At 43.3% G+C, this 57,671-nt stretch carries 52 protein-coding genes and 2 tRNA genes (2 of these 54 cut by a window edge); 14 read left to right on the top strand and 40 right to left on the bottom strand.

Annotated elements, in window-relative coordinates; genetic code table 11:
* From BCV39_RS19095 to BCV39_RS19115, 5 genes are all read right to left on the bottom strand, one after another.
* On the bottom strand, positions 1-2,595 hold the 5' portion of the coding sequence (locus tag BCV39_RS19095; protein ID WP_102431807.1) for an AAA family ATPase. 1,122 nt of this gene lie to the left of the window's left edge; the window shows 2,595 of its 3,717 coding nt (coding positions 1-2,595); its start codon is at positions 2,593-2,595; the stop codon falls past the left edge of the window.
* 5 nt (positions 2,596-2,600) lie between these two features.
* A complete protein-coding gene (sbcD, locus tag BCV39_RS19100) occupies positions 2,601-3,854 on the bottom strand; it encodes an exonuclease subunit SbcD (protein WP_102431806.1) in 1,254 nt (417 codons plus the stop codon).
* Positions 3,855-4,066: 212 nt separating this feature from the next.
* The gene (locus BCV39_RS19105; RefSeq protein WP_102431805.1) at positions 4,067-4,645 is read right to left on the bottom strand and encodes a porin family protein; all 579 of its coding nucleotides are present in this window, start codon (positions 4,643-4,645) and stop codon (positions 4,067-4,069) included.
* A 508-nt stretch (positions 4,646-5,153) separates the two neighbouring features.
* A complete protein-coding gene (locus tag BCV39_RS19110) occupies positions 5,154-5,810 on the bottom strand; it encodes a glutathione S-transferase family protein (RefSeq protein WP_102431778.1) in 657 nt (218 codons plus the stop codon).
* A 188-nt stretch (positions 5,811-5,998) separates the two neighbouring features.
* Positions 5,999-6,595: a LysE/ArgO family amino acid transporter gene (locus BCV39_RS19115; protein ID WP_102431777.1), complete on the bottom strand. Its 597-nt coding sequence runs from the start codon at positions 6,593-6,595 to the stop codon at positions 5,999-6,001.
* A gap of 186 nt (positions 6,596-6,781) precedes the next feature.
* Between BCV39_RS19115 and BCV39_RS19120 the strand changes: the two genes are divergently transcribed.
* Together BCV39_RS19120 and BCV39_RS19125 are read left to right on the top strand one after the other, a co-directional pair.
* On the top strand, positions 6,782-8,137 hold the full coding sequence (locus BCV39_RS19120) for a sphingomyelin phosphodiesterase (RefSeq protein ID WP_102431776.1): 1,356 nt from the start codon (positions 6,782-6,784) through the stop codon (positions 8,135-8,137).
* 370 nt (positions 8,138-8,507) lie between these two features.
* Positions 8,508-10,226 carry a S8 family peptidase gene (locus BCV39_RS19125; protein WP_102433451.1) on the top strand — a complete coding sequence of 573 codons (1,719 nt, stop codon included), beginning with the start codon at positions 8,508-8,510 and terminating at the stop codon, positions 10,224-10,226.
* A gap of 308 nt (positions 10,227-10,534) precedes the next feature.
* Here BCV39_RS19125 and BCV39_RS19130 read toward each other — a convergent pair whose 3' ends face one another.
* Complete coding sequence (locus BCV39_RS19130) at positions 10,535-11,041, bottom strand: GNAT family N-acetyltransferase (protein WP_102433450.1); 507 nt, start codon at positions 11,039-11,041, stop codon at positions 10,535-10,537.
* A gap of 261 nt (positions 11,042-11,302) precedes the next feature.
* On the opposite strand from BCV39_RS19130, the gene BCV39_RS19135 reads away from it, so the two are divergent.
* Both BCV39_RS19135 and BCV39_RS19140 read left to right on the top strand, forming a co-directional pair.
* Complete coding sequence (locus BCV39_RS19135; protein ID WP_102433449.1) at positions 11,303-12,598, top strand: sensor domain-containing diguanylate cyclase; 1,296 nt, start codon at positions 11,303-11,305, stop codon at positions 12,596-12,598.
* A 181-nt stretch (positions 12,599-12,779) separates the two neighbouring features.
* Complete coding sequence (locus tag BCV39_RS19140) at positions 12,780-13,523, top strand: class I SAM-dependent methyltransferase (RefSeq protein ID WP_055318724.1); 744 nt, start codon at positions 12,780-12,782, stop codon at positions 13,521-13,523.
* Between the two features lie 122 nt (positions 13,524-13,645).
* Here the strand turns inward: BCV39_RS19140 and BCV39_RS19145 are convergent, their stop codons facing one another.
* The 8 genes from BCV39_RS19145 to BCV39_RS19190 all read right to left on the bottom strand — a co-directional run bounded on the left by BCV39_RS19145 (position 13,646) and on the right by BCV39_RS19190 (position 25,803).
* Positions 13,646-15,694, bottom strand: a complete 2,049-nt coding sequence (locus tag BCV39_RS19145) for a TonB-dependent receptor (protein ID WP_102433448.1) — start codon at positions 15,692-15,694, stop codon at positions 13,646-13,648.
* Between the two features lie 181 nt (positions 15,695-15,875).
* Positions 15,876-16,796 (bottom strand): LysR family transcriptional regulator, encoded by a 921-nt coding sequence (locus BCV39_RS19150; RefSeq protein WP_029226004.1) that lies wholly within the window; start codon positions 16,794-16,796, stop codon positions 15,876-15,878.
* 251 nt (positions 16,797-17,047) lie between these two features.
* Positions 17,048-19,237 (bottom strand): immunoglobulin-like domain-containing protein, encoded by a 2,190-nt coding sequence (locus BCV39_RS19155; protein ID WP_102433447.1) that lies wholly within the window; start codon positions 19,235-19,237, stop codon positions 17,048-17,050.
* A 479-nt stretch (positions 19,238-19,716) separates the two neighbouring features.
* Entirely contained in the window at positions 19,717-20,724 is a 1,008-nt protein-coding gene (locus tag BCV39_RS19160) for an acetyltransferase (RefSeq protein ID WP_102433446.1), read from the bottom strand.
* Positions 20,725-20,965: 241 nt separating this feature from the next.
* Positions 20,966-22,690: a methyl-accepting chemotaxis protein gene (locus tag BCV39_RS19165; RefSeq protein WP_102433454.1), complete on the bottom strand. Its 1,725-nt coding sequence runs from the start codon at positions 22,688-22,690 to the stop codon at positions 20,966-20,968.
* Positions 22,691-23,308: 618 nt separating this feature from the next.
* Positions 23,309-23,725, bottom strand: a complete 417-nt coding sequence (locus tag BCV39_RS19180) for a MarR family transcriptional regulator (protein ID WP_102433445.1) — start codon at positions 23,723-23,725, stop codon at positions 23,309-23,311.
* Positions 23,703-24,653 carry a CDF family Co(II)/Ni(II) efflux transporter DmeF gene (gene dmeF, locus BCV39_RS19185; protein ID WP_102433444.1) on the bottom strand — a complete coding sequence of 317 codons (951 nt, stop codon included), beginning with the start codon at positions 24,651-24,653 and terminating at the stop codon, positions 23,703-23,705. The genes BCV39_RS19180 and dmeF overlap by 23 nt, the downstream gene beginning before the upstream one ends.
* Positions 24,654-24,930: 277 nt before the next feature.
* Positions 24,931-25,803: a LysR family transcriptional regulator gene (locus BCV39_RS19190; protein ID WP_048658616.1), complete on the bottom strand. Its 873-nt coding sequence runs from the start codon at positions 25,801-25,803 to the stop codon at positions 24,931-24,933.
* A gap of 261 nt (positions 25,804-26,064) precedes the next feature.
* On the opposite strand from BCV39_RS19190, the gene BCV39_RS19195 reads away from it, so the two are divergent.
* A complete protein-coding gene (locus BCV39_RS19195; RefSeq protein ID WP_102433443.1) occupies positions 26,065-27,324 on the top strand; it encodes an adenylosuccinate synthase in 1,260 nt (419 codons plus the stop codon).
* Between the two features lie 71 nt (positions 27,325-27,395).
* Here the strand turns inward: BCV39_RS19195 and BCV39_RS19200 are convergent, their stop codons facing one another.
* The 15 genes from BCV39_RS19200 to BCV39_RS19270 all read right to left on the bottom strand — a co-directional run bounded on the left by BCV39_RS19200 (position 27,396) and on the right by BCV39_RS19270 (position 40,196).
* Positions 27,396-28,337 (bottom strand): sensor domain-containing diguanylate cyclase, encoded by a 942-nt coding sequence (locus BCV39_RS19200; protein WP_102433442.1) that lies wholly within the window; start codon positions 28,335-28,337, stop codon positions 27,396-27,398.
* Between the two features lie 153 nt (positions 28,338-28,490).
* Positions 28,491-29,129 (bottom strand): OmpA family protein, encoded by a 639-nt coding sequence (locus tag BCV39_RS19205; RefSeq protein ID WP_102433441.1) that lies wholly within the window; start codon positions 29,127-29,129, stop codon positions 28,491-28,493.
* Between the two features lie 8 nt (positions 29,130-29,137).
* Complete coding sequence (locus BCV39_RS19210) at positions 29,138-30,694, bottom strand: TadE/TadG family type IV pilus assembly protein (RefSeq protein WP_102433453.1); 1,557 nt, start codon at positions 30,692-30,694, stop codon at positions 29,138-29,140.
* 10 nt (positions 30,695-30,704) lie between these two features.
* Positions 30,705-31,262 (bottom strand): tight adherence pilus pseudopilin TadF, encoded by a 558-nt coding sequence (gene tadF / locus BCV39_RS19215; protein ID WP_102433440.1) that lies wholly within the window; start codon positions 31,260-31,262, stop codon positions 30,705-30,707.
* A complete protein-coding gene (locus BCV39_RS19220; protein ID WP_048664896.1) occupies positions 31,252-31,734 on the bottom strand; it encodes a TadE family protein in 483 nt (160 codons plus the stop codon). Before BCV39_RS19220 ends, tadF begins: the two co-directional genes overlap by 11 nt.
* Positions 31,721-32,458 (bottom strand): tetratricopeptide repeat protein, encoded by a 738-nt coding sequence (locus BCV39_RS19225; protein ID WP_102433439.1) that lies wholly within the window; start codon positions 32,456-32,458, stop codon positions 31,721-31,723. The genes BCV39_RS19220 and BCV39_RS19225 overlap by 14 nt, the downstream gene beginning before the upstream one ends.
* A gap of 12 nt (positions 32,459-32,470) precedes the next feature.
* Positions 32,471-33,313, bottom strand: coding sequence for a type II secretion system F family protein (locus tag BCV39_RS19230; protein ID WP_102433438.1), 843 nt, complete (start codon positions 33,311-33,313; stop codon positions 32,471-32,473).
* A complete protein-coding gene (locus BCV39_RS19235) occupies positions 33,310-34,212 on the bottom strand; it encodes a type II secretion system F family protein (protein WP_048658591.1) in 903 nt (300 codons plus the stop codon). Before BCV39_RS19235 ends, BCV39_RS19230 begins: the two co-directional genes overlap by 4 nt.
* A gap of 1 nt (position 34,213) precedes the next feature.
* The gene (locus tag BCV39_RS19240) at positions 34,214-35,485 is read right to left on the bottom strand and encodes a CpaF family protein (protein WP_048664894.1); all 1,272 of its coding nucleotides are present in this window, start codon (positions 35,483-35,485) and stop codon (positions 34,214-34,216) included.
* Entirely contained in the window at positions 35,482-36,723 is a 1,242-nt protein-coding gene (locus tag BCV39_RS19245) for a chromosome partitioning protein ParA (protein WP_102433437.1), read from the bottom strand. The genes BCV39_RS19240 and BCV39_RS19245 overlap by 4 nt, the downstream gene beginning before the upstream one ends.
* A complete protein-coding gene (locus tag BCV39_RS19250; protein WP_048664893.1) occupies positions 36,723-37,202 on the bottom strand; it encodes a hypothetical protein in 480 nt (159 codons plus the stop codon). Before BCV39_RS19250 ends, BCV39_RS19245 begins: the two co-directional genes overlap by 1 nt.
* The gene (locus BCV39_RS19255) at positions 37,199-38,569 is read right to left on the bottom strand and encodes a pilus assembly protein N-terminal domain-containing protein (RefSeq protein WP_102433436.1); all 1,371 of its coding nucleotides are present in this window, start codon (positions 38,567-38,569) and stop codon (positions 37,199-37,201) included. The genes BCV39_RS19250 and BCV39_RS19255 overlap by 4 nt, the downstream gene beginning before the upstream one ends.
* Positions 38,569-39,393, bottom strand: a complete 825-nt coding sequence (gene cpaB / locus BCV39_RS19260) for a Flp pilus assembly protein CpaB (protein WP_048658586.1) — start codon at positions 39,391-39,393, stop codon at positions 38,569-38,571. Before cpaB ends, BCV39_RS19255 begins: the two co-directional genes overlap by 1 nt.
* A gap of 22 nt (positions 39,394-39,415) precedes the next feature.
* Positions 39,416-39,841: a prepilin peptidase gene (locus BCV39_RS19265; RefSeq protein ID WP_102433452.1), complete on the bottom strand. Its 426-nt coding sequence runs from the start codon at positions 39,839-39,841 to the stop codon at positions 39,416-39,418.
* A gap of 148 nt (positions 39,842-39,989) precedes the next feature.
* A complete protein-coding gene (locus tag BCV39_RS19270) occupies positions 39,990-40,196 on the bottom strand; it encodes a Flp family type IVb pilin (protein ID WP_017080668.1) in 207 nt (68 codons plus the stop codon).
* 415 nt (positions 40,197-40,611) lie between these two features.
* Here BCV39_RS19270 and BCV39_RS19275 point away from each other — a divergent pair, with 415 nt between their 5' ends.
* Entirely contained in the window at positions 40,612-41,505 is an 894-nt protein-coding gene (locus tag BCV39_RS19275; RefSeq protein WP_048658585.1) for a LysR family transcriptional regulator, read from the top strand.
* A gap of 611 nt (positions 41,506-42,116) precedes the next feature.
* On the opposite strand, the gene BCV39_RS19280 is transcribed toward BCV39_RS19275, so the two are convergent.
* The 3 genes from BCV39_RS19280 to BCV39_RS19290 all read right to left on the bottom strand — a co-directional run bounded on the left by BCV39_RS19280 (position 42,117) and on the right by BCV39_RS19290 (position 43,171).
* A tRNA-Val gene (locus tag BCV39_RS19280) sits at positions 42,117-42,193 on the bottom strand.
* A gap of 70 nt (positions 42,194-42,263) precedes the next feature.
* A tRNA-Val gene (locus BCV39_RS19285) sits at positions 42,264-42,340 on the bottom strand.
* A 168-nt stretch (positions 42,341-42,508) separates the two neighbouring features.
* Positions 42,509-43,171 (bottom strand): DUF2726 domain-containing protein, encoded by a 663-nt coding sequence (locus tag BCV39_RS19290; RefSeq protein WP_048658548.1) that lies wholly within the window; start codon positions 43,169-43,171, stop codon positions 42,509-42,511.
* A 272-nt stretch (positions 43,172-43,443) separates the two neighbouring features.
* Between BCV39_RS19290 and BCV39_RS19295 the strand changes: the two genes are divergently transcribed.
* Positions 43,444-43,629, top strand: a complete 186-nt coding sequence (locus BCV39_RS19295; protein WP_048658547.1) for a hypothetical protein — start codon at positions 43,444-43,446, stop codon at positions 43,627-43,629.
* A 97-nt stretch (positions 43,630-43,726) separates the two neighbouring features.
* Here BCV39_RS19295 and BCV39_RS19300 read toward each other — a convergent pair whose 3' ends face one another.
* On the bottom strand, positions 43,727-45,691 hold the full coding sequence (locus BCV39_RS19300) for a GGDEF domain-containing protein (protein ID WP_102432246.1): 1,965 nt from the start codon (positions 45,689-45,691) through the stop codon (positions 43,727-43,729).
* Positions 45,692-45,951: 260 nt separating this feature from the next.
* Between BCV39_RS19300 and BCV39_RS19305 the strand changes: the two genes are divergently transcribed.
* The gene (locus tag BCV39_RS19305) at positions 45,952-47,058 is read left to right on the top strand and encodes a M20/M25/M40 family metallo-hydrolase (RefSeq protein WP_019824125.1); all 1,107 of its coding nucleotides are present in this window, start codon (positions 45,952-45,954) and stop codon (positions 47,056-47,058) included.
* A gap of 108 nt (positions 47,059-47,166) precedes the next feature.
* Here the strand turns inward: BCV39_RS19305 and BCV39_RS19310 are convergent, their stop codons facing one another.
* Both BCV39_RS19310 and BCV39_RS19315 read right to left on the bottom strand, forming a co-directional pair.
* A complete protein-coding gene (locus tag BCV39_RS19310; RefSeq protein WP_048611912.1) occupies positions 47,167-47,589 on the bottom strand; it encodes a DUF3859 domain-containing protein in 423 nt (140 codons plus the stop codon).
* 74 nt (positions 47,590-47,663) lie between these two features.
* Complete coding sequence (locus BCV39_RS19315) at positions 47,664-48,032, bottom strand: ATP-binding protein (protein WP_102432247.1); 369 nt, start codon at positions 48,030-48,032, stop codon at positions 47,664-47,666.
* A 275-nt stretch (positions 48,033-48,307) separates the two neighbouring features.
* Between BCV39_RS19315 and metA the strand changes: the two genes are divergently transcribed.
* On the top strand, positions 48,308-49,249 hold the full coding sequence (gene metA / locus BCV39_RS19320) for a homoserine O-succinyltransferase (RefSeq protein ID WP_102432248.1): 942 nt from the start codon (positions 48,308-48,310) through the stop codon (positions 49,247-49,249).
* 169 nt (positions 49,250-49,418) lie between these two features.
* Entirely contained in the window at positions 49,419-50,186 is a 768-nt protein-coding gene (gene pilW, locus BCV39_RS19325) for a type IV pilus biogenesis/stability protein PilW (protein WP_102432249.1), read from the top strand.
* Between the two features lie 89 nt (positions 50,187-50,275).
* On the opposite strand, the gene rlmF is transcribed toward pilW, so the two are convergent.
* Complete coding sequence (gene rlmF, locus BCV39_RS19330; protein WP_102432250.1) at positions 50,276-51,598, bottom strand: 23S rRNA (adenine(1618)-N(6))-methyltransferase RlmF; 1,323 nt, start codon at positions 51,596-51,598, stop codon at positions 50,276-50,278.
* 4 nt (positions 51,599-51,602) lie between these two features.
* Positions 51,603-52,100, bottom strand: a complete 498-nt coding sequence (locus BCV39_RS19335) for a M48 family metallopeptidase (RefSeq protein ID WP_004734935.1) — start codon at positions 52,098-52,100, stop codon at positions 51,603-51,605.
* A 137-nt stretch (positions 52,101-52,237) separates the two neighbouring features.
* Here BCV39_RS19335 and BCV39_RS19340 point away from each other — a divergent pair, with 137 nt between their 5' ends.
* Positions 52,238-52,474 carry a glutaredoxin family protein gene (locus tag BCV39_RS19340; RefSeq protein WP_016786183.1) on the top strand — a complete coding sequence of 79 codons (237 nt, stop codon included), beginning with the start codon at positions 52,238-52,240 and terminating at the stop codon, positions 52,472-52,474.
* A gap of 87 nt (positions 52,475-52,561) precedes the next feature.
* Here the strand turns inward: BCV39_RS19340 and BCV39_RS19345 are convergent, their stop codons facing one another.
* On the bottom strand, positions 52,562-53,434 hold the full coding sequence (locus tag BCV39_RS19345) for a LysR substrate-binding domain-containing protein (protein WP_102432251.1): 873 nt from the start codon (positions 53,432-53,434) through the stop codon (positions 52,562-52,564).
* A gap of 110 nt (positions 53,435-53,544) precedes the next feature.
* On the opposite strand from BCV39_RS19345, the gene BCV39_RS19350 reads away from it, so the two are divergent.
* Positions 53,545-54,744 (top strand): MFS transporter, encoded by a 1,200-nt coding sequence (locus BCV39_RS19350; RefSeq protein ID WP_102433237.1) that lies wholly within the window; start codon positions 53,545-53,547, stop codon positions 54,742-54,744.
* Positions 54,745-54,829: 85 nt separating this feature from the next.
* Positions 54,830-55,396 (top strand): DUF1415 domain-containing protein, encoded by a 567-nt coding sequence (locus tag BCV39_RS19355; RefSeq protein ID WP_017096948.1) that lies wholly within the window; start codon positions 54,830-54,832, stop codon positions 55,394-55,396.
* A 16-nt stretch (positions 55,397-55,412) separates the two neighbouring features.
* Here BCV39_RS19355 and BCV39_RS19360 read toward each other — a convergent pair whose 3' ends face one another.
* Positions 55,413-56,483, bottom strand: a complete 1,071-nt coding sequence (locus tag BCV39_RS19360) for a diguanylate cyclase (RefSeq protein WP_102433236.1) — start codon at positions 56,481-56,483, stop codon at positions 55,413-55,415.
* A 209-nt stretch (positions 56,484-56,692) separates the two neighbouring features.
* On the opposite strand from BCV39_RS19360, the gene BCV39_RS19365 reads away from it, so the two are divergent.
* Positions 56,693-57,268 carry a nucleoside triphosphate pyrophosphohydrolase family protein gene (locus BCV39_RS19365; protein ID WP_048658535.1) on the top strand — a complete coding sequence of 192 codons (576 nt, stop codon included), beginning with the start codon at positions 56,693-56,695 and terminating at the stop codon, positions 57,266-57,268.
* Between the two features lie 136 nt (positions 57,269-57,404).
* On the opposite strand, the gene BCV39_RS19370 is transcribed toward BCV39_RS19365, so the two are convergent.
* Positions 57,405-57,671, bottom strand: the 3' portion of a protein-coding gene (locus BCV39_RS19370) for a GNAT family N-acetyltransferase (protein ID WP_048658534.1). Its footprint extends 222 nt past the window's final position; only the last 267 of its 489 coding nucleotides appear in the window; the start codon falls outside the window, past its right edge; it ends in the stop codon at positions 57,405-57,407.

A 57,671-nucleotide genomic window follows, 5' to 3' on the forward strand; every position in this document is an offset into this window, starting at 1 on the left:
CACTAGAGACTCACTCTCTTGCGTCAGTGTCGCGAGCTCTTTCTCTGCGCTACTTAGCTTGTCATCTAAGGTTTTCAATTCGGCATTTTGAGTAATCAGTTGCTTCTCAATATCGGCCTGTTGCTGTTTGGTCTGTTGCCATGTGCTTGATGCTTGCAATTTCGCAGCAAACCAATCATCGATATGGTCAAGTTCAGGTGCTTCGATAGCGGTTTGAACAATGCTCTCTTTCAACGAATGCCATTGCTGATCTTTCGCTTGAGCTGTCTTAACTACTTGTTCGTTTGTAATGTGGTTTTGCTTATTCAGATCAGCTAAGCGTTGCTCGGCCAACTCAAGGTTAGATTGCGCCTTGTCAGCCATAACACCTACAGACAAGCGTTGTTTCTCAGCTTCCGCATAGTGCGCTTTGGCATCACCCAATGCTTTCAGTTGCTGCGAGATCTGACTTAGTTGAAGTTCACACTGCTGAGCAAAGGTCGCGACCGTAGCTTCATTGCCTAAATCGTTAATCGTTAGCAGAGCTAGCTCTGGAGCCGTGCCAGCGAAATCTGATAAGCCCTGTTGAAGCTTACCAACAATGCCTTGCCAATTCAGTTGGGCTTGTTGAATATCCGCTTGTGCACGCAGGATGTCATCGTTAAGCGCTGCAATCATAGGGGCAAGAGAATCTAATTGCTGACGATGCTCTTGGCCTTCTTTCTTAATGGCTGCCAACTCTAGGTTTTCCCGATCTTTTTGCGAGACCAGATTTGCAATATCTTGCGACTGCTCGATCGAATGGTCTGTTGAACCACACAGTGGGCACTCAGATCCAGATTCTAAAGCTGCACGGTATTTCGCTAATTCGCCTTCTTGATCAATCAAACGCGTTAATCGCTCAAGAGACGTCTCTTTCTCTTTATATCGATTCACCAGCACTTCACGTTCTTTCGAAAGTTTGTCGACCAACTGATTGTTAGTTTGATGTGCCTGTGTTTTCGCGTGCAACTGTTGTTGAGCATTTAGGAAGCCACGATTAATTTCCAATAACGAGTGCGTATTACGATTCCAGAACTCCAGCAGGTCTTTTTGCGCATTCAACACTTGTTCGCTAGTGTTGCCTTGCCATGCTTCCCACTGTTGTTTTGCACTACTCTCTAACACAACCGATTCTGCTAATGCTTTGTCTTGCGTTACTTTTACTTCTTGAGCAGTTTTGATAGTCGCTTGCTGAGCATCCACTGCGGACAAAGCTTGCTTCGCTGAGTTTAGTAGTTCTGAATGCTGACGCTCTAGGGTACGAACTTGTTCAACTTTGGCTTGCCACTGGCCTAAGTATTTTTCTAAATATTGCTCAGCTTGATGTGTATTTAGGTACTCAGTGCTGAGTTGGTCCTGTTGCTTCAGTGCCTCTGTTTTTTGGACTATAACAGCCTGTTGATTGCGCTGCTGAGTATGTTGCTCGTTCAGCGTATTCGCTGCATTAACGGCCACAGTTTGTTTATCTTTAAGCACGGTAATTTGGTTGTCTAGCGGACGCACTAGATCAATGATCTTCTCTTGATCTTGTTGCTCGCGTTTAACCTGTTCGACAATCACACCGCTTTGCGTCAGTTTCGTTTGCGCATCTTGCTTTTCTTCATCACGAACAATAAGTAACTTGATGCTGTTATCTAAGTGAGCTTGAGTAGTGCTCACCTCTTGTTCGCAACGCTTTAAATCTTTGTGCATTGGGCGCAGTTTTTCAGCCGGTTCACTGTTTGCTAAACGCTCGAGTGAGGGTTGATTACGGTCTAGTTCATCTTGAGCTGTTTTAAGATCGTGTTCGCTGGTCGCAATAGTTTGCTCAGCTTTGGTCACGTCTTTCCACCAGCTTAGATGCGCTTGCCACTCTTTTAACTGCTCAGACAAACGCTTCTGCTCGGCTTCTAACGTTTCTCGATCTGCGGTTAGCTCTTGGATTTGCTCTTCAGACAGCAAACTCACACCCTCAGCTTTTGCTTTGAGGTGATTAAGCGACTCCTCACTAGACTTGAAATGATCGTAGATACGCTCGGAAATCAGGCTATAGATTTCTGTTCCCGTCAGCTCTTCAAGTAGCTCTGCACGGTCGTTAGCATTGGCATTAAGAAATGCCGCAAATTCACCCTGTGACAACATGATGGATTTGGTGAAGCGTGAGAAATCGAGACCGGTTACCTGCTCCACCAACTTGGTTTTCTTGGTCAGCATGGTCTCTAAGACTTTGTCGGTGTCAGCATCAGCAAACTCACACGTTGGCGTTTGTAATGCGCCATCGTGTTTTCCGCGAGCACGCTTTTGATGGAAGTTCGAGCGGTACGTTTTGCCCTGCACTTCAAACTCCAGCTCAGCGAAACACTCACCCGTGCCACGCGTCATTAATTCATTGTTGCCTTTGGCGATACTCTTCAAACGTGGCGTGCGGTGGAACAACGCCAAACAAATCGCATCAAGAATGGTGGTTTTACCCGCTCCTGTTGGGCCAGTAATCGCAAACAGGCCATTTTCCGCAAACGGTGATTGGGTAAAATCGAGCTTCCAACGCCCTTTCAAAGAGTTCAGGTTTTCAAATTCTAGGCTTAAAATCTTCATACTGGTTACTCTTCTACTTTGTTTGGCGCTTGAGCGCTCTCAGACACTTCAACCATCACTTGTTTAAACTTCACCGTCATGCGCTCTAAACGCGCTTTTTCAGAATCGGTTTCAAATTCTTCTAAGGCAATACGCTTCGTAAACACGTCCATCGGGCTCAATTCTGACAGCGTTTCTGCCGACTCTTGCTCTAATGCTTGATTGCGACGCTCTCTTGCTCTGCGCAATTGAAGCACTTCCACATTCAAACCTTCGGTTAGTGTGCGCATACGCTCTTGAAGATCCGACAAGTAATCTTGCGCTTGCACTTCTATCGATAACCACACGCTTTGGTCGCTATCTAAGCCTATATATTGATTCAGTTGAGATTCGATCTCGCTCAAGTCGCCTTTGATTTCAGCTAGGGGTTGGAACGTTGGAACTGGCAATTGAGAAATGGTGCGCTCGCCTTCAACAAACTCAACCACACAGACCTGCTTTTGAGATTTAAGTTCATCAAAGCTTAATGGTATTGGTGAGCCGCAGTAACGAATGTATTCACGCTTTGCCACCACTTGTGAACGGTGGATATGACCAAGTGCAATATAGTCTGCGTCTGGGAAGCCATCAGCGGCAAAACCATCAAGGTTGCCGACATAGATGTCGCGTACAGAATCCGATTGTTGAACACCCATCGCCGTTAAATGACCCGTAGCGATAATCGGCATGTGCTCGCTATTTTTAAACGTCGCACGTTTTTCTACAGCGGCATCATAAACACTTTGGTAGTGCTGTTTAATCGCTTCGCCGAGTTGTTTTTGGCGCTCAACACCGGTGACACCCGCCTGACTGGTCAACACATCGCGAGGGCGAATAAAAGGAATAGCACAAACCAGCGCTTCTACATCGCCGTTCTTGCCTTTTAGTTCGACAACCTGAGTCGCATGATCTTCATTGGTATTAGGAATCACGTCTGCACCCATGTATTTGAGTAACTGTTGGGTCTCTTTAAGCACAGAGACTGAATCGTGATTTCCACCTAACAACACCAATTGGCAGCCGATCTTGTTCGAATCGACCACAAACTTATTATACATCTCACGAGCGTAACTCGGCGGTGTGCTGGTATCGAAAATGTCGCCAGCAACAATGATCGCGTCGATGTCGTGCTCTGTAACTTGCTCAAGTAACCATTGTAAAAACCGTTCATGTTCATTCTTACGGCTTTTATTGTAGAAGTTTTGGCCAAGATGCCAATCGGACGTGTGAAGAATCTTCATTGCTGCTCACTGGAAGTCGGTAATACCTTTAATCTACCAAAATAGTCGACATAATTCCCTTTTATAAGCTTGTGAAAACCAACTAATTTCAGGCTTTGGACCAACTCCGCCCACAGCGTGACCAATCGTTATTTTTGACATAAAAAAACCGCTCAACGTTAGAGCGGTTTAGGTGTCCATAGCTTTAGCTTTAAGCTATTTAACAGAAGCCATTAGAAATTGTACGAAGCACCCAGTGTTACTGTGCTAAATGCTACATCTTTGCTGCTTAGACGAACTTTATTGCCATTGATATAAGCGTAGTTTTCTATGTTCACAGCATCTGCTTGCGAGATCAGGCGAAGCGTTAAGTTCTCCACTGGGTTGTATTCCACACCGATACCAAAATGGAAACCTGCACCAGAATCGTCACCGTAAAAAGCACTGTTGCTAGAGTTCAAATCTACGTAGCTCAGACCTGCGGTTACAAACGGACGAATTGAATTATCAAATGTGTAACCTACGTTTGCTGCAACAGACAAAGACGTTGGTGAAAGCAGCTTAGTACCAAACTTTTCGTAGTCAGCGTAATCCGTGTAACCAAGTTCAATACCAACAATACGGTTAAATTGGTAACCACCGTAAAGGCTGTACCCCATGCTTTCAGCATCTAAATTACCTGCGCCGTCAGTGTCTGAGTCTTGATACACACCAAGGCCTGCGCCAATGTATGGACCGCCCTCAATACCGGCAGCAAGTGTAGGAAGTGAAACTAAGCCAACTAGGCCCAATAGAAATGATGATTTAAGCATGAAAATACCCTTTTTTTGTCTGTCCTACAGCAACGTTGATCAACCGCCAATAGTTTCCGACACTATTTCACCTGTTGCGCTACTGTTTAAAATAAATTAAATAATCAACTCCTAATGAATAATAAAACACCGTTCATTTGAGAAGCGAATGAGAAGGTATCACAAGATTTTTAGGTCATCAAACGAACAATCATAGATATTTAATCCAGTCTTATTTATGAGACAGATGTATTTCCTGCGGCGTAACGAGTACTAAAATACGTATAAACCTGATAGTAAACCTGAGCATAATACAAATTAAGTTGTTTATAATCATGTCGTTACAGCACTAACTAAATTGTTACTCGTTCTCAAAAACAACCTAAATCTTCACGCCTAAATATAAAAACTCATCCTGCTCCTCTCTTTTTACAATAAAAGATATAAAGAGAAGAATTAGTTTAATTTTGGGAGGGCATTTATTTGGAACGACCTGCTATTAAATTATATTTCAATTTAATCTATATTATTAACGAACTTCAGCGAGACTAGCCAAGTAGTTATTCGTTAAATAGAAGCCGCTGAACTTCTCAATAAAGTCCGCAGGAACGGTTTTATCGGTCAAGTCAGATTCAATCAGCGCCGCTTGCCACTTCTGTACTTTCGGAAAGCCTTCAAGCATATCAAAACCGGAGCCTTCTTTAATCACTGACGCTCGGTGTAACAGTGGTAGCCAAGCGATGTCGACGTTAGAGATGTAATCGCCTTTAAAGAAGTCGCTGTCACCAAGCTTGTTCTCGGCCTTTTGGAAGGATTTTTGAAGATTCGCTAAACGTGTCTCAAAGGTTTCTTTATCTTTACTGCCCATCGTTCCACATTGCGGCATGTAATGTTTGCTTGCCTGATAAGACCAAGCGCGATCTAGTGCTTTTTGCTCTGGAGACACCTCTTCTATCGGCGCATATTTATCGTCTAAGTATTCAACAATTGCATCTGACTCAAACAGAACTGTGTCATTTTCTGTAATCAATACTGGCACTTGTCCGTTTGGCGAAATATCTAGGAACCATTGAGGTTTATTGTTTAGCTCAATGTATTCAATTTCAAATGGGACATTTTTCATTACCAAAGCACCCATTACACGTTGAACGAATGGGCAGTTTTTAAAGCTAACAAGTTTAATCATGGTTTACTCCGAATTAGGTCATTAATTTGTATTTGTACCCCTAAGACGAACGCCAAAACCGAAAGACGAAAAATAATTCCATTTTTGTGGAAATAATTAAATACGAAGGCAACTAAAGGCAGTCACTTTAAGTCGTCACTTTCGGTAGGAACTTTAGATAATATGTTTGAATGCCTAATTACGAGCGGCTAAACGATCAAAGATATTGCAATAGACGCCATGATCATGCCGACGACAAACTCCAACACCTTCCATGCTCTCGGGTTCTTAAACATTGGAGCCAAGAAGCGTGCGCCATATCCAAGTGAAAAGAAGAACACAAACGACGCCGATACTGCACCAACACCAAACAACATTTGATTCGGTTGGTATTGCGTTGAAATAGAACCCAATAGAACAACCGTATCCAAATAAACATGTGGGTTTAACCAAGTGAACGCCAAACACATCGCCATCGCTTTAGTTAATGAGTCTTTGGTTTCAGCAGTGGCTTCTAAGGCGTGATTTTCAGTGAATGCTGAGCGGAAGCTTAAGAATGAATAGACACCCAAAAAGATAGCCCCACCATAACGGGCGAACTGCTCAATTTGTGGGAATTGCTTAACGATTGCGCCGAAGCCTGTTACACCAAAACTAATGAGTAAGGCATCAGAAATTGCACATACAGCGCAAACTGCCAATACGTGTTGATTCTTTAGACCTTGCTTTAAAACAAACGCATTTTGAGAACCAATCGCAAGGATTAGCGAAAGCCCCAGAGAGAAGCCAGCAAAATAAGTCGTCATAGAATGTACTTCGAATCGGTTAGAATAATCATAAGTTACTATAAAACAGAGTAATTTTTCATAAAATTTACAATATGATCACATGCGCGTTACACAGCACAAAACCAAAATCTTTAATTTGCAACTGAATGCATACCAGGGCTACTTTCTGTTTTCGATTTTAGGAATGTAATCAAAGGAAGAAACATGATTAAAAAGCTGTGTTCAACACTGATAATTTGGGCAATAGCCAGCCAAGCACTCGCAACATCACTTTACTATATAAACCGCACCGACAAACCCATATTAATAAACTTTTCGATAGACTCCAGTGAACCCGTAAGTAACGGTTACCAATACAGGTTGACTGAAAATGACTTAGTTATTTGGCCTTATCAAAAAGCTAAAGTAGCTGATTTTAATCGATATTATGGGCTTGTTAATGGCGCAACGTATGACTACTTCCTAACAATTTCACGATTAACAAACGAAGGTTCTTGGGAACCTAAGCCGCAAGAACCTGTAAGTCAACTTAGGTTAGTTGGTCACGGTTCAGGCTCAACGTTGTCTTATGGGTATAAAGATCAAGGGATGATGACCGACTACAACCCATATATTCTTCATCGTTATAACCAAGATGGATATCACTCTGAGTTCGGTGTTAAGGCTATATACACGTCAGGTTTCGACGACGTTGAATTTGTAGTCTCAGAACATACGATCAATGATTTTGATCAAGACCCAAATACCTTGAACGTTGGGTCATATAACCTATGGATGCTCCCCGGCGTATCATCAAACATTACAAGTCGTGCAAGTGTCTTGGACCACACTCTCTCCGGATATGACGTACTCACACTTCAAGAAGCTTTTTCTTCAGACCGAGAGATCCTATTCAACGCTCTAGCAGAGGAATATGCATTTAGAACAGAGGTAGTAGGAGGTGGCACTAGTGCGATGTACGACGGAGGCGTAGTCACTTTTAGTCGCTATCCAATTATTGAAACCGACAGTATAGTTTTTGAACACTGCTCCGGGACTGATTGTTACGCAGATAAAGGCGTCGTCTACACAAAAATCGACAAAGATGGTCAGATATACCATATATTCAACACGCACCTAGCATCATTCAATACGCCTGCGGCCAAAAGACTAAGACGCTTACAGCTAGGGCTGATGCGAACCTTTATGCTGACTAAAGGCATACCTTCCAACGAAGCGGTTATCTATGCTGGAGACTTCAATATCGATAAAAATAGCGACTTCGTGGAATACCTTCTAATGCTAGCTACGTTGGATGTTGATCCTCCAGAATTCAGAGGCTACACCAATGCAACCTTTGACCCGACGATTAACCCGTATGCCGCTTATAAGTATTCAGGTGGCGCTGATGTAGAGTATCTGGATTACGTTTTTGTTAGCAGAGTGCATAGACGAGCAACAAGTAATACTAATACGGTCAAGCTTCATCAAAGGTTGAGCTCTGACACTTGGGGAAGTTGGCACCTTTCAGACCATTTTGCCGTCAACGGAAACTTTGAATTTAGCTCTCACGACGACTAAGCTCCTTGATCTTGGCTCTTTCAAAAGCACTTCAATAGCTGAGTGAGAGCCAAAACCACCCCCTGCAATTAACATACTAATCAATTGATTCTAAACACCTTTAATCCCAATTCTTAATTTTATAAATATTGGTTTTATTAATAGAGTTTAGCTCAAACTTTGAGACTTTAAAATCGATCACAGTGAGACCTTCCTACCATTTCATTGATCAAACGAATGATACAAGTCTGATTGCATATTATCTTTTGATTGCTTTTGAGCGGGCATTTCCCTCTCACAGAACTGACTGCGTGCTTTCATAAAGCTTCGCTAAGGAGTCAGTTCTAGTCGCACAACTATTCAGTCTCACAATGATAAGGATGCAACACAGATGAATCACGGACACAGACTTACCACGCTTTCTTTAGCTATTATGGCTTCGGCTCAAGTATCTGCCTCGGCTCTTAATGAGAGTAGCCCAGAGCCACAACCTGCCAACTCACCTTTCATCCAAGATGTAAAAGGGACAATTGTTGAGGATTACTCGCGAGAAACTATTCTACCTTCATTTTTCTCAATGAGAATGATGAGCAACGCTGATGAACAGCGCGGTGATTGGTTTAACTTAACGGCAAGCTACACAAGAATTCAGGGTGTGGGTTCTGATGTGGTATATGACTACTTGATGCCCCCTCTTCAACCACAACCAGTCATCGTTGCCGTTCTTGATTCAGGTGTCGACGTTGAACACGAAGATCTCAAAAACAAACTTTGGACCAATGAAGACGAGATCCCAGACAACGGGATTGACGATGATGGCAATGGTTACATTGACGATGTCCACGGCTGGAACTTTTTGGGTAACTCGTTAGGCATTAACGTTAACCAAGACACACTAGAAGTCACTAGAGAATACAAAAAGTACCTTGAGTTAAAAGAGAACGGACATTGGATTCCGCGTAAGAAACGTGAGTATTATCAAGATGTTGAATCCGATTACTTGTCGTCTCTAAAAGATGACCAAGATGCGTTGAATCGTGTAACGACAGCAACTGACCAAGCCAATGAGTTCAAAGAACAGATTCTTCAGTTCGTCGATCAAAAAGACTTTTCTACTAACGGTCTGAAAACACTGTTAGATAGTGAGAATGCTAGCGTCGTTACTGCAGCTGAAGGGCTTTTGAGTGTGTTTGATTCATGGTATTCATTTGAATATCTGGAATCACGTCGTAGCCGTTACCAAGACTCTCTGGATTTCCACCTTAACTTAGAGCTCGACACGCGTGGCGATATTGTTTGGGATGACATCTCGAACCCTTGGGAAAAAGGCTACGGCAACAACGATGTGAAAGGCCCTGTTGGTTCGCACGGTACACACGTTGCTGGAATCATCGCTGCAGAGCGTAACAACTCAGTGGGTATTGATGGTGTGGCAGATCATGCTCAAATCATGGCGGTACGTATGGTGCCAAATGGCGATGAACGGGACAAGGACATTGCCAATGCAGTGCGTTACGCCGTCGATAATGGCGCGAAGATCATTAACATGAGCTTTGGTAAAAGCTACTCGCCACGTAAATACATCGTCGACCACGCATTCCGTTACGCGGCTCGTAAAGGCGTTTTGATCGTTCACTCTGCGGGGAACAGCCGTAACGATAACGACATCAAACCAAGCTTTCCAAACCGCTACGCGAAGCACTACCGTTCAAAGCCTATTTCAACATGGTTAGATGTGGGTGCATCAGCAAAATATGCCGACGAAACGTTAGTGGCGAGCTTTAGTAACTTCGGCCAGAAATCAGTTGATGTGTTTGCACCTGGGTACCGCATTTTATCAACCACTCCGGGAAACACCTACGGTTCGAAAAGTGGCACAAGTATGGCTGCACCTGTCGTGTCCGGCGTCGCGGCATTAGTTTGGTCTCGCTACCCTGACCTATCCGTCAAAGAGCTTAAGGCAATGTTGATGGGCGAATCGAAAGTCTACCCAGAGCTGTTAGTTAAAAAGCCTTCTAGCCCTGAGGATTTGGTTCCGTTCAACACACTTTCTATCTCAGGAAGTATTGTGGATGCTGAAGCTATTTTCGCAGAGCTAGAAACTCGCTAACGTTTTAGCCATTGGTCATTGACCGTATAATCGTCATTCCCTAAAGCGAGGGACGAGCGTGATAGGGAATCTCTCTTTGCGGTTAGAGATTCCACATACCTCGTCCCTCGGTTCTGGAATGACGCTGGGGAATCAAGTCACCCCAGTCCTGGAATGACGAGAGGAAATAGCGTGAATATTGTATTCGTTATTTCTGACTACAGAAGCTACAACCCCGTCATTCTCTAAAGCGAGGTACACCCCCTCCGTCATTCCCTACAGTGAGGAACGAACGTGATAGGGAATCTCTTTTTGCGATGTAGTCACTTCTAACACAATTCGATACTCATAAACTGGCTGTGCGGGTCCAATATATAATCTGCAAATGGTTCACAGTATCCAAAGCCAAACTTTTCATACAGGTTACGCGCCGCCTTAAAGTAGTCTTCTGAACCTGTCTCTAAACTGATTGTCTGATACTTGCGAATGGCTGCGGTATCCAATACATGTTGTAAAAGTTGGCTAGCAACACCTGACTTTCGAGCAAACTGTGAGGTTCTCATCGATTTGAGTTCAGCGTGTTGGGTATTTAACTCTTTAATCGCAACACACCCAAGCAATTGACTGTCTTTCCAAGCACTAAAAAAGGTAATCTCTGGCGACTTGAGCCCATCCAGATCCAGAGCATGAACACTTTCGGGTGGTGATGTTGCGTACATATCAGCGAGATGCTCTTCTAGTAAGCCTATTACTTCCCCACCCGATAAGTCATCAAGCTTGATGATTATTGAAGTACCGATTTCCACAGAGTCCTTTGCGTTTGGTGCTGATTCCATTGTCTTAACTTTCCTTGTTTAGCTCGCTTATTTAGCTTTAATTACTGATCTACTTTCCTGAATTGTTTCCTTTTCAAGAACTGGGTTAAAACCAGTAAAATTACTGATTTATCATAAAATTTTAAATGTCACACTTAGTTTACCTAGATACCATAATTTTCCAATCTAGTCTCGTCATAAAAGAGCTCCGCAAAGACCTTGGGGTCGCTACATCGAGTGAGAAAAACCTATTTCAGTTAACGAATAAGTAATCCGGTAGATATGAGTATTCAACTAGATTTAACCACCACTTTGGCCTGTCAAAACTTCGACTCAGCACAAGGGTGTATGACACTTCAAGATCATCGAGTTGTTGATGTCGACAACGAGATCGCTCAAATCTTTGGTTATAAAAACCGTGGTGAGTTATTACGCAATGTTGATTTTGTATATGCCTTGGTACCTGATAGTTACCAAAATCTAGTCAAGCAACGCTATCTAGAAGCAATAAAAGGCAAGCTTAAGAAAGGAAAATTGTACACAGACATTCCCACTCATGGCCGTAATATCTCCATATTTTGCTTATCGAACATTGTTGAATTGAATAACAAGCCCGCTCTTAAAGTGAACATCATTGACATCACCTCTGTGGTAGAAGCGCAACGTCAACGCCACGAAACCGATCGTATGTATAGAAAGCTACTCAGTACATCGAAGCAAGGCATTTTGATTCATAGAAACTTCAAACCTTTGATGGTTAACCAAGCTTGGGTTGAACAACAAGGTGCCAAATCCATTGAGCAAGTGCTTGCGATGGATTCAATCATTTCAATCATTCCTGAAGCAGAGCGACCAATTGCAATCAGACGTTACGAGAGCATTCTCAATGGCAACACACCCAACTTCAGTTCCGTGGTTACCAACCATTGCTTTGATGACTCCTACAAATACTTCAATCTCTATGACAACGTGATTAACTGGGAAGGTGAAGACGCCATTCAAGTCATTCTTGAAGAAGTGACAGATAAAGTATTGTTGGAAAAAGAATTACTGCATCGTGCTATGCATGACGACTTAACGCAGGCACTCAATCGTCGGGCGATTTATGATTGGATAAAGAAGCCAATGAATCAGAGAATCGAAATGTCTTGTATGTTGATTGACATTGATGACTTTAAGTTGATAAACGATCAGTTTGGTCACACCGTTGGTGACACTGTCATTAAGCACTTAGCTGACACTATAAAAACTCACGTTGAATTGCTCCATGGCGTAGTGGGACGCTGGGGTGGTGAAGAGTTTATTGTGTTCATTCCTAATGCGAAACCTGCGTATACCCAAATCATTGGTGAACGTATTTGTCATTCATTTAATCAACATATTTTTATTGGTGCTAATCGCCGTCCGTTTAGGTCCAGTGTCAGTATTGGAATGACCAGTCGATATATTTGTCATTCCTCGAACTCAGTCAATACTCTCATTAAAGTCACCGATGACGCACTTTATAGAGCAAAAGCAAACGGCAAAAACCAAGTTTCAATAAATAATGAATCGGTTTGTATCGAAGCGTGTTCGTAACGGCTGAAGCTATCTCGCTTTGATGATATTTTTCCATACTCCTAACAGTGAATCATCAGTGTTTAGTTAGTAACAAAGTTGGAATTAAAGTGCATGAGCATGTTGAATATTTTATTGCGAATTCCACATTTCGGTATATGATGCGCCACCCCAATTTTTTCAGCAAATGCTGCAGGCAAACATGTCCGCCAACGCGCTCTATACCGACCTATCGGGTTACTATGATTTAATGTGTGTTGATATTGACTACCAAGCGCAAAGTCACTGCGTTCGTAGGCTACATCAGATTTTTGGAAATGAAGGAAAAACTCACCTAGACCTCGGTTGTGGTACTGGCCCACACGTTCGTCACTTTATTGATTATGGTTATCAAAGTAACGGGCTTGACTTAAACCAACCCATGTTAGATATCGCTCAACTACGCTGCCCTGAAGCCAGCTTTTCTGTTCAGAACATGAGTAATTTTGAAGTCTCTGAGCCGTTCGATCTTATTACTTGTTTCTTGTATTCGATCCACTACAACGATGGCATCGAGAAGTTAAAAGAGTGCATTGCTAGCGTTCACAAAGCGCTAAAACAAGGCGGTGTGTTCTGCTTTAACGTTGTCGATAAAGATAAGATCAGCAATGATCTGTTTGTTCGACACACCACAAACCAAGAACAAGATGACTTTACCTTCCGTTCAGGGTGGTACTACTCTGGTCACGGTGATAAGCAAGCGCTAAAGCTTAGTATCGAAAAAACGACTGCAGGTGAAACTCAAGTTTGGAATGATGAACACCCGATGGTGGCATTCTCGTTTAAGGAGTTAATCGAGATATTAAAGCCCTACTTTGAGGTTAATATCTTCGAGCACGATTACGACAAGCTGATTCCTTGGGATACTCAGTCCGGCAATGCTCTTGTCACTTGTGTAAAAATCTAACACTCTTCGATACCTATGTGCACTCAATTACGAGCGCCCAAATCAAAAGAACCCACACGACGTTAAGTCATGTGGGTTCTTTGTTTTATATGTATCTACCTACCGAATCAAACACAGATTGATTAGAAGTCAGCGGTCATACCTATGTAGTAGGTACGTGGCTCTTCAACATAACCAATGTACTCTAACTCATCTGATACTGACTCATCCGTTAGGTTTGAGATACCTGCACGTAGTCGTACTGAGTCATTCACATTGTAAACCGTACCGATGTTCAATGTTGTGTAAGCGTCTTGCGTTAGGTCGCTGTCAATCTGGCGCTCGCCACGGTAACGTGCACTCACGAAAGTGCTTAGATCATAAGTTGGGTTCCAGTTAAGTTTCACAAAGCCTGAATGCTTGTAACGCTCAAGTAGCTCTTCACCTGTCGACTTGTCTTCTGTATCTAGGTAAGTGTAGTTACCAGAAACGGCCCACTCGTCAGAGATTTGGTACATACCGCCAAGCTCAACACCTTGAATGATAGCTTCAGACACGTTTTGGTGCGTCTTCGCGCCCAAATCTCCCGTTGGTGTACCGTCAGGGTTTTCACATTGAAGAGCACTTTCGTTCCAATCACCACCTTGCGGGCAGTAACCTTGTGTTCTTTCGATAAGGTCATTAATCTCATTGCGGAATAACGCCGCTTCTACATTCCAACGTGGCTGTGTGTATACCGTCGCAAGTTCGTAGTTAATGCTTGTCTCTGGATCTAGATCTTCATTACCCACCAACGCACAACCACCCTTGCAGCTTGAAACTGTGTAGTCAGATTGGTTTTGAGTCAATGTTGGGGCCTTGAATGCCTTGCCTACACCACCTTTAATGATTAGGTCGTTCGTTGTTTGGTGAACCAAGTACACACGTGGGCTGAACTCTTCGCCGTACAGTTCGTGTTTATCCAAACGACCACCGAACGTTGCGGTTAGGCTGTCTGTCATGACCCATTGGTCTTGCACAAACAATGCGCCTTGATATGCTTCCGACATTCCGCTCGATAGGTTTTCTTTGTTAGTTAGTTCACTTAACTGGTAGTCCATTCCAAATGTCAGCGTGTGGCTGTAACCAAGGTAAGTGGTAGCAGATGCTTCAACAATTTGAGTGAGCTCTTCGATATCGCTGCTGAAGTTATTGCCTAGATCGGCTGCATCGTTATCAGTCACGTTCTCGCGCGAATAACGAACTTGAGTATCACCCCAGCTCCAGAAACCACTGTGTGTAATTGCTTGGCTGTGACGCACGACACGAGTGTCTGACTCAATAACCGATTTCGCACTTTCTGCCGCTGATTCACGTTCGTCATCGCTGTAACCAAAATCAAAATCGATGGTTTGGTTATCTGTCATGTGCCATGTCAGGCTTGCAAGCATGCTTAGCGTGTCGCGTTCTTCTAGAGCTGTTACGTCTGAACGGTCGTAGCCAGAACTGTGTGTACCAGAATATGGTTGCCATGCATTACGGCTTGTTTGATTAACAGAAAGTCGAGCGAACAACTCATCTTCAATCAATGCACCAGACGTTGTGAAGCCCATTGAGTACTCTTCGCCCCCATCACCATCAAGCGGCGATGAAGTGTCCATGCTCAATGTAGAGCTCCAATCATTTTCTGGAGCCTTAGTGATGATGTTGATTGTACCGCCCATACCATCTGAACCATAAAGTGCAGACATTGGGCCACGGATGATTTCAACACGTTCGATTGAATCTGCTGGGATAGTAGAAAGGTCGAAGTCATTACCACGGATGATGGCACTTGCCGAGCTGAGACGACGGCCATTTACCATGATAAGCGTATAATCAGAATCCATACCACGAATAGAGATCATCTGACGACCAGCACGTGTGCTATCGAAGTCAGACTCAACACTGGTTGATTCAGCAACGATGTCAGCCAAGGTAATACCTGGGCTGTCTTCAATGTCTTGTGCAGTGATAACCGACATTGAAGCAGGCGCTTGTTTTAGTGCCATTTCGGTACGAGTTGCCGTAACTACCATTTGCTCATCTGTTGCTTGCGCTTCTTCTTGCGCTAACACGTTAGCTGAAAGTGACGTACAAATAACAGCGACTGCGATCGAAAGGGGTTTACGAACCAAAAGAGGTTTGCGAATCAAAAGAGATCTCTCAGACATGATATTTATTCTTATATGTGATTGGTAATGATAATGGTTTGCATTAAACAACCTAGTACCATTCTTATCAACGAAAGTTTCATACCAAAAATTGATTCTCGTTATTCACCTTTCAAATAACAAAACAAAGATATATTCATTTCAATGGCACTATTAAAATCACATTCACCATCCAGATAAATCAGGTGTATATCTCTTTAAATAGATTGCGAACCCATCGACACATAGGATCATTGTGGAAACGCTTGTGCCAATATAGATACACATCTTCTGATGGGCTTCTGATGGCTTTGGGTACGCGTTTACAAATTAAATCTCTTTGATTAGCGGCTTGTGTGGCAAACGGTGTCGGTAAGTGAAAGATGATGTCAGTCGTCTCAGCGATATCTGCAGCAATATTAAAATTAGACAGCTGAATCGGAATCGATAGTTGGCGCTGCTTATCAATCAAGCCTAAATCTTTAAAGCGATTTTCAATGGAGAGTTTTTTGTCACCTTGCAGCGAGATCTGGCCTAGTTGGCTGTTAAGTAAATCATCGACTGTGATCTCTTTGTCTGCCAACGGGTGGTCTTTGCTCATCAATAAGCGATAATCACGGCTAATAACGAACATTCGATACAGATTCTGCTCAGAACTTAACGGTTCATGCGTTGACAACACGAAGTGCGCATCGCCCGACAACAAAGGTTCGAAGTGACGTTTAGGGATGGAGTCAATATCAACAACCATGTTCGGTGCTTGTTTTCGAATTTGTGCCACGACTTTTGGCAATAAGTGAGAAACCTGAGGAACCAAGCCAAAAAAGCGAACGGTATTGTCACTAGTCTGAGGTTCAAATACGTCTCCGTGAACCAGCTTTTCTAAGCGCGTAAGTACAGAATTAAGATCTTGCTTGATCGCTTCCGCTTTTGGCGTCAATTCATAGCCATAAGCCGCTCTCACCAACAAATCATCGTTAAATACAGTGCGCAGTTTTTGCAGCGAACGACTCACCGTTGGCTGACTCATATCGAGTGCCAATGCCGTGTTGGACACATGCTTTTCTTCTAAAAGGTGCTTAAGGATGACTAAGAGGTTAAGGTCGACTTGCGCTAGATTCATTATTTAGATATTCACAAAATTGAAAATTCATTGTGCGCATAGTGCATCTATCAATCCATTAATACAATTGATAATCACTCTTATTTTTATCTAAAGCAAAGTCCTCTATCGACTTAGCCATTATGTGTGACAACAATGAAAATGAGCCCATGATTCCATTTCGTTTAAGCAATAAAAAAGAGAGGCACATGGCCTCTCTTTGATCGTTTCTAGTTTCTAGTTTCTAGTTTCTAGTACACAATTAACTTAGCTTACAGCTTTGTCCAAGCATCTTGCCAGTATTGGCTTTCTGCAGGAGCGTAAGATGCGCTTGCACACCAAGCCGTGTATGGCCAAGGCTTACATTCATATAAACCATTATCACTGCCCACTACAATGTCACCTGCTGCGTAGTTTGTGCCCGCTTCATATGGAGGGTAATCACCTGGAGGTGGTGTACCACCACCACCGTCTTTCACAGAGAACGAATTATTCACCATGACCATTTCACCATCCGAAGCAGTACCAACTACTTCAAGTGAGTATTGGCCGTCAGTTACGTCATTCAAAACGATGGTGATTGTTTGGCTATCTACGAGGTTTACTTTAGTCTGTTCAACTAAAACACCTGCACTATTTAACACCATTGCAGTCACATCCATTGCTTCGTTTGACGTTAGTGTCAGATCCAAGCGGACATCACCGTTATCAGGTGCGTATTCAGACTGGAGACCCGAAACTTCAAGTTCAGGATCTGTACCCGGCTCAGGGTTACCACCGCAAGAAGAATCTGAAACCTTTCTCCAAACGCCCCACTCACCTGTCGTTCCCGGCTCTTCGCCACGAGTGTACCAGCCAGATCCCCACGTTGAACCGTCATGTGACACTTGGTCGCCTTCAACATAAACCGTTTCGGCATCCCATGCAGCAGCACAGTTAGAACCGTCAGTCACAGACACTTTACGTTCAGCAGTGACGGTTTGATGCGCACTGTCTGTCACACTATATACAAGCGAGTAGTTGCCCATTTCATTCACATCGACACTGCCAGTGTGTGTAATAGAACTCGTTAGGTCACCATCTTCTGCATCATTCGCCGTCACACCTGCCATTGGGTCGAATGCAGAACCAAGTATTACTGTCGTATCAGATATGCCATCGAATACTGGTTTTTGGCTGTAAACTTCTACCGTTCTTGCTTTGGTTGTCTCGTTGTTGTCACTGTCTTTCACACGGTACGTCAGAACGTAAGTGCCAATAACCGCTGTTTCAACATATCCTTCAACATCAATTGAAGACGTTAAATCGCCGTCTTCTTTGTCTGTTGCAGTTACGCCTTCCATAGGGTCAAATGCGCTGCCATGAAGAACACGCGCATTTTCAACGCCTTTCAGCACTGGCTCACCTTCAACCGGTGGCGGTGTCACTTGCCCATGAACAAATGGGCCGTAATCTTTGATGAACTGTTCGTTGTATTGTTGGCCGTTCTTATCGGTGCCCATGTCCCAGTTGATAGACCACGTCATTACACCACGCAAAGGTTGGCCTTGAGTCGTTAAGGTCTCAAATGCGTCGTAAAGATCTTGAGGATCTTGCACGAAGCCCGTCGCTGCAGCATCAATGCTCGAAGGGATACCAAACACTAACTTGTCGTGTGGGATCTTGTGGAAGCCACGAGTACCGTTGATTAGAGAATCAGAAATGTAGTAGATGAACTCTTCTTTCAATTCATCATTGTTTTGTGCAATCCAACCGATACCATCAACCCAAATACCATCGCCACCTTGATTGTAGAATTGAGGGTTAATCCAGTCGTAGTAACCTTCTAGATTGTCGATGTATGGTACATATTTACCACCAGACGTTAAGTACGGAAATTCAGGCGCCATCGTGATGAGGAAGTTTTTGCCTTCAGCACGGTAATGGTCTTTCACCAGTTTTAACGCATCAGGAATAACAGTTTGGTTGTTGGCTGCGGTTACCGCGGCTTGCTCCAGATCGATATCCAGACCATCGAATCCGTAACGCTCAGTCAGACGAATAATCTCATCAGCAAAGGCTCTTTCATCACCGGTTTCTAGTTCTACGTGTGCATCTGCACCACCCAGAGCTAACAGGACAGAACGACCTTGCTTGTTGAGTTCTGAGATTTGGTCAATAAATTGTTGCTCTGACAGCCCAATGGTTGGGTCCAGTTTAAAAGTTGGGATTCGACCATCAGCAACATCGTACACTTTCATGAATGACACATTCACGATGTTGTACATTGGGTTCACTTCGTCCAATGTTACGCAAGGCGCATTGCCACCTTGGTAACCACCACCATCACACCAGTTGTGCCAATAACCGACTACGACACCAGAATCTGGATTCGTCATATCTGAACCATTCGCATAAACAGCGCCAGACATTGCGGCCATTCCGAAAGATACCGCTAATTGCAGAGCTTTACGTTTCAACATCAATTCCATTTCCTTACTCAACAGCTGTGCCCATCACAACCGAATCAATTCATTTTAGCCATGAATATTTATAGACAAGTAATGGAATTTATTAGAAAAGGTGACCTTTGATTTAACTTGTGATTTTAAGTCACAGATTGAATATAAGAATCAATATGATTTTGACTTTTCATTCAAATTAAAATGCTAAAACATTGCTTTATTGGGCTTAATTATTGGTGGAACAAATGAATCCACAATCTTAATTCACTCGGGTAATTAAGGTGAATATGTAAAAATAGCAAAGTGGACACCCTGGGCTGAGAATAAGAGTAAAAGGTCTAGAAACCCTCGGATTTACTGGCCTGACGGAGATTTATCATTGCGAGTGATATCACTAAAATTGATTAGATTTATTAGCTATACATATGCTAGATGTGTACACGAACAACCAAAAATGTAGGTGACAATTATTGTATTTTCAGTTTTCAGATCGAGAGTTAACTATCGATACAATTGCCCAGCTGTGAATAATAACTCTCAATTGATGAAATAAAATTCATCTTATTTTCTTCAGTGAGTTGATTGATGCCAGCTGCTGCTTTTCTTCCCCCCCCCGTTTCAAAACTAGAGCAAATTTCGTCTGCACCCGTTCTATTTGATAACGGCGCTCTCAAGCTCACAGTATAAGATTCACCATCTTGGTTTTTAGTTAACACTGCTTGCGCTCGGCCTGGGTCTTGATTAACGATTTCATTGCCAAAGACACCACTAATACGCCTTGCCCAAGTCTCACTTGGCAATTCAAACACACGCGCGACTTCACTCTCATATATTGGTCCTAGGTTTGATAGGTGTTGGTTGTCACTTTGATAAGCTGTACGAAGACGATAGAAAACTGAACCTTTGTCATCTAGGAGAGAAAACGGATTCGGATATTGATAGAGAGCTTGGTAAAGCTTGATTGGCGTGAAGTGCAAGTCACTCAGTGACGAGCCGTAGCCGTTGTAATTAATGAGAGTACCCAGTTCTTCCAAAAAATCAGTTTGGGATCGGTCAAAGCCATTTTCTAACGCTAATTGTGAAGCTACCGCTTTTAAATTATCACCAAAGGCAGCAGCAATGGCCCACGCAACATACTCACCCTTTAACTTCTGATTTATCAACAAACTGGTGCAACATTCAGGTGCCGTATTAACTAAAGTCTCAAGATGCTTAGACTGAGGTATATCGCCTGTGCGATGGTGGTCGCAATAGAACACTTCAACGTTGGCCTCAAGTAACGAGTGTAAAGCCGGAAGGTTCTTCTCCATCGATACATCTAGGACCGTAACAGACGCAACATCCGCTTGATCGCCCTGCTCCGCCAATTTAGAGACCACTTGAGAAACCAACTTGATATCACGCTTTACACCAGTGATCAGTACAGTTTCTTTTGGCTCATTTAGGCGCAGTTGCAGCAAAGCGATGATGCCGTCTGCATCTCCATTGAATACGTCGTAGTGCATGTTATCCCTCTTCCTATAGATTTAACCGTTTGTCAGGAACGCGCCAGTACGTTCGTTTACTCGATAGTCTGTCATTATTTTACTTATATATCACAGATACTTAAGTCTATTTTGGAATGCCTTATTCTTATTTCTATCTGTTCATGAACTTGCCTATCCATTAGGTACAAAAAAGCGCAGATAATCCGCGCCTTTCGCTTGAGTTGTTTGGCTGCACTTCTTTAATGCAACTAGGTTGATTCTAAGATGTCTTAAACTGCGCGACAGCTTGGTCCATATCGTTTGCTTGCTCAGCGACTTTATCCACTTCGACTAAACAGTGCTGCGCCGAAGCGTTATTATCATTCGAGATAGTGTTCAGTTCAGTGATTGAGTCGCTTACTTGCGCCATTACTGCGCCCTGCTCTTCAATTGCAGAAGCAATACGTTCAGAGTTGCCTTGAATGCTTTCCATGTCACTTAAGATCAGCTGTAGGCTTGCATCAAGCTCTTCTGAATCTTTTAGTGTTAATTGACCTTGTTGATTGCACTCACCAATTTCGGTCATCGAAGCATTCATTTGGCTCTGAATTGCCGTGACTACACTGGTAATTTCAGTCGTTGATTGATGCGTTCTGCTTGCCAGCGCTCGTACTTCATCTGCAACCACCGCGAAGCCACGACCTTGTTCACCCGCACGTGCCGCTTCAATCGCCGCGTTCAATGCCAATAGGTTGGTTTGTTCTGCAATGCCTTGGATGATGTTTACTGCATCGCCAATTTGATCAACATGATGGTTCAGTGAGCTAATCGAATCTTGGCTGCTTGAAAGGCGTTCAGACAACTGAGTAATATTATCGATGGTCGCGACAACCACTTCGCGGCCCTTGTCAGCATTCACTTTCGCTTGATGAACACCTTCTGCAGCAACCGATGTGCTTTCAGAGATCTCGCCAATGGTAAGTACCATCTCTTGTACTGACGTTGTCATTGTCGAGGTGTGGTTTGCTTGAACTTCGAACTGTTTAATCACCGATTCAAGCTCATCATGCATGTTAGAAGTGCTTTGAGTTAGCTGCAGAGATTTTGACTGAGACGCCGCAATCAAGCCTTCAAGTTGATCCAACAGTTGGTTGAAGTACTCGCCTAGTGTACCAAGTTCATCTTTGCCATTTTCGGTTGAACGGATAGACACATCGTTAGAGTCAACAATGTTACGAATCACTGATAGCAGCGACTCAATTTTACCGATGATAGAACGGACAATTAACCAGCTGAACAGAATGATCGACACAAGCAACGTGACGCAAAGGATGTTGTTGATCAGCGATAGTTTGTCCATCTCTTGCTGCGTTTGTTGGTCTAGCACCGCCGAGAATTCTTTAAACTGACTTTCGATAGCGTGTGAACCAGAGCGGGCTTCACCTAGCAGGCCTTCGTTATGTTTTAAACCGATCACTCGCTTCTGTTCAACCACTTGACGCGCAGCATCTATCAAAGCACTTGAGCTTCCAGCGTTAGAAGTAATAGAAAGAACACTCGGATCGAACTCACCCTTTTCAATTAAGTCATTGAACAGGTAAAGCTCGATTTTTTGTTCAGCACTGGCTGTCGCACTGATGTTATCGAGCAAAACATGAAACTCCCCTAACAGGCCTTTGTCACGTGCTAGCCCATAAACTTCGCTCGCTTTTACTAGGTTAACAAAGCTGGTGTGGTAGGTTTCGATGTCTTCACGTAGGTGTGTGCTGTTGGCTAAGCCCAAATCTTTCAGCACGACGTCGAGCTCAGATTCAGACGCTAAGAATTTGTTGTAGTTTACGTCAAACTTGTCGAGGTATTTCATATCGCTACGCAGTAAGAAATCTTTCTCGTTACGGCGAAGGTTGAGCAGTCGTACTTCAAGTTCTTTTGTGAGTTGTTTGGCTTCGCTCATTTGAGCGGTGGTGTCTGCAAATTGTGATGTAGTAAACAGCAGTGAAATCATACCGACGATGGAGAACATCCCCAACGAATAAAGCTTTTTCTTTATATTCATATACATGGCTCGTCTTTACTAATTAACTATGAGTATCTAAATGAGTCGCATCAAAGAATGGATATTCAACTCGTGCGATCTGGTTATTGTTATGGTTTTTATATCGATAATGAGCGTCTAAAACTGTGGCTTCTAAGTCCACTAGCGATGACGTTCTCAATTGCATTTAAACAGCAAATGAAATAGCCAACTAAAGTTAATTTTATCAATAACACAAATCGATTACATGTACATTAGTTGAATGATAAAAGTGAGAGACAGCTATTTGACGGAGTGTGAAGCCCTGAATGGCTTGCTATGTAAGACTTTGAATTAAAACACTTTGTACCATTATTGACCTTGAGGTTAGAAGTGACAATTTTTTGGCTCACCAGAGGAGCACGAGCGAAGAGTAATATTAGAGGTTTTGACTTGTTTTTTTAAACGGGAAACCCATCGATTGGTGATTGTAACGTTGAGCGTAAACGGCGAAAAAAATGGACCTACTCAATTCGAGTCTGGTCCATTTTTGGATTTCTTAATCAATCGCTTTGCGGCTAATAAGTTATGCTGCGAACTTAAGGCCGACTAAAACGCTTTCACCATCTTGGTTAGGCACTTCAATAACACCGCTTTCTCGTCTTCTTCGATGTCTTGCGTCAGCTCATTAACCAAATTCAAGTGAAGTTGGTTGTGGTGAACATGGATCTTCTGACCTTCATCGGTCAAAGCCACCACAATCGCACGACGATCCGTTGGGTGTTCATGGCGTTCAATCAATTCTGCCTTAACCAACTTCTCAATTTGAACAGTAAGTGTGCCAGTAGTAATGCCAAGCTTTTCTGCCAATTCTTTCATTCTTAACGCACCATGCATACCAAGCACTTCGATGGTATGTACTTGTGCTAAGGAGTAACCCGTTTCTTTGACAACGGATTGCTCCCACGAAGACATTTTATCGTAGAACTCAGTCAGTATTTGATTAAGCTGTTCTATATTTTGCATGGCCGTTTGAGTGCACTTCGAGAGTAAGATGATTAATCTTATCAAACTTGGCGAGCATTTGTTTATATTCAGGGACGCTTTTATCGCTGTTTGATTCAAGAGTAATCGCCGCTGAGTAGTGATGCCCGCTCACCTTCCACATGTGTAAGTCGGTTACGGCGGCATAAGGAGCTAAGGCTTCAGTTATGCCGTTGCGGTACTCATCGTCAATATTCTGATCGAGTAAGATTGGACTTGTCTGTTTCATGAGGTTCATTGTCCATTTGGCAATCACAACCGCACCAACCATACCCATTGCGGCATCCAACCAGTTCCAACCGTAAAACTTACCAAATAGTAGAGCAACAATCGCCAACAGAGAAGTCAATGTATCGGCCAAGACGTGCATGTAGGCCGCACGCAAGTTGTGATCGTGATGATGCCCATCATGTTGGTTATCGTGACTGTGTCCCTTATGTTCAGAATGAGAGTGTCCGTGATCATGATGATGATCCCCTAGCAAAAACATACTCACTACATTCACTGTCAAACCAATACACGCAACAATAATCGCTTCGTTAAACTGAATCGCTTGCGGGTTGAACAAGCGATGTACTGACTCCACCAGCATCAACAACGCCACAATACCCAACGCTATCGCGCTGGTGTACCCGCCTAACACACTCACTTTGCCGGTACCGAAAGAGAAACGTTCACTGTCAGCATGCTTCTTGGCGTAACGGTATGCGAACAAGGTAATACCAAACGCTGCTGCATGCGTTCCCATGTGCCAGCCATCAGCAAGTAGCGCCATAGAACCATAAATAGTACCTGCAATAATCTCGACAACCATTGTGATGACAGTTAACAAGAGAACGTAGAAAGTACGTTTTTCACCTTGTTGATTGTGTGAAGAGAAGTTGTGTTGATGGCGTGTTGGAAAACTCAAAATGGCGTCCTTAGATTGTGTTAGTAGTTAGACGATCTTTCTCAATAAGAGAACTTTGATTGACAAGTAGTTTGACAATCAAAGCAATTGATTGGAATTTAGTTTGATAATCAAACTTTGTCAACGATGAATTTTAAGGCTCTGATTTACAGAAGGAATGGATGATGAGAGATTTAAGTTATTTCTGTAGCCTATTGCTTTGAGCAAGAACGGTGATTTACCGACACAAAAAAGCCCACACGAGGTGGGCTTAGATCGATCTGACTTAGCGATGGAATTATTGGTTTTGCAACAGGTTAATCTCATCATTCACCCATCCTAACAACTGCTTGGTCGCTTTCGACAAGACTTGATTCTGCCTCACAATATAGCCAAGGCTCGTACTAGAAAAGTTCGCCAATGGTGTGACTTTTGATTTCAGATGTTGCTTGGTTGATATTGCAAATTCAGGGACAATCGCCACACCAAAACCGGCTTCTGCCCAATCGATTTGAGCGTCTACGCTCCCTACTTCCATGACTCTGTGATTGGGTAGGTTTAAACTTGGTAAACCTTCATCGATGAAGTCACGTGTTCTCGTATCATGGCCTAGTAGAATCAAAGTGAGCTCTGCATCAGAATCTTGGATATCAAACCCATCGCCAAGTGCACACCAAGAAAGCTCTTGAAGCTTAGTGAAATATAATGACTCGTTGTGCTGTTCTTTGGCGATAACAAAGCCAATATCCGCCTGAGCATTTTTAACTAAACTCGATGCTTGAGATGACGTGGTATTCAATAGCGTAAGATCAATACCGGGATACTGCGCTTTAAACTTCTGGAACGGGCGAATCAACAAAAATCGAGAAATGATGTCACTCACGGCAATAGTTAACGTCCCGATTTTAAGGTCGTTAATGGCATTGAGATCGGCCTGACAAATTTGCAGTTCAAGTAACGTTCTTTGACTTGTTTCCAATAGTCGCTCACCCGCTTGAGTCAATTGAAATGGGCTTCTCTCAATCAACTTTATACGTGTTTGTTGTTCTAGTTGTTTTAGGTGCAAACTTACGTTGGGTTGCGTCATATGAAGTGCATTAGCCGCTTTCCCAAAATGCTTGTACTCCGCAAGCGTCACAAACGTCTTCAACAAATTAATATCGAGCATCATGTCCTCTCTCTCGTGTCACTTATATCATTCCCTAAAAGTAAAGAATGCTCCATCCGTCATTCCCTACAGTGAGGAACGAACATGGTAAGGAATCTCGCTTGTGGTTTGAGATTCCAGATACCTCGGTTCTGGAATGACGATCATTGGTAGATTAAGACTTTAAGGATATATGGAATCCTTATCAAGATAATAAAGATAATTAATTTCTCTTATCCACTTTGTAGGCCTAACATGATTTCTCAATCAGTTAGGAGAAAAATTATGCCATCTATCGTTGTTGTGGGCGCAAACTGGGGGGATGAAGGCAAAGGCCGCATCGTCGATTTTTTAGCAGACCAAGCTTCTGCTAGCATTCGTTTTCAAGGTGGAAACAATGCAGGTCATACTGTGGTAAATGACTTCGGTACATTCAAACTGCACCAACTTCCTAGTGGTATTTTTAATCCTGACTGTACAGCGGTTCTTGGCCCTGGCATGGTGATCAGCCCTGCGGCGCTAACTGAAGAGATTGCAGAAGTACAAGCGGCTGGCATCAAAGTAAAAATGGCAATTTCAGATCGTGCGACACTGTGTCTGCCTTTGCACGCTCTTGAAGATACACTTGAAGAAGAGCGTTTAGGCGATGGCGCTTACGGCTCAACACGTCAAGGTATTGCACCTGCATACGGCGACCGTGTGATGAAGAAAGGAATTCTTGTGGGCTGGCTGAATCAGCCTGAGATTTTAGAGCAGCGCATTCAATTCATGCTTGATTGGAAGATGCCTCAACTTAAAGCGCTATACCCTCAATGTGACTTCTCTCAGAGCGCTTCTGAAATGACAGAATGGCTACTTGAAGTGACTAAAGCTTGGCGCCCGTTCATCTGCAACGTAACTGAGCCGCTAAAAGCACTGCAATCGCAAGACGCGAACCTACTGTTTGAAGCTCAGTTAGGCGCAGGTCGCGACCTTGTCTACGGTGAATACCCTTGGACGACTTCTTCTAATGTAACCGCAGCTTACGCGGGTATCGGTAGTGGCCTACCTGCCCTTCGCCCTGAGCGTGTTATTGCTGTTGCTAAATCTTTCAGCTCGTCTGTTGGTACTGGTACGCTTGTAACCGCAATGGAAGAGCAAGACAGCTTCCGCGAAAGCTCTAACGAATATGGTGCAACGACGGGTCGCCCACGTGATATGGGTTACTTCGACGCGGTAGCAACTCGCAACGGTGTTGACCTTCAAGCCGCAACGGAAATCGCACTGACTAAGATCGATTGCCTGTCTGGTCTATCTGAACTTAAGATCTGTACCGCATACTCAGGTGAACATACTGAGAACCCAATTTGGCCACAAACGGCTGAGCTAAAGCCTGTTTATGAAGATATGGCAGGCTGGGACGAAGACATCACGGGTTGCCGCACGTTTGAGAGCCTTCCTCAAGCCGCACAAGATTACGTAACTCGCATCGAAGAGTTGATGGGCGTGCCAATCGTGATGGTATCGGTAGGTCCTGAACGCGAGCAAATGATCATTCGAGCTTAGGTTAGAAAGCTACGATCAGCATCTACATCAAAGCCCACATTTAGTGGGCTTTTTAACGTCTGCACAAACATCTAAATCTTGTTTTTCTTATTAAGGTACATGTTTTCATCGGACGACTTTATTAGATTAATAATATTGAAGCTTCGAGAATCAGCAATACCACAACCATATGAAAAGCCGAGTGAAACCTCATCATCACAATGAAAGCCTTCAATGAAATCATGGAATTCAGTGTGAATTTTTTTGACCAACTCACGAGCAAAACCCGGCTCTTCTGAGTGTATGACGACGATGAATTCATCACCGCCGACTCTCGCCGATATAGTGTTGTACTTTGAATTGTTTTTAATGCATGACGCAAATCCAGATATGTAATCATCACCTTTGAAGTGACCATACGTATCATTGATGTACTTCAAATTATCCAAGTCGAAATACAAACAAACAACCTCTCCATCGCTGATGTTTGCTTTGTTGAATTCATGGAAAAAGCCCCTTCGATTAAGCAGCGTCGTCATGATATCAAAGTGACTGTTTTTGTATAAAATCCTGCTCTCTTCTTTTAATAGGATTTCAGAACGCAATAGAGTCGATATGTTCTCAATCAAGTTAACTTGGCTTTCGGTATATGTTGTTGGGCTTAAATCAAACACTAAGAGCACCGCAAACACTTCTTCATCTATATCCCTAACAGGAACGCCGCAAAAAGACTTATAGGCATCTATTCCTGTTGCAGAGGCGGATTCGCCACCAGCATAACCACTCAAATAGACCGTGCGATTTTCTTTATGCACATACTCACAAAAACAGCTAATTCTGCTCTTATGTTGGTTACACGATATGTTTGAGGAGCTCCACACACTCTCAGAACCAGAGCAACTCAAATCAGAGATCATGATGATGCCCGCATTCGATGCGTCCATTATGTCTCGTATGTTATCCAATATAGATACCCAAGTATCGACATCGATATTTCTTTGCATCCCTTCAGAAGAGAACTTATCAAAAAGCATTAATATTTACTTAGTATCAGACGGTTAAACTTAATCGAATATTCATTAGTATACGTTGTAACAAAAACCCCAAGAGCGATGTTCTAGGGCGGTTATTACCTAGTACTAAGCTGCAACCAAGCACTAAGTAACAACCAACCCCAATCGTGCATCTCAATTTTCTAGTTCAGTGGCATCGTTCGCAGAGGCCCAAATTTCTGAGCGTCGATTCTTGGCTCTACCCTCTGCGGTTGAGTTAGAGGCAATAGGTTCACTTTCACCAAATGAACGAATAACAAGACGGTTTTTCTCGACACCATCGGCCATTAAGCCATCCGACGTCGTAAGCGCTCTTTGTAGGCCGAGCGCTTGGTTATAACCTTCTTCGCCTGTACTGTCGGTGTGGCCATCCACCGTAATTGAACTGCCGTTAGTCTTTAACTCACCAGCTAATTGACTCAATGCTTTGCTGCCCATCGGCGTTAAGTTGTGTTGATCAAAACCAAAATGAAGACGGGCCAACAACCCTTGACGCTCTTGATTACTGATCCAAGTCTTACATCCCGATTGATTCATCCCCAGATTAGATTGACTGGCCAAAGTTTGCTTCAACTCGTTGCTATCAGAAGGCTGCTCTATTTGTAGAAAGCTCTGTCTATGCTGTGCGATGCCGACGACATCATCAACTCTTACACTATGCTGATATTCACTGGATGCCGTGTCGCAATAAACGTTGATACCTTCTTCCGCATTAGCGATAAAACTAAGTTGCAATGTCGATAGGACGATTGAACTGATCATTAACTTTTTCATATTTTCCTCTAGTACAACTTAGTGATTCCGCTTGTTTTTGAGCCTTTACGGATGAGTTCTTCTATCTTTTCAATCAATTCATCTAGGTTAGATACATCGATAATGTCTTCATTTGGATCGACAACACAGTCTTGAAATCCACTCTGTTGGGACGCTCGAAAATCGATACCAATAACACCTATGTATAAGCCCGGTATCTCTTCTCTTGCTTTGTCACACATACCTCTGTCGACTAACCCTCTGAGGATGCCGTTATCAGGACTTTCCTGCCCATCACTTAAAATGAGCAGCATCTTGATTTTTTTGTTATAAGCCTGCTGTTCGTCTTGATCGGAACTGTTCGGGTCACCGTCATGGAGAACTTGAGAACCTCTCAAAATGCCTTGAAAAGCAGCCGTACCACCATCTGCCCACATCGAATTAATCGGATTCAAGTCTGAAAGCTTGTTCGATAGGCGAATGTTGGAAAACTGCGATGAATCGGAAGAACCATGCGCGTTAAATAGACGAGTTCCACTCACACCATAGAAATCAGGCTGTAACCCCGACTTATCAGTAAACATCGTCGAGACTGAACTCGGGAAATCAACGTAGTTGTAGACATCTGCAACCAAGTAATTATCTTGATTAATCACATCCTTGATACGTTTGGCGTACTTTTGATTGTCCGATTTTGGGTTTGGGCAATATGATTTCCAGTACGCACAATCAAGCACATAATCTTGCGAATAGGTACGCCAGTAATCCCAGTTAACATCGTTGTAAGAATAAGGCGATACGTTGGTTTTATAGTTATCTTTGTAGCTCAATTGGCTTGTCGCGTTGGCTCTATTACCCGAGACGATTTCCCTCGTTCGAACGTTAAATGGCACAAAGCCAACTCGGTTAAGCAGCTTGTCTCCGGTGGTATCTTCTCCGGGCTCATCACAAACGTATTTCCACTCTCCATCGACATAGTCTTGGTTAATCGACGTACAAAGGATCTTGTTTGATATTTCATCGATGGCGGTTTTCAAATCGTCGATTTTTCTGTTTCGATTTGAACCCCATCTGTCGTTCATTGAACCGGAAAAGTCCGACACAAAAACAATGTCGATGTTGTTATCACCAAGATACACCGGGTACTTTCTCGCTAACGAACGGCCCGCCAGGTCTTGCTGCTCATCAAAAGACGGGATAAAGCTACTCGCAAACCAAGAGTCGTGTGTCGTCTTGGCATTCACTGTGTATTGGATGTATTCAAGAACCCCAGCACCCTCGTCTTCCGCTTGGTGGAAACGGTCTGCAGAAAGGTTGGTTGATTTGATGTCTCGAACATAGTTTTCGACATACTTGGTCGCCAATCCACGGGCCTGATCCGGTTGATCTTCAATAGTCACTGCTATGGCTGCAGCCTCTGCGGAATCTCGTAATCGACTGGTCTCTTGAACATAACGTGTGCCTTCAACCGCCCAAAAGGTCATGCCCATGATTGGAACAAGCAATAAGCCCATCCACACCGCGGCAACCCCTTGTTGTCTTTGGAGACTGATATGCTGGCGATTGATTTGACGCCCATGCTGCATTTTCATTTCATTATCTCCCTGGCATTATTGAAGAAGAGCCAATCTTAACCGTGGTACTGCTACCACCGTTGAAGAAGGGTTTGAACCAAGAGCTTTCCTCTTCACACAGACTGATTCGGTACAATGGATACACAACCCCCTTTTCTACAGGCGCTAGATCCGCATGCTCGAGAATCGAATCGGTTTGGCAATTTAAGCTTCGATACTTGCTGGTTGAGAATTCAGCGACATTCGTTTTATTGGTCAACGCTTCAATCTTGATGGCCACATTGTCTACTGGTGTATTGAGCATTCGGCTTGCTACTTTCGTCATGTCTTCTAACTCTGCGTTGGTCACAGATAGGTTCGTTCCTGCCAACACATCGGCTTCAAAATAACGAGTACGCTCTTTGATAACATTGACTAAGGCAAAGCTGGATCGATCAAGCTTGGCACGTGCGAGCAATTGATAGCTCAAGTCAGCCCCAAAGAGATAAACGCCCCATAAGGCCACAAGAATGAAAACTAACTCAATGGTGTACGAGCCTTGCTGGCGTCTTTTGGAAAGCACGCATTGCTTACGGAGCATCATCTTTCCACCCCTCGTGCTCTAAGTTCAAAACCATGGTGCGTGAGATATCTCTGTCAACGGCACCGGTCAGTTTAATTACGGGTGTGTAGCGGTAAGTCACTGTAATTTCTGCCAAGTCATAGTTGAAGTTCAAGCCTTGATCTGAGTGTCCCCTGTTCGCGATAAAGTCGTCATAGGTTTTGAAGTACTGACCCGCGATAGAAAAACGAGAGCTATCAATTAAGAAACTCCACAGGTTGTCATCGTCTTCAATTAACGACCTAAACTTATTCTCGTACTGTTCGTTGATCCCTTTACCTTCATAGATTTTGGTATTCCTGATAGTTTCTCTCAGCGAATACTCGGTCATGTTCACAACGTAGATTTGGTAACTCGATTCGAAGATCGCAAAGGTGGCAAAAAACAGAACAAGCGCACCTAATACAAACTCAATCGCCGTCACGCCCTTCTGCTTGTTAAGACGCTTCATCATTAACTCCCAATTGAGTCAATTCAGCAGCGATGTTCTGAATCTCTTCTGCTGAGAAGTCACCTTTGAGCAACTTTTTGGCCGAGTCAATTTGCTGAGTTTTCATCAGAGCAATAGCCAGATTAGCTTTAACGGTTTTATTCGCTGGGTCTTCTTTTAAAACCGGATCCAATGTTTGAATCGCTTGTTGGTACTCGCCATTAGCCATTTGAATCATTGCGATGTTGTTCTTAACGACGACATCGTCATAACCGCGTAAACGTGCTTGGTTGAGCTCTTGTTGTGCTTCATCGTATTTCCCAACTTTGGTGTAAGACACACCAAGCAAGACGTGAATTTGCCCTGTTCTATTTCCTGCCTCGATAGAAGTTACATACGCAGCAATCGCACTTTCAATGTCATTTTTTGCATCAAACACTTGCCCTTCTAACTGATACAAGTTGGGATTTTTAACCCCCTCTTTTTGCAAGTGTTGAACATAGAAGTCAGCCGATTCGATATCTCCTTTGTGGAAATATGCCCAAGCCAGTTTCTCTTTCACCTCTGGATCTTCGAAGCCTTGCTCTAGCTGGGATTTGTAATAACTAATCAAGCCATCATAGTTCTTCACTTTTTCCATGCTAGTGACGTCAGCGAGCTGCAAGTCTTGTTGTGACGGTGCCGATTGACACCCCGCCAACACACTCAACGTGAGCAAAATGAAACCGATACGTTTTCCAATCATTAGTAATTCTCCCTAGATGCTCAATGTCATTTGCATGATGCTCGGCGCGAGAATCAGGATAACGATCGGGAACATGATGAAGAGGATCAAAGGCACACTCATCTTGGCAGAGAGCTTACCCACCTTTTCCTCGACCGTAAGAATCTGGACTTTTCGCATGTCTTCAGCGAGATCACTTAACACACTCGCCACAGATGTTCCGTATTGCAGGTTTTGGATAATCGTCAACACAAAGCTTCGTACTGGTGGCGTTGGGATGCGTTCACTCAGATCATTGAGCGCCTTTTCCAGCCCGTGTATTTTCGCCGAGTCCGATGTGCGCTTAATTTGGTAACAAAGGTCTGAGTCAAACTCAGCCAACTCTTTTCCCAAATAGACCAATGCGGCTTCAATCGTCATACCGGTTTGCACACATACCGACATCATGTCGAGTAAATACGGCAGTTGAGCTGAGGTTCTACTGATCAACATCTTGCGTCGCATTTGAAGCAAGGTATCTGGCACGACGATGACGGCAATCAGCGAGAAAATAACGATGAGCAACTTGTTAGTTGATGTCATATCCCCCAACAGCACCAACCCTGAAATCAACGCCAATACCAATAACTTGGCAGGGAAATAAAATTTCGCCCATTCGGTGTTGTAATAGCCCGCCTCGATCATCTTTTGCTCGAGCTCGTGTCGATGCTCTTTACCAAAACGAACAAAAAATCGGTTTACACGCGAAGGTGCACGAACAGCATCGTCTCCAATATAGAGCGCAACTTTCTTATGTCGTTGCTCTTTACGAATCGAATCGACAATTAGAAAGAGTAACGAAAAGAACAGCACAATAAGGGAGGCCAGTAACATCATGCGCGTACTCCTCTTACTAATAACCAAACAATGAACAAACCAAAAAGCTCACTACCCAACACGTAAAACAATATGATTCTTCCCTCTGGGTCATAGAGAACAAAATCCACATTAGCGGGATTAACGTAGTTGAGAATAATCATAAAAATCAAAGGAATGGCTGCAACGATTTTGGCTGAAATTCGGGCTTCCGACGTCATCGCCATCTTCTTTTTCTCAAGTGTTCGAGAGTCAACCAAAACCCTAATCAGACGAGCTAACACGCCCTTTAGTTGCCCCCCGCGAGCGATGTTTGCCCTGATCGTCACGGTAAAGAACAGAAACTCTGGGTACGGGTAGTTTTTGCATGAGCGTTGAAGCACCACTTCTGGAGACTCACCTAGCTTCAGTCGCTCTCCCATTAGCTTGAACTCGCGTCCAATGGGGTTGTGCATCACATCACCCACATAACTGATGGCTTGCATTAAACTGTCACCCGCAGTGACGGCACTCATTAGGATATTCAACGCATCAGGGAACGTATTCTCAAAGTCTCGACGCCTTCTTGTGACCAGAAAACGATAGCCGAAAAAGGTAAACATCAAAGATGAACCCAGTACCAGCCAAGAATTGGTGATTGATAGTAGATCAGTAACGATGTACCAAGACGCGATAAGACTGCCCGTTATATATAAGGCGATGTACAACGACGATCTCGGGCCCAACACCATTAATGTTGGTGAGATGGAATCTTTGAATTTTTGCCAGCCTTGCTTGCGCACCAATGACTTCACGTTAATCGCATTAAAGTTTTCAGCTTCCGCTTCTTCGATATTGAAAAATTGGTAGACCTTTTTGACCTTTGAATCTCGGATCAAAAGCAGCACAAACGCAAATAGGATTAATGAAATCCAAAGCATACTATGCCCCCTTAAACGCGGCGATCAGCTCATCATAGAGCCCGAAAAATTGCGCTTTTTTCACAAGCTCAGATCGTTGCATAATGCCGTCGGTGACGAATTCGCCTTTAACAGTTTCTCCGTAATGCGCATCGTCATAACGAAAGCGATAAATCTCTTCCATCACCACGCTCTCACCTTCAAGGCCCACGATTTCAGAGATGCTCGTGATCTTACGAGACCCATCGCGTAGCCTGTTAACCTGAACAATCATCTGAACGGCACTGACGATCGTTCTTCGAATCGCATCCAGAGGCTGATTTAAGTTCGCCATCATCACCATAGACTCAACACGAGCAATCGCATCGCGCGGCGTGTTGGCGTGCAATGTAGACATCGAACCATCGTGACCCGTATTCATGGCTTGCAGCATTTCAAACGCTTCAGAGCCCCTGCACTCACCAAGAATGATGCGGTCTGGACGCATACGAAGCGCATTGATAACCAACTCTCGCTGCGTTACTGCTCCGGTTTGTTCAACGCTTGAGGTACGTGTTTCCAGTCGAACCAAGTTAGGTTGTTGCAGGCGCAATTCAGCCGCATCTTCAATGGTGACGATGCGTTCATCTTCAGCAATGTATTGAGACAGCGCGTTGAGCAACGTGGTTTTACCTGAACCGGTACCGCCAGAGATCAATACATTAATTCGACAGCGCGAAGCAATCATCAGCACTCGCGCCATGTCTGGAGACATCGACCCGAAACCAATCAAATCTTCAAAGCCAATCTTCTGCTCTCTGAACTTACGAATAGAGATAGATGTGCCATCCAATGAAATAGGCGGAATCACAATATTCACACGACTACCATCTTCAAGCCTGGCATCGACTGTTGGAGAAAGCTCATCCACTCGTCTTCCAACACGTGAAGCAATACGCTTTGCTATGGCTAACAACTGCTCTTCATTCACAAACGAAACTTCGGATTTTTTGACCTTGCCGTGTCGTTCGAAAAAGATGTTGTTTGGCCCATTCACCATGATGTCGGAAATGGATTGATCTTCGACCAAAGGCTGCAAAGGCCCCAAACCAAACAGTTCATCGATTAAGCTTTTCACCAAGCCTGACTTCATCATCGACGTGATCGGTCTTTGGTAGCTATTAGCTAACAGGTCAACGGCCGCTTGTATCTGAGATTCAAGGTCTCGACGGCTCATTTTCTGAACCGCTTCTGCATCTAGGGCTTCAAATATCTGACCACGAAATGCGAGGTATAAGTCTTTGTTAGAACTCATTTAGCACGCACCTTTTTCAACCAAGAATTCATGCCCTTCTGATCCATAGGTTGACCATTAATCAGCTTCACCAATTGCTCCATAGAACGACTGATATGGCGGTCATGCTTGTGCCCGCGTTTACCATCAATAATGATGTGCGCTAACGCTTTACAGTAGTCGACTTCGAGATCAACCTCTGCGCCTAAATACTTAGTCAGATCGGGCTTTTGTAAAACGTAAGCGTTTTCCGGACGATGGTAGTTCACCACGGTAATCACACGAGTACGCGACGATAACGAAAGCTGCAAGTTGGAGACTTTTTCAAACAGTCGTTTTGCACTTCTTACTGAAGACACTGACGCATCCAACACCAACACAACCACATCAAAGTTTTCTACCAAGAGTTGAGGTTCAACTTTGAAATCCACGCCACCCGAAAAGTCTTCAATAATGAAATTGGTGTTACGCGCTAACAGGTCACACAAGGTTTGGTTGTAATTAAGAACATCGGTTTGACTCATGTCGCCATCAATCGCTAACAGACGTAAATTCTTACGAGCGTTGATTAGGTAACTCAACGCCCCTTCTTCATCCATTTCATGCAATGGTGCGGTGAACTCGTCAATGGTTCTCGGCTTAAAGTCTTTTAGGCCGAGCAAGACATCAAGGTTGGTATCCGCATATTGATGATCGACGAGAATCGTGTCCGAGCCTTGTGTCGATAATAGTGAGCTCAACTCGGTTGATAGAAACGATGCACCCACGCCGCCTTTTGAACCGACAATCGCGACTCGTTTTGCTTTACGTTTTTGGCTCACACCAGAGAAAGTCTTAAGGTTCTTACTAACGTGGTTCAAGAAGTCAGCAAATTCCTGCTTATTCACTGGCCAGAACACGTAGTAAAAACCCATATCTTTAAGCGAACGAAGCGTAGAAATCGCATCCTCTTTACCAATCACAACCACCCCTTTATGCGTGGGTAGTTTGCTGGCAAAAGATTTAGCGTCTTCAACCACATTGGTCGATTCATTAAGCTCTAGAATCACAATGTGGCTGCTTTGTTGCTCTGTCAGTTTGGTTAAACCGGCTTTGGCTTTGACACAAGCAGGATCATTCCATCCTTCAAATCGAAAGACTTCTTGAACAAGGTCTAAACACTCTTGAGATTGATAGAACAATGTACATCCGGCAACACCTGTCGCTCCGGTCTGAACTGGCTTGGCCTTGGTTGTTAATGCTTTCGTTAGGTCAAACATTATTGCTCTCCTACCAAACGAGACTTGTAAGCCACTTGCTTCAAACGCATCGATTCAGCAAAGCAATCTTGCTGCCTCAACCGAACGTGAATCTGCGCTGGTTTGCATTCTTGAGTCTTCAAACGCGTTAACGTCACCTGAATATTGAGATCAGTAGGCAACAATTGAGCGCTTCGATACGTCACTCTTTGTGGCGCGATAAGGTGTGAAGGATATTGTTTAAAGATCGCCTGCAACATCTGTTTGGTGCGGGGAGATTTGTAATCCACGACATAGGTCGCTTCTTTGTCCATCGACTCAATATCTTGAATTAAAGCAGTAATCTGTTTGGTCGTTTCAGCGCGGTTTTTCATCGCAAACTCAAAACTGTGGTGCTCTTTGTACACCAAGGCTTCAGAACCCTGTCCGACAAAGTATTGCTCAGAGGCGCAGCCGAAAAGTGACGTGGTAAATAACGCCATCAATAATAATTTCTTCATTGGATAAACCCTCCTTGCGACAACAGGCGAATCGTTGCATCAGATGACGTCACCGACTTGCCATCCCATTCGACGTTAAGCCAACGCGCCAATGTAGAGGTCTTTTTGATGTAAGGCAGCTGAATGTCTTTCGGCTTAATTGGCTCGACGAGATTCACGGTAGCAACGATGATCAGCTCAGTTCGCTTTCTTTCTGTGGTTGCTTTTCTGAATGCAGCACCAAGTACAGGAATATCGCCAACGAAAGGGATTTTTTGCATTTTTTCCAAATCAGCACTGCTCATCAAGCCACCAAGAACGAAGCTGTCGCCATCGGCAAGTTCAACGGTTGTCATGGCACGTCGTGAAGCCAATTGTGGGACTTTGATTCCTGCCGCTTCAACATAACCTTCGACTTCGCTCACTTCAGGCGCTAATTGCATGCGGATCTTGTCTTGACTAAGCACTTTCGCCGTTAGGTCGAGTTTGATGCCGAACTCTTTGAAGGAAATGTTCACATTGTTACTGGTAGTAACGATAACGGGCACTTCGCCTCCCACAAGGAAACTTGCAGACTCACCGGATAACACGGTTAAGTTAGGTTCAGCCAGAACTTCAGCAATCTGATCATTGCCTAACGCTGTGATTAACGTGCTCAGGTTTGCCGCATCGAACTGGTCGAAAACAAATTCACCAACACTTGAGCCCACAGAACTCCAATCAACACCAACGGTTTGTCCAAACGATTCCGTTACCTGAGCAACTGAGATTTTGACGTTCACCTGTTGAGTGGTCGCAACTTCAATACGTTCGATGATCCCTTCCCACGTCATATTGCGGGCAAATACCATGCTTTCGGGTTCTTCGTAATTTGAGCTGTCAGATTTAAATTCTAGCTTCTGAGTTTTTTCCCATTTCTCGGTTTTTTCTCGTCCCAATAGAGTCGCTACCAAACGATAGATGTCGTCACGAGTCGCTTCGGAATCAACAAGGCCACTGACAGCGACTTGCTCTCCTACAGACTGAACCTTGACCTTAGCGTCAGGGAAATGAAATTTGAGTTGGCGTCTAATATCCGTCAGATCCAAATCGACAATAATACGATCGGACAGCAACACCTCATCGTCAATTCCATAGACAATTAAACGTGATTGCCCAATGCTATTGGCGAAGACTACCAAGGTGTTGTCGTTGATCACTTTGTAGTCAACGATATCAGGGTTATTGATGAACACTTGACCAATCGGGCTTTTGAATTTGATGTGCTGACCATCGTTGAGCGTAATGGAACGATCGGCAGCAAAAGTGTTTGTTATAGAAAGTAAGCCAATCAACGCTGCTAAGATGGAAACACGCAGTGCTTGTTTGATTCGGTGATGGATCATCATTACAACGCCTCTCTAGAGTTATTCTCATTACCACGTAGCTCAGCAATACCGGTATAGTTATCGATAATGTTGCGTACCTCCGCGACCTCAGGTTGCGTATAGGTTTGGCTTCGATAAATTTCGATGTGCATTGTGCGTTGTGCTAGCGCGAGTTTTGGTAATTCATCAGGCTTAACTTCGATGACCACCGTAGTCAAACCGTCCTCTTTACTCGGCGCTCGAGCGGTAATTGAACTGTCGCCAGTTTCGTCATTTCCGATGTTGAGGACTTTGACATTTTTAAGAAACATCGAGGCCTTCACCCCTCGAAAGCGCTTTGGTTTATCGATATTTCCAGCCAAGTTGGCATTAGGAGAACTCACTGTGAGAATATCGATGTACGAACCTGGTCGGATGTAATCGTTGATTAGGTTTTTATCACTGACTTTAAGTGGGTATAACGTCATGCCTTCTGTTATCAAAAGATCTACATATCCTGGCTGTCCTGGTGTCACTTGATATTCAGGCAGTACCACCTCACTGGCGTTAAGGTCGCGATTTAACAAAGTGGAAGGAGCAAAGCTGATTTGAGCGTCTTCTCTAACACCCAGCGTTAAAGCTTCACTTAAAGGAAGCTGTTGTTTGACGACACCTTGTGCGTCGATTGCACGCCCTTTTTCGTAGGCTTTGGTGGTCATCCAAACGGCAACATGTTCTTCATTTTTTTCAATGATCGTTTCAGCCGCTACTTTCGGTTGGGGCTCACTCTTGAACAGGTCGATAACGCCTAGCGCACCCACGATTAAGGCAGCAATGGCCACAAGTAATACCAGTCGGGATCTCATAATGTGCTCATTTTTTGGAGGTTCATATATGTGGCGTAGATTGAGTTAAAATTACTAAGTAAAATCCAATGCTAATTGCTATTCCATATGGAATACCCTCTTGGTTATGGGCATTTCCTCTTATTAATTTTTTACTTATTAGATAAGTAAGCGCTAAAATACCACCAGCAAAAGCCGTCAGAATATACGCCAATAATAAGTCATCAACAGGGATGGCAAGAGACAAAATAACGACGTATTTAATATCACCCGCTCCAATCCAAATCAGCTTATAAAGAATAAGTCCTCCACCTAACATCAGTAAAAAACTCATAATTTGGATATCTAATGGGGATATGAAACACTGCAAGAAGAGTAGTACGAGCAAGGCGTAATTTTGTATCTTACGATAGAGAAAATCAGTAGCCGACACATATATACTCAATATTGCCAAAGTCACTAAATACAATTCATGACTAAAAATTGGAAATACCACCTAAGTTTGGTTAAAACAAATCTTATTTTACATCGTAAATTAACCAAGCCAGACCAATGTAAACACAGGTCTGGCATGAATATCTCTCGATATCTTCTACATTAGCCAATAAGGCTTGATGTTAGCTGCTAGCAGTATCAATAGCCGTAGCTACATCTTCAAAAGCACCTTCTAGCTTACCAATGAAGCCATCAGCACCTACCGCTGTAGTTACTAGCACAGCCATTGCAACAGCAATAAGACCATATTCGATCGCAGTTACGCCGCGCTCATCGTTCTTGAATTGTGATAAAAACATGCTTGTTTTCACGTATAGCTTAGTAATCATTATTTGTTCCTATAAGGGCTGTTGAAAATTCGTCGCCATTATAATTAGCCCACCCACTCTGGGGAAAATACCCCCTATCGACTTTATCAATAGGTAGAGCGAAAATTGATCAAAATAAAAACACTAAAATTAAAAGAAAACGTAACAAATCTTTTATCAACAATGAGTTACAGTTAAAATCACTGTCGGAAATCTATATTAATTTAAATTTATAAACTTGAAAAAGTAAGATGCAGCTCAATCTTTTTTGTTATATACAACTTATATAACCTTTAGATATAACCCAATTGATAATTTATTAGGCTTTATTATTCATTATAAAACCTGTTGAAATACAAGTATCATCACGCTATTGTTCTTCGAATCAACAAACAATAATAAATATAATTTCTTTGTGTCAAAGGTTAGTCGAATCATGAAACTACATTTCGAAAATATTGTTTCGTTCATAGCAGTAGTTGAAGAAGGTTCATTTAGCTCTGCTGCACGCAAGCTTGGAAAATCACAGTCAACAGTTAGCACAGCTGTTCAAAATCTTGAGTCAGACTTAGGTTTCAACGTATTTAATAGAGAGCACTCTAAAGTCTGGTTAACAGAGAAAGGGGAACGCCTATTCCAATTATCTTTACCTGTGGTATCAAAATATCGGGAATTAATCACCGTTGCCCAGCAGATGAATATATCTGACCAGATAGTTTACCGCGTGGGTATCGATCCATTGGTGTTCAATAAAAACGTAAAGAAGACACTACTAGCATTCTCGGAAGCATTCCCGAATGTCGACTTACTTGTAGTGACGAAACCCAGCTTTGTGTTAGGTAACTATATAAACGAAGGGAAGATAGACCTAGCGTTGGGTAACCCGTACCACAAGACCAATTACGACTTCAATATCGAGGAGCTATTCCACGTTAACTGCTGGTGGGTGGCTCATGAAGACTTAGTCACCTTAAAGTCTCAAGCATCGTCACAGCGAGTGCTATTAATGGACGGGTGTGAAGAGCTGCTTAACTTGTCTAACATCGCAGCATATAACCTATGGCGGCTGGATGATTTAGGAACCATCATCGATTTATGTAAAGCTCAAAAAGGCATCGCTTTTGTACCAGGGTTTCTTATTGAAGGTAATATCAAAGAACATAAACTTAAGGTTATTACCGATCACCCTGACTTTTTTGGTAAACGAGTTATTGCATCACTTTTCTGGCAAATACATTCTGACTTTAGCTTGTTTAATCAGTGGATCAAAAAGGAGCTACAAACCAGTACTCAATATAAACAAACATTTGTTGCTGATTTAGCTCAATAACGTTCTCTTAAAATCTGGAAATCACATTCTGGTACATTAGCCAGCTTCGGAGTTAATACGAGTAAAGCCATACATCTTGATATAGTTCCGAAACAATCCATAGATAATAAATATAATTGACGTCGTTATATTTTGTTTATTCTATAGCTCATCAATCAAAACTTAACGACAGCTATAACCTTTCATTGCTTCGATTTAATTGATAGAAACAACTTCAGAGTATTTATCGCTTTACTCGTCATTTGTTGATCGCGAAATCTAGATTTAAGTGCTTGGTAGTAAATCTACGAGAGTGATTGTCGAGCGGTCGTCTACAAGCTCACTACGGGGTTATTTAGGGTAATACCCGCATCTTGCCACTCTGGGGCGACTTAGCTTTCGGTTAACCTCATACAAACGATGTTGATGAGTAGAAGAAAGGCTGATGATGGTGACTACACTCACCCCCAAATTGCAGAGACACACGAAGTCTCATTAAGTCTACAACGCCGGCTGGCAAGACATACAGGGCTTATAAGAGCTGGCAGATTGTATAGGAGTTATGAGAGGAATTACAGGCACAAAAAAGCCCACACTAGGTGGGCTTTCTGCTTGTTCATAAAGAACGAATTTGGTGCCCGCTACTGGACTCGAACCAGTGACACCTTGCATGTCATGCAAGTACTCTAACCAACTGAGCTAAGCGGGCGATGTTCTAATTTCTTATTACTACCATTGTGACAAACTCAATAGTTATGCAATAACAACTAAACAAGGAATGGTGCGTCCGAGTGAACTCGAATCACCGACCCCCGCCATGTCAAGGCGGTACTCTAACCAACTGAGCTACGGACGCATTCCTTTAGAACGAGGAAGATATTAACGACTGATTTATTGCGGCGCAAGTAGAAATTACACTTGAATCAACCGTTTGCTCTTATTCGCACCAATACGTTGAATTTTTAGACGTGAAACGTAAATAAAGTTGAGTTACATCACACTAAGTATTGAGTGTTGCTTTACGTTATTCCTCATCTACATCGAATACAACGTTGTAGTTTTCGGTATAGGTACAGTTAGGCTGGCGGCTACAAGTGAAGAATCGTCGGCCTTTGTAATCGCCTTGGCTTGCCAGTTTAATGATCATCGGGCTACCACATTTCTTACAAAATCGAACTTCTTTGGATGGTTCGATTAAATCAATGTGCGCTGCAAGTAACCTCTTCAAACGACTTACTTGGTAGCTGTGTTTAATCGAAGCACCAATCAAAGGTAAACCTGCCGATTTACAGACGTGAATCAGTAGCTTTTCGCGGTCGACCTTCCCTTTATTGAGCTCTTTACCGTTATCGAGTTCGATGATCACACGGGGTTCTAACGTTCGTGGGTCGCAGACGACAAAATCAAAGTAACTACGAGAGATCTTGTTGTTGGCGATAAACCAATTCTTCTTGTTGTTCGTCTTAGCAGGAACAAGTACGTTCGACATGCTGACTTTGGCAAACACTTCCCCATGGTTACCCACAGCGGATTTAAGCGCATTATAGAATGTCGCCTGTTGCGCCGACATCAACGCCCCTTTCTTCTGATAAGCATGGTCTTTGGTGTCATCATGTTTCACCACATACTTTTGAATAAAGTAAAAGAATACAACCAGAACAATTACAACGATAAAGATATTAGTCATTTTCCAACACAATCAAGTCTGTATAGGGATTAAGAGAGTGGCTAGCGTATGTAGAAAAGCATCACCTGGCAAGCAAAAGAGCGAGAGTTACCAACCAGAATCACGACCTTTGAGCGCTGCAATCACCGAGAGCTCGCTCCCACGCTAGACACATCTCTCCTATTTGATATTCAAATCATCAATTACACTCTAGATTGATTTAGATCAATTTACCTTAACTTGTGATCAACTAGTCTGAAAAACGTTAGGCAAATGTTAATAGGGAAATTGATATGGAACTCAAACAAGACCCAAGATGTTATACCGATGTATGTGTAGACGGTAAGTGGTTCCACTATGACCACTGCGGAACTCGAGCTTACATGTTAAAAGGTGGCGCTTCCGCTGTTATTGAACTAGCAAGAGAACCTTCTACAGAGGGCGAACTGGTTGAAATGCTGCAAGGCGTCGCAAAGTAAGTTAATACGTTCATCTATCACTGATACCAAAATTATCGCCTAGAAGTCATTCTTATCTAACCACGATCAGAATGGCTTTTTATTCCCAGATTAGAGATTAACTTTCAGCGATAACCACGCGGTTTCTACCTGCCTCTTTGGCTTGATACAGAGCATCGTCAGCAGCTTTAAGCGACTTCTTATAGGTTCCATTGTTAACTTGCTCTTGAGCGATGTTAATAGTGGCACCAATTGAACAGGTAAGACTCAACGTTCCAGCATGAGTATCAATGGGATGCTGGGCGATGGCTAGCCTGATGGTTTCTAGTTGTTGTTCTGGATCTTGAGAGCCTGAAAATAACAGAACGAACTCTTCCCCGCCCCAACGTGCAACAACATCATTTTTAAGTACTACCTGACCTAAACGCTTAGCCACTTCCACCAGCACTTGATCACCAACATCATGCCCGTAGGTGTCATTCACTTTCTTAAAGAAATCGAGGTCTAGAATCGCCAAACTCATTCCAAATTGGGTGTGACCGAATGGCATAGGTTGAGCTAGTAATTGTTCGAGATAACGCCTATTGAACAAGCCGGTAAGCTCACAAGTCGTTGATTGGGTTAACAAGGCGCTGTTCTTTTTTTGGATTGAACGCAATCGAATCATCAATAACAGTGCGCTAATACCCACCATAATGATCAATGCGACAACGATTCGATTCCTAAGTTGCTGCTTTTGCAGTAACAACTCATTCAGGTCTTTTTCCGTGTTGAGTAATTCGTTTTCTTTCGCGAGTGTCGCAGTCGCAAAGTCTTGTTCTAAAAGAAAGATATCACTCTGGCGCTTGTCAAAAAGCAGCGCTTTATTAGCTTTATAATATAGCTTGTAATAGTGTAATGCCTTATCAAGATTACCTTTTGATTCGTAATATTGAGCCAGCCTTTTTAATCCGAGTACCTTCCAATTTCGGCTGCCCACAACTTCAAAAATGTCGAACGCGCGTTGAAAATCTGCCAGGGTATCATCATCTTTATTCAGTCCGACTTTCGCCAACGCTCGGTTGAGGTAACACTGCCCATGTTGAAGCGTGTATTTCTCGACCCCAGGATAATGAATGCATCGATTCGTCACATTGAGTGCTGATTGGAATTCCCCTTCCGCAAGCAATACATCACTGTATGTTCTGAGCAATAGAACCTTGTATCGCGTACTTACTCTCTCACTATTCAGCTGCTTCGCTTTGTTATAAGCAATACGACCTTTTACGAGATCGCCACTGCTTAAATAGGTGAAGGCTTCGTTAATGTAGAGGATACCAATGGCCTCATCTTCGAGTAATCCGCTTTGATAATAGAGCTTTTTGGCTTTCTCAATGATCTTGAGTGCTTTCGGCCAATCTTCCAAATAGATGTAAAGCAATGCCATGTTAGACATGAGCTTGCTGTTATAAATATGCTTTGGGTACTTTTTCCCAAGTTGTATCCCTTGATGGAAAAAGTATTGAGCATCTTGTAGGTCGTTACGAACGTTATTGATGGCGCCCGCCGTATTATAGGCTTTGACCAACAGTTCTTCGTATCTTATGGACTCAGCTATATCGATTGCGGAACGAATTTGAACTTCAGAGGCAGCGAGTTCACCTTCTTTCAAATTCTCGATGGATAATTCAACAAGCGACTGGGCTTTCAACCACAACAAAGCTTTGTGGTCAGCCAATTCTTCAAGCTGTTGAATGTATCTCATGACGGCTTCTGTATCTTGCTGATGATGGGCGACATTTGACAGAATCATCAGACGGTAAGCTTGGTAAATAGCTGAAGGTTTTGTAGGTGAAGTTTCTGCAAGCTCAGTAAGCTTTTGTTGCGCGAGAAGTGGATCACCGCGAGATAGCTCAAGCAGTTTGATTAACTGGAGCCCATATGCGGACTTAGCCAGTTCGTTTTCTGGGGTGTAAGCATCAGTGTTCGTTGATTGCGCATGACTTAGGTCGTCGTCCTGCAATGGGTACAACAAATAAAGCCCGAGTACGGCACTCATTGTCACAACGAGTAGAAAGGATCCTAAAACGTTGTTTTTATTCATGTATCAAGGCCGTTCCAAATTGAATTCTCATATCACTGCTGTTTATCTATATTAGAAACGCATTATACCCGAGCCCTAGACAGATTAAAATGTTGCCAGCTCGACGATATAAATAAGATTTTTCTAATTAAATAGCATAATCAGGCAACTTTCTTGATTTAACACAGGCATTCATCTGGCACATTGGCGTTATAGTGATTTTCCTGTTCCTACCTCCGCGGCTTCTTTTCGAACAAGCGGAAGCATAATGAGAATTAACAATGACCCAAATTAATGAACAACGTCTAGTCGACCATTTCTGTGATCTTGTGAAAATCGATAGTGAATCACGCAACGAAAAAGCCATCGCTGAAGCGCTGGCTGAGCAGCTAGGCGAACTAGGCTTTGACGTACACAAACTGGCAGTTCCGGAAGAAGTATCGAACGGTTTCAACATCTACGCACGTTTAGATGGCACACTTCCAGGTAGCACAGTATTCAGCTGCCACATGGACACAGTAACGCCAGGTATCGGCATTGAGCCAATCATCGAAGACGGTATCATCCGTTCAAAAGGCAACACGATCCTAGGCGGTGACGATAAGTCTGGTATTGCGGCTATCATGGAAGCGGTTCGCGTAATCCAAGCTGAAGGCCAAGCACACAAAACGATTGAAATCGCATTCACCGTATTCGAAGAAGGCGGTCTATTCGGTTCTCTGAACTTCGATATGTCTTACATCCAATCTGAGCACGCTATTGTGCTAGATACAGGCGGTCCGATTGGTACTATCGTAAACGCAGCGCCTGGCCAACAAAAAATCGTTGCGAAGATCAAAGGTCGCCCTGCTCACGCTGGTTTAGCACCAGAAGAAGGCATCAGTGCGATTCAAGTGGCAGCAGACGCTATCACTAAGATGAACCTGCTTCGTATCGATGAAGAAACAACAGCAAACGTGGGTATTGTTGAAGGCGGTCAAGCAACTAACATCGTAATGCCAGAGCTTAAAGTCGTGGCTGAGGCTCGCTCTCTAAACGGTGAAAAACTAACAGCACAAGTTGAACACATGATCTCGACATTCGAAGAAAGCGCGAAACAGTTCGGCGCTGAAGTAGAAATCGAATCGACTCGTGCTTACGACGCATTCGTTATTGCAGATGATCACCCGCATATTCTTTCTATCAAATCAGCATTTGAGAAGCTTGGCGTAACAGCGAACACTAAACGCACTGGCGGCGGTAGTGATGCAAACAACTTCAACGCGAAAGGCCTAACAACAGTTAACCTTTCTACTGGTATGGCGAAAGTTCACACCACTGAAGAGTACATTGCAGTGAAAGACATGGTCGCTATAACTGAGTTTGTTGTGGCTTATGTAACGCAATAATCGAATCCATTAGTTAGGTAGTCACTTCTATCTAGCACAATGAAAAAAGCCGAGACATCATCACGATGCTCGGCTTTTTGCTGTTTAGGTGAACATAGAAGGTCGAACCTAAAACCCCCTACGCTTCCAAAACTGGCCTTCGTCTTTTGCTACTAGGTCGAATGTCTTGTCGGCGATGATGTTGCCTTTTAGCTCAACCGTCATACGCCATTTTCCTAGTTTGTTCGAGACAGGTGCCCAGATAGTGTCACCTAAGTAGAAATCCCAATCATTGTTGCCGACATACTCTTCACCATCGAACGGTTCGAGCACTTCACCTTTGTCTGTGGTGATGTTCGGGTGATAAATGCAGTAACGAATCTTCTCACCTTTGGCTTTTTTTATATTCAGGATATAGCCAAACTCCACGTCGATTTCAGCATCAACGATGGTGGTGAACTCTTGGATTTTTGGAAGATCTTTAGATTTGGAATCCCATGTGGAATAGATACCATAAGAAGTCATGTCGACCACAACAGAGCGCTTTGCCATTTCAATCGTTACCTTGGAGTTATTCTATTAATTTAATTCTATTTGCGACTCATCCAAGCAAGATAAGCTCGAGGCTATTCTTGCCAATCTTTCGCCATACGCTTAATCACAGACGGTTCGATGTCGTGAATAGTGCCATATTGCTCTCGGCAAACTTCAATAATCAATTCTGCTTTATATTTGCGTGCAAGTTGGCGGTAAGCCTTCATTTCCCAGTGCTTAATAAATGTATTCGAAACAACCACATCAAGGCCTTGCTTTAGACCACTTTCAGCCGTGTTTTGACACCACTCATGTGCTTGTTGCAGCTGTCTAGGGTCAAAGTGATACTCACCTTGCTCATTCACATAATACATATCGGCTTCAACATGCAATGCATCGTAGGTTTTGGCTTTTGTTGACTTGCCAGAACCGGGCAACCCTCGAATGAGTATTAACTTCATTTGTCACTTTACAGGCTAATTCGAAAACATGAGTTTATCGTAAATAATAAAGAGTTTCTCTGATAACTGCCTTTACTCAGCGTCCGAAAACCAAATCCTTACACTAGAGTCAGGTAATCACTGAATACTACGAAACTCCCCTCGATGCCCGAGGATTGCTTCTGATAGAAAACACAAATAATTTACATCTATCCATTTTGCATATCGACAAGCGTATCAAACTACTATAGATTTAGATGTATAGACGTCTACATATCTAGCTTAGGGAGAAAGCTGTGCCTATTCGCATTCCAGACCAATTGCCAGCATCCGATGTTCTTCGTGAAGAAAACATCTTCGTTATGCCGTTATCAAGAGCATCGACACAGGAAATTCGTCCACTTCGAGTCTTGATCCTCAACCTAATGCCGAAGAAGATTGAAACTGAAACTCAATTTTTACGCCTACTATCGAACAGCCCATTGCAAGTGGATGTAGAGCTGCTGCGCATTGATGACCGACCGAGCAAAAACACACCGACTGAACACCTTGATAACTTCTACCGCCAATTTGAAATGGTCAAAGGAAGAAACTTTGATGGATTGATCATCACTGGCGCGCCGCTTGGTTTGGTTCAATTTGAAGATGTTATCTACTGGGATCACCTGAAAACCATCATGGAATGGGCAAACAAGCACGTTACTTCAACGCTATACGTATGTTGGGCGGCTCAGGCTGGTTTGAAGTTATTGTATGATTTGCCAAAACGCACTCGTAAAGAGAAGCTGTCTGGTGTTTATAACCACGAGATACATAACCCATACCATCCTATTCTGCGTGGCTTCGACGATACATTTTTGGCACCGCACTCTCGCTATGCGGACTTCTCTCAAGAGTGCTTAGCTGAACATACCGACCTTGATGTTCTTGCGACTTCTGATGTTGCGGGTGTATATCTAGCAGCGACCAAAGATAAACGAAACGTGTTTGTAACGGGCCACCCTGAATACGACTCCCATACACTTCACAATGAATACATTCGTGATTTAGGTGAAGGCATGGAGCCTGTTATTCCAATCAACTATTACCCGAACAACAATCCAGACAACAAGCCTGTTGCAAGCTGGCGTAGTCATGGCCACTTGTTATTCTCTAACTGGCTAAACTACTGCGTTTACCAACAAACGCCTTACGATCTGGAGCATTTCAGCGAAGACAACTTTACCAAAGACGATTAAGTTCTCTCTTCCGATTCACAAACACATAAAGCCGTGTTCAATAGGTTGTTGATAAGACTCCAAATTGGACGCGGTTTTTTTATGGTGGTTGAGTCGCATTCCATAATAGATTTACCACTTCAATGGGTTTGATTTCATATGATGGGTTGGTGTTCATAAGGAGCTTCACATGCCTGCCAAGCCGTCATTCTCAAATCCGATTTCGTTGCCCCGCCCCCTTTCGTTATCAAGTTTGGTACTACTCACCTCGCTTTCGTTGGTCGGTTGCGTCTCTGTCACTGAAGGACCACCAAAAATTGAAAGCGATCCTATCGCGATGTCTGAATCTCGAATCGAATTAGGCTTGGGCTATATGGGACAAGGCAATATGGTAAGAGCGCGTGAAAATCTTGAACTCGCTATCAAGCACGCACCTAGCTACTACCGTGCTCGACTTTCAATGGCGCATTACTACGAACAAGTGGGCGAAGTAGACGAAGCGAGAACCACTTACCGCAAAGCACTCAGTCTCGATTCTAGAAACGGTAATGTATTGAACAACTACGGTACATTTTTGTGTAAACAGGGCGAATACGAACAAGCCGACAAGTACTTCAATCGAGCCATCGACCAACCCTACTACTACTTGGTGTCTGCAAGTTATGAAAACGCGGCATTTTGCGCATTTAAGGCTGGCAATACTGACCAAGCGAAGTACTACTTCACTCGCGCCATTGACCATGACCCAAATCGAGTAAAGTCGATATTACAGCTTTCTAAAATCGAAGTAAGTGAAGCCGATTACAATGAGGCTCGACTTCGTTTATTCAAATTCCACCAGCGTTATGGCTATCAAATTCCATCACTTCAAATCTTGGTCGATCTCGAAAACAAAGCCGGGAACAGAGCCCTAGAGCAGAAATATCAGAGTAAGTTAGATGAGTTGCTTTCTGCTTAGCGAATATGCAAAACACAAAAAACGGGCTTGTTGCGTTAACAACAAGCCCGTTCATAATTTCGACTTAATATCTTAATTAAGTGCAGTCGTTACTTAAGCGCGATCCACTCTTGTCTTTGTTCATCGTCCATAAAGGTCCATGCGATAAAACGACTCACCTTCTGGCCTTGCGACATCTCGACAACTTTCACTTGTTTAGCTCGTAGCTTACCCAGCTCTGAACGAACCATATCGACGTTATCTTTCTTAGAGATCAATGTCGTAAACCACAAAACTTGAGTAGCAAAAAGCTGGCTCTCTCTCGCCATTTTCATGATGAAAGCAGCTTCGCCACCCGGGCACCAAAGCTCGGCTTTTTGACCACCAAAGTTTAAGGTTGGTTTATCTTGCTTAGTTGATTTATCTAACTTAACTGGCTTCTTATTCGTTTCTGGCTTAAATGACTGACCTGCCTTCTTAGCACGGTTCGCCGCTAGGTTATCCAGTTTACGTTGTGACCCCTTTTCCGCTTCTTCAAGGGAGCTGTGGAATGGAGGGTTACAAATAGTGACATCGTAACGTTCATTATCCTTAATCACGCCCTTAAAGATAGATTCAGAGTCAGCTTGTAGGCGAGCTCGGATCTTACCTTTTAGATTAACGTTGCTTTCCGCAATGAAGTTCGCTGTTTTGATGGAAACAGGATCAACATCTGTACCTGTGCAACGCCATTTGTATTCCGTGGTGCCAATGATTGGGTAGATACAGTTTGCACCAACACCAATATCTAATGCTTTCACAGACGCGTGGTTATATGGTTCGCCTTGGCCATCGCTATTAAGGATGTCGGCCACTCTGTGAATGTAGTCTGCACGCCCAGGAATTGGCGGGCACAAGTAACCAGCAGGAATATCCCAATGTTTAACGCCGTAGTGGTGTGCTAACAAAGCTTTGTTGAGCAGCTTAACGGCCAATGGATCAGAGAAGTTAATGGTGTCTTCTCCTACTGGGTTCTTGATCAGGTGCTCTTTTAGCTCAGGCAACGAGGCAACCAACAACTCAAAGTCATAACGACCAGTGTGCTGGTTTCTTGGGTGTAATCCACCTTGAGGTTTTTCAGAAGAACGTCTTTTCTGAGCTGCGTTCTTGTTAAAAGCCGTTTTATTAAAAGAACCCTTATTTGATGATCCTTTATTCGCGCCCTGCTTCCCTTTGCTATCTTTTGCAAAAGGTCGCTTTGCTTTGTTATTGCCCGTACCTTTCGGTGCACTACTCTTGCGGCTTTTATCTGATGTGTTCTTTGTAGAAATACGCTTGTCGCTGCTTGGCTTAGCTGTACTTGGCTTAACATCAGCTTGATTGTCTTTTGTTTTTGCTGATGAAGTACTGTTTTTCGACAGGCTTAGCGTCTTTCTATTTTGTGATTGGCTCATTGGGCTACTTCTTTAAATCTAAATACATCATGAATAAACGGGCATCCAACTCAAGTTGATGATATTCCGGTTCCATGTGACAGCATAGTTGGTAAAAGGCTTTGTCGTGCTCTTTCTCTTTGATATGCGCCAGTTCGTGTACCACCAGCATTCTAAGTAAAGGTTCTGGTGCATTTTTAAAAACACTGGCAATACGAATTTCATTCTTTGATTTGATCTTTCCACCGTGATTCTTCGCAACGTAAGAATGAAGACCTAACGCATTATTGATTAGGTGTATCTTGCCGTCGTAAATCACTTTGCTGATCGGTGGTGTTTTTTTCATGTAGCGATTTTTTATCTCAATCGCATAGTCAAACAGGGCTTTCTCGCTTTTTATTTCATGATTCTTTGGGTAGCGAGCTTCAAACCAAGGCACCAATTTACCCGACTCGACAAGTTGAGTCACAGGATCAAGAATGTGCTTAGGATAGCCTTGAATATAGCGTAAAGAAGGATGCATGCTGAAAGACCGTACAAGTTACACCACGACAATACGTTGTGGTCTTGAAAATTGAGCCGCATAGTGTAACTGATCACACTTTTCTAATCACCTAGGATTCGTTACACTTTAACGAGATTCACCAAGAGAATGAAAAAATGAAACGTGTTGTATTGTACGTCGCAGACAAATGCCCGCACTGTAAGGATGCCCAAAGGTATTTAGACTCTAAGAAAATTGTTTACCGCCTGACGAATGCAAAGATGCAGCGTGGCCGTAAAGAGTTACAGGCGATGGGTGCTCGCTCTATCCCAGTGCTTAAGATCGGCGATCAAGTGATGGTCGGTTGGAATCAGAAGAACTTCGATAAGATGTATAACTCAAAGAACACATAACGTGGTTTAGAGACTTATATTTCTACAAACAAAGCCCGAATGTCCAACCAAGGATGTTCGGGCTTTGTTTATTTATATCTGACTTAATCACACATAGCGCTTCACGAAATCAATAAAGGTTCTGTCTGCCTTCGAAAGATATCCTTCCTTTCTCCAAGCCAAAGAGAGGTTCAGTTTCACAGGGTCTTTGAATGGCACGCCGACAACATCTTCCTCGTACTCTGTCACTAAGCTGAGTAGTGCGGTAATGGCGAACTCTCGCTTCACTATAGAAAGAATCATCGGGAGCAAGTTGGTTTCGAACGCGATGGTCATGTCTAGGTTGTACTTTTTGCAGGTCGCATCGATAAAGTCACGGTGGAAATAACCCGACTTGAACATGATGAGTTCTTGAGCGAAAAACTCTTCAAAGGTGATGGATGCTTGCGTTGCCAATGGGTGATCTTTACCAACGACGGCTAACATTTCAGAACTCAATAGATGATCAGTTTCGAGGTCGTCAGGCACGTTTTCATGATTAATCACGCCGATATCAAGCTCACCGTTTAATAACATTTCACGAATCGAAGCAGTACCAGCATCTATAATCGTCAGTTTTAGGTTCGGGTATTGGCTCTTGAATGCCATCACCACCTGTGGGAAAAAGTAACTCCCCATCATGCTTGGAGCGCCTAACCGCACTTCTCCTTTCTCCAACCCCTTTAACTCGTCCATTGCGAGTTGAGCATCATCGAACTGTTGAGCAATCCTCTTGGCGTGTTCGAACAATACTTTTCCCTCTTCCGTTAATGTTACGGATTTATCTCCTCGACGGAAGAGAATCAACTCAAGCGTCTGTTCGAGTTTTTTAATAGAAATACTCAATGCAGGCTGTGCGATATGCAGCGCTTTGGCGGCCTGGGTGAAGTTACCAAACTGCGCAACAGCCAGAAAATGTCGAAGTGGTTTTGATTCAAGCATGGCGATATATTAAATATATAGAGGTGATATTTTTAATATATTTCTTTAATTGCACTTGTACTGATAACTTGTTCACAAATAGCTTACTAACTCGTGCAGGCACAACGTAAATGTTTGATAAAGGCAGTCCTCAATACAAACGCATCACCCAATCATTGGCGATTGGCTCGTTTATCATTTTCTGTAACCTTTACCTCTTTCAGCCAATCTTGCCGCACATGGCGGAGCACTTCCAAGTATCTGAAACTCAAATCAACTGGCTGTTTGCCGCGACAACACTTGGGCTTTCCATCAGCTTGGTGCCTTGGGCGATCGCTTCTGAAACCTTCGGTCGAAAACCCATCATTCTGTTCAGCTTATTTGCTATCCCGCTAATCGGGCTGAGCATGGTGTTCACAACCACTCTACTGCAACTTGTTATTGCCCGAGCATTCATGGGAATCGCAGTCGCTGCTTTTGCGGGCGTGGCGGTTGCCTATATGGTCGAAGAGTTATCACCCAAAGCATTCGCAGTCGCGATTGGAGGATATATTGCGGCTAATTCTTTAGGTGGCATCTTCGGGCGTGTATTGGGTGGCTTGATTACGGATTATTTCGACTGGCACGCAACGGTTTTGTTTTTCGTTGTCGGATCTTTGCTTGGCGCGCTCTATATCGCCTTTAGATTGCCTGAACAACAAAACTTCAAACCACAGAAAGGGTTGTTCTTTCATCATAACCGCTCGGTTGTGATGCACTTAAGAAACCGTACCTTGTGGCTCGCGATGTTGATTGGTGGTGCTAACTTCGCGTTGTTCGTTAACCTGTATTCGGTAATGGGCTTTAGGCTAGTATCTGCGCCTCACTCTGTGCCAGTGGGTTTAGCTTCGCTTATATTCCTATGTTACTTGGCCGGAACGGTAAGCTCTAAGCTCTCCAACAAATGGACACTTCGCTTTGATCCGTTAAACGGTATATTGATGGGCGTATGTATTAGCCTGATTGGGATGCTAATCTCTGCCGTCGATAAAGTCCCGTTCATGTTAGCTGGCTTGTTATTGATTAGTGGCGGTGCATTCTTCGCCCACACTCTTGCCTACTCTTGGGTGAGCCAAAAAGCACCGAGCGCCAAAGCGACAGCAACGGCACTTTACTTAGTCCACTACTACATAGGTGGCAGTTTAGGAGGCTTCTTACTCCTATATTGCTGGCAACTGTTCGGTTGGAATGGCGTGATTGCAGGTGGCTCGATCTTCTATGTCGCGATATTTGCTTGGGTCTACCAGTTAAAACAGCGCCAAGTATCGGCGTCCAAACTCGCACAAGCATAAGTACGACTGAGGTTGTAACTCAATTATTGCTTTTGATTAACGTCCGTTCTGATATCCTACGCAAAATTTCATTTCGGAACCTGTTATGTCGAACACTCAAAGCACAGATCTTCAAACCATCCACGACCAAGTAAAACAGTGGTTAGACGATGTCGTTATTGGCCTAAACCTGTGTCCATTTGCAGCCAAGCCACAACGTAATAAACAGATTAAGATCTTTGTGAGTGAAGCGAATACGGAAGAAGCGTTGTTGGAAGACATCATGACGCATTTCGTAGAGTTAGATAACACACCAGTCGCTGAACTAGAGACGACTCTGGTTGTGGTTCCTAACATGCTGCAAGATTTCTTCGATTACAACATGTTCATTGATTGGATTGAAGCGCTGATCAAGCAAGAAGATTGGGAAGGCGTTTACCAAGTGGCAACCTTCCACCCAGACTATTGCTTTGGCGGTGCAGATCCAGAAGACGATGAAAACCTAACGAACCGTTCTCCGTATCCGGTTTACCATTTGATTCGTGAAGCGAGTATGGAAAAGGTGTTGAAGCACTACCCTAACCCTGAAGCGATTCCTGATACCAACATCGCGAGAGTTGAGTCTTTAACGCCGGAAGAACGTCGTAAGCTATTCCCTTACCTGTTCAGTTAATCTCTAACATGCTGGCTCATATTCCTGAGCGCTCTTGATGATATGGACGAGAAAGAAACTGATCTCGTCCATTTTGTTTCGCAATGTACAGACATTCATCGGCAACTTTGATTAGCTTATCTAACGCCGACATCCTTTCCCCTTTGGTATCCCCTGTACTCAACTCAAAATGACACGCACCGATTGATATAGTAACAGGCTTTCTATCCAGCGTGATTTTCTTCATCTCTTGCAAAAGAGTCATGAACTTATCTTCTATACAACTTGGTGTTTTATTTGGGTACCAAAGAATAAACTCTTCACCACCAAAACGCGCCACAAACTCACCCTCTTGAGTGTTATTACTTAGCACGTTCGCCACTTTCTTTAAGACAACATCACCCATTTGGTGGCCATAAGTGTCATTGACCTGTTTAAAGAAATCGATGTCGACAACTGCCAAGGTTCCTTTTCCTAAAGAGCCTTTTAACTGCTCGACTTCCGCATTCAACGTTTTGAACAAGCAACGTCTATTTGGTAAATGTGTCAAAGGATCGTACATAGCTTGGTACTCTAACTTCTCATTGAGCTCTTTGAGTTTTCGTTCTTGTTGTCTTCTAACCAGCTCTACTTCGATCCATGAGGCCATTAACCTCATCACGTCGATATCGAACTCTTTGAACTCACGATGATAAGGCTCTGGGCTTGAAAAGTTTAAGGTGCCATAAAGCTCATCATTAACGAAAATGGGAATACCAATGTATGACTCCAAACCAAAAGACTGATAGGCAGGATGAGTCGCATACTTATCGTGTTTACCACAATGCTCAATGCAGATAGGACCAATCGATTTACAAGTAATTTCGCAATAAGTCGAACGATAATCGAAGGTGTCACCGCTATTGAGTTCTACCCCTTCAGGTGTAACGCAGTGCTCAACTAAATAAGAATTACCATCGACTTTCGATAAGATACCAATATCAAGGTTGAAGCGTTCAAGCCCCATAATAAGCAGCTGAGCGATCTGAATATCGAAGCCCTTTCGATAATCATTGGTGATTTGATACAAACGGCGTATAACAATTTCGCTTTCACTGGCTTGGTACATAACGGAGATCCCACTGCTGACGAGATAAATGACAACACCAATATTGAGGTTATTACTAATAAAGGGCAGAAAACATAATAATCAATCGGTTTGTATGCAAAATACCTCATTGGTCCAATGAATAAAAGTCGACTTCTTCGACTTTGCGTTAGCACCCTATTCCGAGCTTTGATAAAATAATCCATTAACGAAACAGAATGGATAGGAAAATGAACCTTTCTCAACTAAGCCAAGAAATCTACGATCACCTTTACCGCGACATTGAAGAGTTCCGCAGTACTTTTGATCTGCCTGTTGCTGCTCCTGAAACAATGGACGAAAAAGGCGATACGCTACATACCTCTCTAGCGATCGAAGAACTAACAGAACTTGCAGAAGCTGACTCTAAAATCGAACAAGCGGACGCTATTGTAGACAGCGTTTATGTTTTGATGGGACGTTTAGTCCACCTTGGTCAGTCGAAAGTAGAAGACAACCTAGCAATCAGCTACCTGATCGACCTACTGTTGAATGTTTCTAAAAACCGCTCAATCGACTTCTTGCCTTGCTGGGACGAAGTACACTCAAGCAACATGAGCAAAGTATGTCGCAACGAAACAGAATACGCTGAAACAGAAGCTTTCTATGCTGAGCAGAACATCAAACTGATGGCTGTTCAAAAAGGCGAATACATCATCGCGAAGTGTGCGGAAGATTTCGTATCTGAAGGCAAGACAGTTCGCCAAGGTAAAGTACTAAAATCAGTACACTACCGCCCAGCGAACCTTGAGCCTCTAACGGCTTAAGTAAGGCTACAACTGAAACACTTTAAAGCCTCAGTTGACTGAAACCGAAAACGCCACGTTATTTTAACGTGGCGTTTTATTATCTATTAGAAAACTCTAGCTGTGTTAATTGGAGCCGTGTATTAGAAGCAGAACACTATACCAGTCGAGCCATGTGATAAGCCGCCACATATTCGCCATTTCTAAAAGCGAACCCTGCTGACTCACCTTCAATCACAAAACCAAACTTCTTATATAGGCTGATGGCTCTTTCGTTATCGGTATAGACGGTGAGTTCCATTCGCTTGATGTTAATCCAGTTATCACACAAATCGATTGCTGTTGCGAGCAGTTGGCTACCAACACCTTTGCCTAGTACATCATCTTTAACACCCATACCAAATGAAGCGACATGTCGTCTCCT

The sequence above is a fragment of the Vibrio sp. 10N.286.55.E10 genome (assembly GCF_002872555.1).
GTDB lineage: Bacteria > Pseudomonadota > Gammaproteobacteria > Enterobacterales > Vibrionaceae > Vibrio > Vibrio crassostreae.

What these genes read in the sequence shown, in the direction of transcription:
- sbcD (WP_102431806.1), bottom strand. Translation starts at nt 3,854, where the DNA reads ATGAAGATTCTTCACACGTCCGATTGGCATCTTGGCCAAAACTTCTAC.
- BCV39_RS19105 (WP_102431805.1), bottom strand. Translation starts at nt 4,645, where the DNA reads ATGCTTAAATCATCATTTCTATTGGGCCTAGTTGGCTTAGTTTCACTT.
- BCV39_RS19110 (WP_102431778.1), bottom strand. Translation starts at nt 5,810, where the DNA reads ATGATTAAACTTGTTAGCTTTAAAAACTGCCCATTCGTTCAACGTGTA.
- BCV39_RS19115 (WP_102431777.1), bottom strand. Translation starts at nt 6,595, where the DNA reads ATGACGACTTATTTTGCTGGCTTCTCTCTGGGGCTTTCGCTAATCCTT.
- BCV39_RS19120 (WP_102431776.1), top strand. Translation starts at nt 6,782, where the DNA reads ATGATTAAAAAGCTGTGTTCAACACTGATAATTTGGGCAATAGCCAGC.
- BCV39_RS19125 (WP_102433451.1), top strand. Translation starts at nt 8,508, where the DNA reads ATGAATCACGGACACAGACTTACCACGCTTTCTTTAGCTATTATGGCT.
- BCV39_RS19130 (WP_102433450.1), bottom strand. Translation starts at nt 11,041, where the DNA reads ATGGAATCAGCACCAAACGCAAAGGACTCTGTGGAAATCGGTACTTCA.
- BCV39_RS19135 (WP_102433449.1), top strand. Translation starts at nt 11,303, where the DNA reads ATGAGTATTCAACTAGATTTAACCACCACTTTGGCCTGTCAAAACTTC.
- BCV39_RS19140 (WP_055318724.1), top strand. Translation starts at nt 12,780, where the DNA reads ATGTCCGCCAACGCGCTCTATACCGACCTATCGGGTTACTATGATTTA.
- BCV39_RS19145 (WP_102433448.1), bottom strand. Translation starts at nt 15,694, where the DNA reads ATGTCTGAGAGATCTCTTTTGATTCGCAAACCTCTTTTGGTTCGTAAA.
- BCV39_RS19150 (WP_029226004.1), bottom strand. Translation starts at nt 16,796, where the DNA reads ATGAATCTAGCGCAAGTCGACCTTAACCTCTTAGTCATCCTTAAGCAC.
- BCV39_RS19155 (WP_102433447.1), bottom strand. Translation starts at nt 19,237, where the DNA reads ATGTTGAAACGTAAAGCTCTGCAATTAGCGGTATCTTTCGGAATGGCC.
- BCV39_RS19160 (WP_102433446.1), bottom strand. Translation starts at nt 20,724, where the DNA reads ATGCACTACGACGTATTCAATGGAGATGCAGACGGCATCATCGCTTTG.
- BCV39_RS19165 (WP_102433454.1), bottom strand. Translation starts at nt 22,690, where the DNA reads ATGATTTCACTGCTGTTTACTACATCACAATTTGCAGACACCACCGCT.
- BCV39_RS19180 (WP_102433445.1), bottom strand. Translation starts at nt 23,725, where the DNA reads ATGCAAAATATAGAACAGCTTAATCAAATACTGACTGAGTTCTACGAT.
- BCV39_RS19190 (WP_048658616.1), bottom strand. Translation starts at nt 25,803, where the DNA reads ATGATGCTCGATATTAATTTGTTGAAGACGTTTGTGACGCTTGCGGAG.
- BCV39_RS19195 (WP_102433443.1), top strand. Translation starts at nt 26,065, where the DNA reads ATGCCATCTATCGTTGTTGTGGGCGCAAACTGGGGGGATGAAGGCAAA.
- BCV39_RS19200 (WP_102433442.1), bottom strand. Translation starts at nt 28,337, where the DNA reads ATGCTTTTTGATAAGTTCTCTTCTGAAGGGATGCAAAGAAATATCGAT.
- BCV39_RS19205 (WP_102433441.1), bottom strand. Translation starts at nt 29,129, where the DNA reads ATGAAAAAGTTAATGATCAGTTCAATCGTCCTATCGACATTGCAACTT.
- BCV39_RS19210 (WP_102433453.1), bottom strand. Translation starts at nt 30,694, where the DNA reads ATGCAGCATGGGCGTCAAATCAATCGCCAGCATATCAGTCTCCAAAGA.
- tadF (WP_102433440.1), bottom strand. Translation starts at nt 31,262, where the DNA reads ATGCTCCGTAAGCAATGCGTGCTTTCCAAAAGACGCCAGCAAGGCTCG.
- BCV39_RS19220 (WP_048664896.1), bottom strand. Translation starts at nt 31,734, where the DNA reads ATGAAGCGTCTTAACAAGCAGAAGGGCGTGACGGCGATTGAGTTTGTA.
- BCV39_RS19225 (WP_102433439.1), bottom strand. Translation starts at nt 32,458, where the DNA reads ATGATTGGAAAACGTATCGGTTTCATTTTGCTCACGTTGAGTGTGTTG.
- BCV39_RS19230 (WP_102433438.1), bottom strand. Translation starts at nt 33,313, where the DNA reads ATGATGTTACTGGCCTCCCTTATTGTGCTGTTCTTTTCGTTACTCTTT.
- BCV39_RS19235 (WP_048658591.1), bottom strand. Translation starts at nt 34,212, where the DNA reads ATGCTTTGGATTTCATTAATCCTATTTGCGTTTGTGCTGCTTTTGATC.
- BCV39_RS19240 (WP_048664894.1), bottom strand. Translation starts at nt 35,485, where the DNA reads ATGAGTTCTAACAAAGACTTATACCTCGCATTTCGTGGTCAGATATTT.
- BCV39_RS19245 (WP_102433437.1), bottom strand. Translation starts at nt 36,723, where the DNA reads ATGTTTGACCTAACGAAAGCATTAACAACCAAGGCCAAGCCAGTTCAG.
- BCV39_RS19250 (WP_048664893.1), bottom strand. Translation starts at nt 37,202, where the DNA reads ATGAAGAAATTATTATTGATGGCGTTATTTACCACGTCACTTTTCGGC.
- BCV39_RS19255 (WP_102433436.1), bottom strand. Translation starts at nt 38,569, where the DNA reads ATGATGATCCATCACCGAATCAAACAAGCACTGCGTGTTTCCATCTTA.
- cpaB (WP_048658586.1), bottom strand. Translation starts at nt 39,393, where the DNA reads ATGAGATCCCGACTGGTATTACTTGTGGCCATTGCTGCCTTAATCGTG.
- BCV39_RS19270 (WP_017080668.1), bottom strand. Translation starts at nt 40,196, where the DNA reads ATGATTACTAAGCTATACGTGAAAACAAGCATGTTTTTATCACAATTC.
- BCV39_RS19275 (WP_048658585.1), top strand. Translation starts at nt 40,612, where the DNA reads ATGAAACTACATTTCGAAAATATTGTTTCGTTCATAGCAGTAGTTGAA.
- BCV39_RS19290 (WP_048658548.1), bottom strand. Translation starts at nt 43,171, where the DNA reads ATGACTAATATCTTTATCGTTGTAATTGTTCTGGTTGTATTCTTTTAC.
- BCV39_RS19295 (WP_048658547.1), top strand. Translation starts at nt 43,444, where the DNA reads ATGGAACTCAAACAAGACCCAAGATGTTATACCGATGTATGTGTAGAC.
- BCV39_RS19300 (WP_102432246.1), bottom strand. Translation starts at nt 45,691, where the DNA reads ATGAATAAAAACAACGTTTTAGGATCCTTTCTACTCGTTGTGACAATG.
- BCV39_RS19305 (WP_019824125.1), top strand. Translation starts at nt 45,952, where the DNA reads ATGACCCAAATTAATGAACAACGTCTAGTCGACCATTTCTGTGATCTT.
- BCV39_RS19310 (WP_048611912.1), bottom strand. Translation starts at nt 47,589, where the DNA reads ATGGCAAAGCGCTCTGTTGTGGTCGACATGACTTCTTATGGTATCTAT.
- BCV39_RS19315 (WP_102432247.1), bottom strand. Translation starts at nt 48,032, where the DNA reads ATGAAGTTAATACTCATTCGAGGGTTGCCCGGTTCTGGCAAGTCAACA.
- pilW (WP_102432249.1), top strand. Translation starts at nt 49,419, where the DNA reads ATGCCTGCCAAGCCGTCATTCTCAAATCCGATTTCGTTGCCCCGCCCC.
- rlmF (WP_102432250.1), bottom strand. Translation starts at nt 51,598, where the DNA reads ATGAGCCAATCACAAAATAGAAAGACGCTAAGCCTGTCGAAAAACAGT.
- BCV39_RS19335 (WP_004734935.1), bottom strand. Translation starts at nt 52,100, where the DNA reads ATGCATCCTTCTTTACGCTATATTCAAGGCTATCCTAAGCACATTCTT.
- BCV39_RS19340 (WP_016786183.1), top strand. Translation starts at nt 52,238, where the DNA reads ATGAAACGTGTTGTATTGTACGTCGCAGACAAATGCCCGCACTGTAAG.
- BCV39_RS19345 (WP_102432251.1), bottom strand. Translation starts at nt 53,434, where the DNA reads ATGCTTGAATCAAAACCACTTCGACATTTTCTGGCTGTTGCGCAGTTT.
- BCV39_RS19350 (WP_102433237.1), top strand. Translation starts at nt 53,545, where the DNA reads ATGTTTGATAAAGGCAGTCCTCAATACAAACGCATCACCCAATCATTG.
- BCV39_RS19355 (WP_017096948.1), top strand. Translation starts at nt 54,830, where the DNA reads ATGTCGAACACTCAAAGCACAGATCTTCAAACCATCCACGACCAAGTA.
- BCV39_RS19360 (WP_102433236.1), bottom strand. Translation starts at nt 56,483, where the DNA reads ATGTACCAAGCCAGTGAAAGCGAAATTGTTATACGCCGTTTGTATCAA.
- BCV39_RS19365 (WP_048658535.1), top strand. Translation starts at nt 56,693, where the DNA reads ATGAACCTTTCTCAACTAAGCCAAGAAATCTACGATCACCTTTACCGC.